Genomic DNA, 57671 nt, shown 5'->3' with positions numbered 1-57671 from the left:
GACGGCAAGACGAAATATTCGCCGACACCTGGCTTGCCTGAACTGCGCGAAGCCGCGGCCGCCAAGATCCGCGCGGTCAACGGTATCGACTGCCAGGCGTCCCAGGTGCTGGTGACGAATGGCGGGGCAAACGCCCTGTTCGGGGTTTTCGGCACCGTGCTGGGCACCGGCGATTCGATCCTGCTGCCTAACCCGGGCTGGTCGAACTTCACCATGATGACCAAGGCTTTCGGCGCACGGCCGCTCTATTACGATCTCAAGGATGGGAACGACTATCTGCCGGATATTGACCAGCTTGACGCGCTGGTCGACGGTTCGACGCGGGCGCTTCTGCTCAACTCGCCGTCCAATCCTCTCGGCACCGTCATGGACCGCAAGCAGGCCGAGGAGCTTTTCGCCTTTGCCGAAAAGCATGATCTTTGGATCATCTCGGACGAATGTTATGACCAGATCGACTTCTCTGGCCGGCATGTCAGCATCGGCTCGCTCGAGCCCAGCCCCGAGCGAGTGATCTCGGTCTTCAGCTTCTCCAAGGTGTATGCGATGACTGGCTGGCGTGTCGGCTATGCCGCACTGCCGGAGCAGGTGGTCAATCCGATGCTGGGGCTTCTACAGCCCAGCGTGATGTGCGTGAATACGCCGGCCCAATATGGCGCGCTTGCTGCCCTCGAAGGTCCTCAGGAATATCTGGCATCGTGGCGCGAAGGCTATCGCCGAAACCGCGATCTCGTGCTCAAGCGCATAGCCGGTTCGCGCTATTCGGCGATGTCGCCCGACGGCGGCTTCTACGTCTGGCTGAACGTGTCGGATTTCGGTGAGACATCCGAGGCTTTTGCCCTGCGCCTGCTGGAACAGTGCAATGTCGCCGTCACACCGGGAACGGCCTTCGGAACCAATGGCGAGGGTTACGTGCGCCTATCGCTGGCGACAACGAACGAGCAGCTCGAATTGGGCTTGGAGCGGTTGTTGCAGGCCTAGGGGCGCCGTTCGAAGGTCGCGATCAGGTGGGGCGGCCGAACATTGTCTGTGCTTATCCGACCTCCTCGGAGAAAGCTGCGGACGGTGCTCGTGCTGCTCGCGCGACCATCGTCTGGCCCATCGCACATCAGGCGCGGCCCTTGGTATCCAAGCGGGATGCTAAACCGCGCCGGGTGCAGGCGTCGCGCTCTAGCCAGGGTCCGCATTTCTTCGCCCTGCAACTGTTGCCGGCTCAGGCTTGAGGGATAGAAGCCATCTATCCGCGAGGCGGCAGGCTTCCTCCCTCGGGCTGCGTCTTCTGGTCTTCGGCGCCCCGGGCGAAGCGGGGGCCATAGCGGTCTGTTGAGGGTCTGGTTCGCACGAGAATCGTGCCTGGCACCAGTGCATGCGGCGAGAAGTCCGGTCCTGCCGATCCGCTTGTTTAGGCAGCTGGTTGATCTACTGGCGGAGGCCAGCCTCAGCGCTGATGCCGCTCGATGATGGCGATGCGCTGTTCATCGACGGCGCGGCGTCGCGACAAGGGCGGGCGGTTCTGACGAATGCGACCGGGCGCAAGGTCTTGCGCCCGGAACGCGCCACAAGCATGCGGGGGCTATTTTCCGAAGGCGATGTCCACGGCTGAAGGCGGCGACGGATAAGCCGAGGCCGGCGAGCCGACTGGCGTCACGGCCGCAGAGTCGGTGGCGCGGAAGCCCAGCCCCCATTTGTCCAGTATGGCCTGATAGGTGCCATCCTTAATGAGCTTATCCAGGGCCGTACCCATCGCCCGAGCGAAGTCGGTATTATCGCCAGCGATGGCGATGCCGTAGGGAATGTCGGGATATTGGGGGCCGACAACCTGAAGTCGACCTTCGGACATCCGCGCCATATAGACGAGCGGCGAGGAGTCGCCATAAGTCGCGTCGGCGCGGCCAGTAATCAGCGCCTGGAAGACAGAATCGGAATTGTCGAACGTGTCAATCTGGATGGTGCCCTTGCCCTGTTTGACGCATCTGTCCGAAACATGCTCGATCACTTGATTGTAGAGCGAGCCCTTCAACTCGGTCATCCTTATGCCGCAGATATCCGTGAGACCGTTGATACTCTTGGGATTTCCTTCGCGAACCAGCAGCTGCGCGCCCGTTTTCTCGTAGACGATGAAATTGACCTTGGCACCACGCTCGGCAGTGGCACTCATCGCGGCGATGGCCATGTCGAAACGCCCAGCTTCCAGGCCTGGAATGATCGAATCGAAAGCGGCGTTGGTGAATTCGACCCGCATACCGAGAACTGCGCCAAGCGCATTGGCCAGATCGACCGACAAGCCCTCTGGCGTCACGCCATCATCACCGAAGAACTGCTGGGGTGCATAGCCGAAGGTCGAGACGACCCTGACTACCCCGCGATCCCTCAGTGCCTGAGGCAATTGGGTGTGCAGGCCCTCATCCATTGCAGGCGCTGGAATGTCCTGTGCTTGGGCCGAGACGGTGACCAGCATTGCAAGGCCCAGCGCGCCGGCGATCCCCCTAGCGCGAACGGGCGATCCGAAACGAACGGTCATGGTATTCCTCCTCCTTGTTGATTGGCACAACTTTTTAGCGAAGACTTTATGAGTTCGTGATTTCTGAGGTCGATGCCGGTTCAATGCAGCGCGGCTGCAGCTTGAGCTTCAGCCTTGACCGTCGCGAAAATCCTCCGGCGCGAAGGTATGGTTCCATTGCTCGGATGCCTCGACGTCCGGCGCCCCACCCAAGCTAGAAAAGCAGCCCTTTGCGAAGCATGCCGTGCACACCCTTCTGTCCATTGACGGTCTGGGTCACGCGGAAATCAACGGCGAAGGAGCAGCTCATATAAGCCTCTCCAGGGGACCAGCCGGTACGCTCGCAAATGAGGTCAATCATCTCGTCCAGGGCATCGCGCATCGCGGCGTCGAGATCTTCGTTCATACCCATGGTCAGATAATGGGTGGGCGTCTCGGCGCGCGGGAATTTCAGCCTTGGGGCATCGATGCCGCCACCCTTGTGCAGGATGAAGGTGAAGGTCCCGTTGAGCGAGGTCTCCAGTGCCGTGCCGCAGACTTCGCCATCGCCTTGGATACCGTGCCCGTCGCCAACCATGAAATTCGCCCCAGGGACCCAAACCGGCAGGAACAGTGTGCTGCCCTCTACCAATTCCCTGTTGTCCATGTTGCCGCCGAAGTCGCGGGGCTCTTTCGTCGACAGCGTCCCGTAGGCGAGCCGCGGCGCGGTCGCCATAATGCCGAAGAAGGGCGCAAGCGGCAGTTCTGGCCCCCACGGCAAGGCACAGGTCCGCTTCTCCATGTCGATCGGAATGAAGCGAAGATCGCCGGACTGGAACTTGCCGGGCAGTGTGCCTCCCAGCGGACTGAACAGGCAAAACCCCCAGTCCATGCTCGGTTCGATTCTGTCGATACGGACCTCCAGCATGTCGCCCGGCTCGGCGCCCGCTATTGCAACGGGGCCACTAATTATATGTGGCCCCATTCCGGGCGCGACCGCGCTTAGCACTGCCCTCACGGCCGGCGGAATGTCGTGGCCTAGCTCGGCTGGTGGATTGATAATTTCGTGGCCTGAGAGGGTCTGAATCGTCACCGTGTCCCCTGAAACAACCGTAAGCACAGGCGGAAAACGGCCGTCCAGCGTGCCGCGGCGCACTGTTTCGGGATTTGCTGCGAGATGGTGAATGGTCAAGGGGTGGCCTCCGATCATTGACCGGATGGTGCGAAAGGCACGGCGCTATGTCAATAAGGAAAATTATTTTCGCTTATTGAATTTATATAGTATACGTCGCGAATGCCTATCAATTAGACCAACATGTTGGTTGAAGAGCGATAAAGAGCAACCTATACTGCATTTTGGCGACCCTGATGACTCAAGTTTCGGTCATGCTCCGGCTGCGTTTTCTAGGGTTTCGCCGGCAGGGGAATGGCGTAGAGAGTTTGTCCTGCGCGTTCTGCAAAACCGTGATGAGGGAAGCCGGCGCCTGCGCGACGCAGGTGAGAAGAAGCTTCCGCCGACAACGAGCCACCAACAGATGAGGAACATTCAATGCGCTTACTGAAATCATGCCTGGCGGCTTGTGTGCTGCTGTTCGCCGGCGCGGCCGCCGCCGGGGCGGAGGAGCCGGTCAACATCCGAATTGCCTGGATCGCTGCACCCACCAATCTGGCGCCCATTCTGTTTGCCAAGGAGGGCGTCGCGCAGCATTTGGACAAGAGTTACACGATCGAACCGATCCGCTTCAATGGCAGCCCGCAGATCCTGACCGCCATGGGCGCGGGAGAGCTGGACATCGCGCTGTTTTCGTATTCGTCCTTCGCCTTGGCTGTGCAGAATGCCGGCATGACCGACCTGCGCGTCGTCGCGGACGATTTCCAGGGCAATACCCCCGGCCACTTCCAGGAAGGCTTTCTCGTCCTCAAGGACAGCCCGATCCAGAAGATCGAGGATCTCAAGGGGAAGGTGCTTGCGACCAACGGCGCGGGCGGCGCCATCGACATCGCGCTGCGCACGGCACTGCGGCGCCATGACATGCAGGACAAGCGCGACGTCACCATCATCGAGGCACCCTTGCCGACGATGAAAGCGCTGCTGCTGGAAAAGAAGGTGGATCTAGTATCGGCGACGCTTCCCTTCGCTCACGATCCCGAACTGAAGGCGGCCTCTCGGATGTTGTTCACGCAAGGTGAATATGTCGGTCCGACGCAGACCCTGCTTTGGGCAGCGAAAAGCGAGTTCATCGATAAGCACAGGGCTGCGCTGGCGGATTTCATGGAGGATGTGATCCGCGCCCGCCGCTGGTACGAGGACCCTGCCAATCGCGAGGAGGCGATCAGGATCGTCTCGGAATTCACCAAGCAGCCGCAGGAATTCTACAAAGGCTGGCTTTTCACTGATCAGGACGCTTTCCGAGACCCGGACGCCCGACCCAATATCCAGGCACTGCAATCAAACATCGACAACCAGTTCGAGGCAGGCTTCTTGAAAAAGCGGCTGGATATTTTGCCCTATGTGGACCTGTCCGTGGTGGATACGGCGGCGGCACGGATCAATAAGTGATCGACTGAATCCTCGCGCCGGCTCTGTCCGAGACACTGCCGGCGCGGCTGGGGGAGGGGCGCGCTGCTTAACCGCGCCGGAAAGGCCTGCCCAGTTGCGCAGGGCCGCGAGCAGCGCCTCCGGGCATTGTCATCGCAAGTAGCGCGATGACGAAGGGCAGGATGATAAAGGCCTGATAGGGAATGTCAGGATAAAGCGCTTGCATTCGCACCTGCGCCGCATCGGCGATGCCGAACGCTAGCGCGGCAAACAGGGCGCCTACCGGTCTCCAGCGCGAGAAGACGACGCAAGCCAGCGCTATGAAGCCGCGCCCGGACACCATATTCTCGACAAAGCCGGCAAGTTGCGCCGTGGACAGAAAGGCGCCACCGATCCCTGCGAGACTGCCGCCGAATGCGGCACAGCACAGGCGTACCCGGTCGATCTCAATGCCCGCGGCGGCTGCGGCCTCGGGTGTTTCGCCCACGGCGCGGATGGTTAGGCCTAGCCCGGTACGGCGCAGCATGAAGCCGAGCGCGAAGGCCAATGCGATACCGACGTAGGCGAGGAAATGCTGGCTGAACAGGACGGGGCCGACGACGGGCAGGTGGGACAGTAGTCCAAGATCCAGTTGCCGGAAGCCGGGCACGCGGACGGCGCCACCGTCAAGGGCCAGCCTATAGCCGAAGCCTGAAAGCCCGGCCCCGAGCACCACTAGCGCGATGCCCGACACGATCTGGTCGACCTTCAGCACCACCACCATCCAGCCGTGTAGCAGGCCAAGGGCGATGCCGCCCGCTATCGCAGCCAGAAGGCCGACCCAGGGTGAGCCAGTCTGCACCGAGATGAGCACAGCAAGGAAGGCGCCGATCAGCATGATCCCCTCGATGCCCACGTTCAGCACGCCGGCCTTTTCGCTGACCGTTTCCCCCAGAGCAGCGAAAAGGATCGGCATGGCGAAACGGATGCCGCTTGCGATAGCCGCGACGACTACAACCTGATCCATTGTCATTCCTTTCTGGAACTGGGCGAAATGCGGGTCATGCTTTGCGGCGCAGGACAGAAATCAATAGGAAGCCGAAGATGACGGCGGCCTCGATGATGCTGACGAGTGGGAAAGGAACCGCGGTATCCCGTGCAACTGCGGCCGAGCCGACATAGAGCCCGCCAAGGCCAAGCGCCGCGACCGGAATTAGCAATGGGTTGAGCCTAGCGAGCAGGGCGACGGTGATCGCTGTAATGCCGAAACCGGGCGCAAAGCCTTCTTGCAGGCGGCCATGCAAGCCCAGCACTTCGACGATGCCGGCCAGCCCAGCCATCGCGCCGCTCAGCGCCAAAACGCCCCCCGTCAGGCGGCCCCTCGAGAGCCCGCTGAACCGCGCGGCCGAGCTATTCAGGCCCATTACTGCCAGCGAGAATCCGTAACGCGTCCGCGTCAGCAGGAACCACAGGATCACCACAGCCAGCAGCGCGACGATCAACCCAGCCGAAATCCGTGTGCCCTCGAACAGGATCGGCAGACGCAGGATCTCGGGCAGGCGCGCGGTGCGGGGGAACATCCGCATCGGTTCCTGTATGGGGCCACGCACCAGCCAGCCGATCACATTGGCGGCAATGTAGTTCAGCATAATTGTGGTGACGATCTCATTGGCGCCGAAACGCACTTTCAGCAGTCCGGCGACCGCCCCCCAGGCGGCGCCCCCCAGCATGGCTGCGATCAGCAGCAGCGCAATGCCTGTGCCGAACGGCAGGCCCGCAACAGATCCAGCGCAGGCGACCGCAACGGCGGTTCCGACGGCAAGCTGCCCGTCCGCGCCGATGTTGTAGATTCCGGCCCGGAATGACGCCGCAAGGCCCAATGCGATCAGGCACAGCGGAATCGCCCTGGTCGCTGCAGCTCCGAGACCGTTAAGGGTCAGGAACCCTTCGCGCAGCATCAAAGTGAGGACCCGGGCCGGGCTCTCTCCTGCCAATAGGATCAGCCCCGCAAGCGCCAGCGCTCCACCGACCAGCGTCAGTATGGCCGCCCGCGCCTCAGGCGACAGCCGTCTTGCGGTGGACGTGTGCCCGGCGCTGGCTTGCGTAGAATCGTTCAGTGCCCGGCCATCCATGCGCCGACCTCCTGCCGTGTCGTTTCGTGGATGGGGACTGGCCCATGCATCCTGGTGTCGGAGAGCACGATGACCCGGTCGGCGATGGCCCAGATCTCGTCGAGATCGGCCGAGACCAGCAGGATTGCCGCCCCACGGTCGCGATGTTCAATCAGCAGACCCTGAACCAAGGCGCTTGTACGAATATCCAGCCCGCGCGAGGGGTGCGCGGCCAAAAGAAGGCAGGGATCGTTCATGAACTCCCGGGCGAGCACCAGTTTCTGCTGATTGCCGCCCGAAAGCCTGCCGATTGGCTGCATCGGCCCGGTGGTGCGGATGCCGTAATCCTGGATCACCTGGGTGGTTTGTCGCACTACGCTATCGCGGCGAATGACACCCTTGCGCACGAACGCCGGGTGGTGCAGATGGCCCAAAAGCAGGTTCTCGGCTAGACTCTGCGTCAGCACGATACCGTCATGGATCCGGTCCTCGGGCACATGTGCGAGGCCGGCCTGCCGCAGGGCTTGGGGGCTGTGGCTCGACAATTCACCCTCCAGAGCGCTGAACCCGATGCTGCCGCATGCCTGGCGCTCCAGCCCGGCAATGCTACGGACGAGCTCAGTCTGACCGTTGCCCTCGACGCCGGCCACGGCAAGGATCTCGCCCGCTGCCAGATCGAAGCTCATGCTCCGCACGGCGACCGAGCCGTTCGCGCGATGCAATTCCAGATCGCGCACCTGCAGGACTGGGGTGTCGCCCCTGGCGGCGGTCGCCGTCGCCGCTCGTGCGCACGGCTGGGAGGGCAGGGCCGCGCCGCGTTCGCCGGTCATCATCAGCGAGATCAGATCCTCTGGCGCGAAGTTGGTGACGTCGCCCTCGACCACCAGCCGCCCCATGCGCATCACAGCCACCCGGTCGCAGATGCGGAATACATCCGCCAGGCGATGCGTGACCAGCACCACGCTGATGCCTTGCCGCCGGATGCGCTCAATGGCCAGGAAGAGCCGGTCGGCGTCCTCGGGTGACAGGACAGCGGCGGGTTCGTCGAGGATCAGAAAACGCGGCTCGCGGGCCAAAGCCTTGAGGATTTCGATCTTCTGCTGGCCGGCGACATCCAGTGATCCGACCAGCGCGTCGGGGTCGATCTCGACACCGACCGACGCCGCCAAAGTTCGGATTCGTCTGTTCAGCGCGGAGCGGTCGAGTCGCCCCAAGGGGGCGGTGCCGAGCGCGAAGTTCTCGGCCACCGTGAAATCCGGTACCAAGGCGTAATGCTGATGCACAACGCTGATACCACGCGCCAGCGCGTCGCGGGGGCTGGAAAAGGCGACCTTCTCCCCCAAGACGCGGATCGTGCCCCGGCTTGGCGCGATCTCGCCCGACATCATCTTGACGATGGTGCTCTTTCCTGCGCCGTTCTCACCGATCAGGGCGAAAACCTCCCCAACTGCGATGTTTAGGGAAACATCGTCGATGGCCAGAACATCGCCATAGGATTTCGAGACGCCATCGAGCGCCAGGATGGGGCCTGATATCATGGCGCGCTCAGTGGGTTTTGCCGGCAAGCACGTCGGCCATTACCCCGTTGATGACGGCCTGATCCTCGGTCGAGATCAATCCGGCGAAACGGCCGCGGAACGGGGCAAGTCCGATCCCGCCATCGGCGAGGCCCAGGACGTAGCTTTGCGGCTTCAATGTGCCGTCGATCACCCGACCAAGCGCAAGGTCGATGTTCACATTCATGTTGACGAGCGCGGTAGTTACAATTGTATCCGGCGCGAGCTCATAGGAATCAAAGGCCGAACCTATAGCCAGAACACCGGCCTTCTCGGCCGCCTGGATCGTGCCGACCACGTTCTCGTTGCCGGTCGAGGTCACGACATCGGCGCCCTGTTCGATCAGCGAGGTTGTGATCTCGGCGCCCTTGGCGACATCCGAGAACGACCCGACATAGGACGAGAGGATCTTCGTATCGGGCTTCACGCGCTTCGCGCCGCGCGCGAAACCCGCATTGTAATCCTCGATCACTGGGACCGGGATGCCGCCGACATGGCCGATGGTCCCGGTCTTCGAGACCAATGCGGCGACGGCGCCGGCAATATAGCCGGCATTGCCCCAATCATTGTCGAACGAGGCGACATTCGGCTCGGCTGCGACCTGGGCCGTGTTCACGATGAACCAGGTTTCGGGATAGTCGGCATGGATGTCCATCACCGGTTCGGCGAACTGGAAGCCGTGACTGATGATGACATCGTAGTGATCGCGGGCGTAGCTGGTCAGCACCTCCGCGATTTGGGCGACATCGACATTTTCGCGGACCGAGACGTCGATGTCATATTTCGCTTTGGCCGCCTTGATGCCCTTGTTGGCAGCGGAATTGAAGGTGCCATCGGTGATCGAACCAGGCAGGATCAGCGCGACCTTGAGCGTCTTGGCCATGGCCGGCTGGGCGCAGATTATCATCGCCGTCGCTAGCGCGGACAGCGCAATTGAGCGTATGCTCATTTTTTAGTTCCTCTCTCTGTTGGACGCTCGCGGTTCTTTTGCCACGAGCTTATTCCTTGAAGGGCAGTGCGGTTCAGGCGACGGTCTTCGATCTTTCAATCAGTGCCAGGACCTCATCGACGCTGTAGACATCGCCGAATTGCTGGATCACGTTCTCGAGGGCCGATTGGTGTTCCCGGTCCGAGAGCGCGGCCGTGCCGTCCGAGATCATCACCGGCCGGAAATCCATCATCATGGCGTCTCGGGTGGTGGATTCGCAGCACACATTGGTTTTCGTGCCCACAATCAGCAGGTTGCGGATGCCGAGGCTGCGAAGTACGCGCTCTAACTGGGAACTGCCTGGCGTCAGCGCCGAATAGCGGTTCTTGATCATCTGTATGTCGGCGGGGTCGACCTCCAGTCCCTGCGTGACGCGCTGGCCGGGCGCGTCGGGCACCATAGATTCCAGTGTGCGGATGCGGATCTCGTCGGCGACAAAGTGGTCGATGAAATTCGACCATTCGTTACCGCTGTGCCACTTACGCACGGCATGGGTGACCCAGATCACTCGGCCGCCAAGCCTGCGCACGCCAGCGTTCAGGCGGTTGATCGAGCTTATGATGCCACGCGACAGCGGCACTTCGGCTGGGGCGCCTGCGTCGCAGAAGGTGCCCTGCATGTCGATCACGACGACCGCAGTTTCAGACGGCACCAGATCTTCGAACACATGCAGCTTGCCGCGTCTCTTCACGACACGATCGATGATCTCCTGACGAATGCCAACGCTGTGCATATATTGTCTCCTTGGTATCTGGATCAGAAACTCAAAGCGCCCGGGAACATCCACTGCGAGTGTGTTTCTCGCTGCGCGAGGTTTCCCCCCAGCGATGTGGATCGACGCATTTGAATTGTTTCGTGTCGCCGGCATCCTGGTGGTGGGGCCCGCCGTCGACATTGAAGCGCATCCTGGCTCACGGTACATGGCAGATCTCTTCGCTGTCGTTCGCATGGGCTCGTTGCCCGAGTGTCCGGCCGGAGCTACGACGCTTGTTTGGAAGCCGACCGTGATGGCCGAAAAGCCGAGTCTCATCGCGGGAAAACCCAGGCAGGATGCCCTATTCCGCCGGACCAGATGGAAGGGCAGGCGCCTCGCCGTGGCCCGGCAGAAATTCGAGGGGGCCTCGTCCGGAATTGTTCCCTGGATTGGATCACGACAGCACCAGCGCGTCCGCCAGAGCGGGTTCGCCGGCTTCACTGGTTTCGGTATCGAGCAACTCGCCGCAGTTCGGGCAGCAGAAATGCCTCAGGAATACGCCCGGGAAACCGGTGTCGTAACCGCCACCGGGAATATCGGCTAGGGCCACCTCGGTCAGGACAGAGCCTGTTTTCCAATGCGCACCAGGCTCGCCGAGCGCTGTGGCGCAAGTTGCGCAATACGCCTGTCCGGCCCCGCGCGAACCCTCGACCGCTACGGTGGGCAGAATGAAATTGGTGTATTTCCCGCTCATTTCCGAACTCCATTGCTCAACCGGGTCTTGCGAAGCTCTTTGCGCCGCGCCTCGGTTGCGGCCAGATTGACGCCCGAGGCGTCACCGATTACGCCATAGATGTCGCGGGCGGCCTCGTCGCTGACCTGGCCGGTCTCGACATCCTGCTGGACCCGGGCCGGGTCGCGCCGCAGCGGATCGCCATAGCCGCCGCCGCCGTTCCAGCGCAGATAGAGCGCCTCGCCGTCGTTAAGCGCGGACATGCCCCAGGAGATCGGCTGCCGCTCGCCGGCCGTGTCGTCCAGGCTGCGCGCCGTCAGATGGGCCGCCGCGCCGGTATCGGCTTTGCCGACGCGAATGTAGCGGTTCGGTACGCCGGGATAGCCGCCAGCCAGGCCGTCCGACATCGGATGCCGCGCGCCTTTGCCCGAGATGACGAAGCCCATGCCACCGTCGAGCGAGCGATGCGGGACGAAGGCCATCTCGCCCCCTGTGCCGCCGCGGTATTCGCCCGGTCCGCCGCTGTCCTTTGCGCGGCGGCGAAAGAGATAGAGGATCGGAAAGGCGCTTTCCGCCGTCTCGACATTCGCCATGCGTGAGATCGGATTCGGCATCTCGCCGCCGATGTCCACGCCGTCGCCAAAGCTGCGCGCGCCGCCCGCGCCGGCGAAGGTTTCGGTCAGGATGTCGATGGCATATTGGCCCTTGCGGTTGCGGCCGAACATGAAGATTGCGAAGTGGTTGGCATGCCAGACGGCGCTGGCTTCGTCGCGGTATTTCTCCGAGGCTGATAGCATCTTGCCGATCGTGGCGCAGGCGGCGTTGTTGACCGACTGGATCGCACCCACCGTGGCGACCGAGACAGGCGCCGGGCGGATGCAGTTCACGATCGTGCCCTCGGGCGCGATCATCTTTACCGGCCGGATTGCGCCCTCGTTCCAAGTTATATCATGGCACAGCAGCGGGAAGAGCGGTGCGAAGAGCCCGCCCAGAGAAGCCCATTTCGTGCAGTTGATCGCATTGCGGCTTTGCGGGTCAGAACCTGAGAAGTCGAAGAGCAGTTCGTCGCCCGTCTTGGTCATGGTCAGCCGGACGCAGGCGGTTTCGCCGTTCACGTCGATATACTGACGCGACTGCCAGCTGCCGTCGGGCAGTTCGGCAAGGCGGGCGCGGAACTGGCGCTCAGACTGCTCGATCAGCGTGGCGCCGGCCTCGTCGACTAGGTCGGCGCCGTATTTGGCGATCAGCGCCCCCATCCTTTCTCGGGCGACATTATTGCATGCTATCATCGAGCGCAGGTCCAGCGACACCATCTCTGGCGAGCGGACCATGTTCAGGATGGTGTCCAGAACGTCCTGCTGGATCTCGCCGCGGCTGACCAGACGGATACCGGGGCTGGAGAAGCCCTCGGTATAGATGTCACGCGAATCCGGGCTGAAGCCGCCGGGGTTCATTGCCCCGATGTCGCTGACATGGACGAAACAGGCCGACCAGGCAACCAGCTTGCCCGCATGGTGGATGGGCGAGACCAGATAGACGTCCGAGGTATGCAGCGCCGCCGTGTATGGGTCGTTCAGCAAGAAGACATCGCCTTCATGGATGTCGGTCTTGAAGCGGCGGATCACGGCCTTGCAGGCCTCGGCGGCGCTGGTCAGGTGGTGCAGGAAGCCCACGCCCCCCATCAACAGCGTGCCGTCAGCGCGGTAGAGCGAGACCATCAGGTCATGGCCCTCGTTGGTGATAGCCGTACCCGACACGTGCTTCAGTGTAATCACCGCCTCGTCGATGATGCGGAACAGTCGGTGCCGGATGATCGAGAAAGTCATCGGATCCATTGAGATCCCTCCCTTGCGTTCAGCGGGAATTGCGATTGCTTCAGGCTTCATAGGTCACCACGATGTTTCGCCAGCGATCCATCCGTGCCTTGTGGCCCTTGTGGAGCGCGATGGTGGTGATCGGTGTGTGGATGACGGCCGGCCCGAAAAGTTCGTTGCCGGGTTTCAGCTCGGTGAACTGATAGATTTGGCCGATGGTCATCGTACCGGAGGTGGCGTCGAAGATCCGCCGCTCACCCATCAGCGCGGCGGAAGGATCGGCAGGGCCTTCCTCTTCTTCCGGCAGGGTTGGGCGCGGCATCAGCCCGCGTGCGGTCAACCGGAACTGGGTCATCTCAATCCCGGCCTCGCGGAACGCCGAACCCTTTCCGAACTTTCGCTCATAGAGCGCCTCGAAATCGTCGATCAGTTGGGCGAGGCCGACCTCGTCCAGAGGCGTCGGCGCCGAAACCGGGGTCGTCACCTGATGGACTTGGCGGCTGTAGCGCAGATCGACCGACCAATCGAGCTGCACACGGTCTTTCTCGACGCCTTCCGAGGCGAGCTGGGCGTGGGCGCGTTCGTCCATTGGGGCGAAGATTGCGTTGATCTCGGCTGCCGTGGCATTGCCGGGCAGGGTCTGCGTCACCGTATATTCATGGGCAATGTCCGCCGATACGAGGCCGAAGGCGCAGTTGACCGAGGCGGTATAGGGGATCACCAGTTTGCGAACGGAAAGCTCTTCGCCGAAGGCGGCGGCCAACATGCCACAGGTGCCGCCAAAGGAATGCAGTACGAAATCGCGCGGATCGAGACCCCGCTCCACGGTGATCTCGCGGATCAGGTCGGTGATCTGGGCACTGGCGATGCGATAGATGCCGATGGCGGCCTCGTCGATGGACATCCCCAGCGGATCGGCAACCTTTTGGCGGAACAGTCGCTCGGTCTTTTCGCGGTCCAGTGTGATCGAGCCGCGTAGGAACTGGCCGGGGTCCATATAGCCAATCAGCAGCATCACGTCGGTAAGCGTTGGCTCCTCGCCACCCAGCCCGTAGCAGATGGGACCGGGGCGGGAGCCAGCGCTTTGTGGGCCGACCATCGGCAGCCGGGTTGCGGGATCGACCGAGATGATCGAGCCGCCGCCGGCCCCGATCGAGACCACCTCGATCTTGGGCGCGACATAGTGGAAGCGATCCACCATGGGCTCGCGGGCGTATTCCAATTGACCGTTCTGGATGACGCCGACCTTGAAGGTGGTGCCTCCCATATCGGCGGCGATCACGTCGCCGTCGCCCATCAGGTCGCCCAGGAAACGCGCGCCGATGACACCGGCGGCCGGGCCGCATTCGATCAGGCCAACGGCTCGGTCTGCAGCCTCGCTGGCGGGCAGGAGGCCGCCATAGCCCTGCATCACCATGATCTGGCCATCATAGCCCTTGCTGCCTAGCAAGTTCTGGAGATCGGTCAGATAAGCATGGGCGATCTTGCCGGAATAGGCGTTGATCACAGCAGTGGAGGAGCGTTCGTATTCGCCCGGAACCGGTGCGATGTCCGAAGACAACGTGACATAGGTGCCCGGCGCTACGCGTTCGGCGATCTTGCGAATGCGGGCCTCGTGCTCGGGGTGAAGGAAGGACCACAGCAAGGCGACGGCAATCGCCTCGACGCCTTTCTCTTCGACGAGGCTGCGGATGCCGGCCTCGACGGCGGCCTCGTCCAGCGGCAGCACGACTTCGCCGCTGCTGTCTACTCGCTCGCGGATGCCGACCACGGCGTCGTGCGACACCAGAGGTTCGGCGCGCTCGGTCTTGACCGGGTGCTTGATCTTTTCCTCGGTCAGGCCCGCCCAGCGGCCATAAGCGCCACGAGTGATGTGCAGAGTGTCCTCGAAGCCCTCTGTGATGAGAAGGCCGGTCTTCGAACCATCCCGCGTCAGCACGGCATTGTCCACGACGGTCGAGCCGTGGATGAACAGGTTCGTGCGCGCGAGAAGCTGTTCCAGCGTCAGGCCCATGGGCTCGGCCGCGGTGGCGATTGAATTCATCACGCCATTGGCGAAATCGGGCGGGGTAGACAGCGCCTTGCCGATGTGAATGACGCCATCGCTGCCGAACACAATCGTGTCGGTGCACGTACCCCCGACATCCGTTGCCACAAGGTAACGGACGGTTTTGGTGTCGTCGAGCATAAGCTGACTATCCTCCCTGCTGGTTATCTCGCGCGGTCCGGAAACCGCTGCCGTTCGATTATGTTGATCATCCGCGTCACGCCGCTGTGGTGCGCCATAGGGTGGCTTGGCTCGGATCGGCCCGGATACATGTTCCCTTCGTCACGCGGTTCTCCGCTGTATGGGGGCCCTGCGCGGTAATTATCATTTAGTATATATCACATATACCATTTGAAATTTTGTCAACCAGCTTGACGTCCATTTGCACGGCGCACTCACTGTTCACTCTGGGGCGTTGTCGCGAGCCAGGGCCCGGACGTCCTCGCTCATTAGGGCGCGGATGATGCCGCAGTATCCGGTGCAGCGGCATACGTTGCCGTTCATCTGCTCTCGCAGCCATGCCTCATCGCTCAGCCGTTCCAACGGCGTCTCGGCCAGCAAAGCGGCGGCCCGCATCAGTTGGCCAGGCGTGCAGAAACCGCATTGAAAGCCGCCATGGTCGGCAAAGGCTTGTCGTAGGGGGATGAAACGGTCGTCCAGCCCCTCGACCGTGCGCACCTCGTCGCGTACCCGGCTGGCCAGCGTGATGCAGGCCTGTATCGGCTGGCCGCCGACCAGGATTGTGCAGGCGCCGCATTCGCCGGCGCGGCAGCCTTGTTTCGTGCCGGTGAGGCCAAGCTGGTCGCGCAACACGTCGATCAGGCGAGTTGCGGCCGAGATCTCCACCTCATGCTGCCGCCCGTTAACCGTCAAGCGGATGATCATGCCGTTTCCTTTCCGGCCAACGCGCGGGACAGCAGGTCCTCAAGCATGTCCGCAACAGCGAAAGCCTTCCAGTGATTGCCTGGCAGCGGATGCGTCTTCCTTAGCCAGCTACCCACGCTTTCTTTGATCAGCGCAGAATCCGGGCGCCGTCCGGTCAGCCTGCGCTCGATGCTGCTGATGCGCTGCGGCACCGAGGACGCTCCGCCTAGCACCACCCTGAGCTCCGACACGAGGGCATCGTCGGAGACTTTCGCTGAAACGCAGGCCGTTGCGATGGCAAAAGCGCCCTGCCACAGCGCCAGTTTGCGATAGGCCGAGCGACGGTGCAGTGCCTCGCAAGGGATTTCGATGGCGCATATCATCTCGCCCGGTGTCAGGCGCGTCTCGCCTGGTCCACCATAGAGGTGCCCGACATCGAGGTGACGCATCGCATGAGCGCTGCGGATTTCGATCCGCGCATCTAGCGCGATCAGCGTGGTTGCCAGATCCGAGGGCGTAACGGCCTGACAGCGATGAGCATCCTGAATGGCATGATAAAACCGATGGTCGCCCATCACCGCATAGCAGGGCCGCGTCGCGCCGCCCCGCTTGTGGCAGTCGAAGCCGTTGCGGAAGAACCAGCAGCGCTTTGTCTGGCACAGATTGCCGCCGACTGTCGCGGTCTGGCGGATCGGCGGCGTGGCGATCAGCGCGGCCGTTCTGCGCAACGCCGCTCCGCAGGGCTCACTTCGCGCCAGTTCGGCCAGCGTCACCGCTGATCCGATGCGCAGCGACCCGTCGGTCCGCGCCTCGATCCCGCGCAGTTCGTCCAGCGCGGCTACGTCGACCAGCTGACGACCCGGCAGCGGTAGTCCCTGGGTCTCGAGCGCCAGCAGGTCGGTGCCGCCGGCGATCGGTGCAGCGTCGCTTTCACGGTCCAGCAACTCCAGCGCCTGGTCGAGCGTCTCAGCGGGGTGAAGCGCCTCGATCGGCGTCGCTATCGGTGGTCCCCCGAGGTTTTCCGCCAACTCCCGCAGCCCCCTGTGCAGGCCCAACGGATAGGCTGCTCGCACGCCCTCGACCCACCAGCGATCCGGTCGGGCGGCGATCGAGCCGGCAGTCAGTGGCTTGCCGTCGCGCCGCCGCGCCGCCATCACGATCTGGTCGGGTGTATGTGGTGCGCAGCGCAGCCGCAGCCCGGTCGCATGCGCGATAGCATTGCTGACGGCGGGCCCGATGGTGATCAGTGGAATCTCTCCCAACCCCTTCGATCCGAACGGCCCTTTTTTGTCGGTGACATCGACGAAAATCGTCTCGACCGGGGGAGAGTCGACGGGGCGGGGCAGTACGTAATCGGCATAGCTCGCATTGACGACCCGGCCTTCCTCGAAGATCAGCGACTCGCCCAGCACGGCACCAAGGCCCATCACTACGCCGCCCTCGACCTGCCCCTTTGCGCTAAGCGGGTTCAGGATGGTGCCGGAATCATGCGCCGCGACCACCTTCAGTACCTTCACCGAGCCAGTCCTTTCGTCGACCTCGACCTCCACCGCATGAGCGGCGAAGGAATAGGTTGGCGAGATATCCTCATAGCCGCTCGGGTCGGCGTCGTGGAACTGACCGACATAGTCGGACTGCATCGAATAGAACTCGGCCGCGCCCCCGGCGAGGAGGGCGAGCTCTCCAAGCGCGATGACGTGATTGCCCTTTCGGATCTCGCCCCCTGCCCATTCGACCTCGCCGTTGCCGTCGCCGAAATGCGCCAAGGCAACGGCCGACAGATCGGAGCGGACCTTGTTGGCAAGCGTCTGCGCTGCATTGACCGCAACGAAACTACCGCGCGAGGCTCCCGCGCCTGCATCATGCGGCGTCGCTAGCGTGTCCGTGGTGACAATGGAAATCTGATCCATCGCCACGTTGAGGATAGTGGCGACTGTCTGGCAAATCAGAGTCTTCTGTCCGGTCCCAGAATCCCCGCAGCCGGAACGGATCGTCACGTGCCCCTTGCGGTCGATGTCGAGCGCGCAAGACGAACGCAGCATGTAGTCGCGCGACAGTGCCGTAACATGGATCGTGCAGGCGACGCCGACCCCGCGCCCCTTGCCGCCCTGCGGGCGTTTCTCATCCCAGCCGATGCCCTCGCGAACGGCCTCAAGGCAGCGACGCAGCCCGGAGGACTTGATCTGCCAGCCGGTTAGGGAAACCTCGTCCTCATCGCTGATGGCATTGACCAGCCGGAAGTCGATCGGGTCGATGCCCGCCTTCTCGGCCAATTCATCGATAGCGCATTCCAGTGCCCAGTTGATCGCATAGCCGCCCGCGCCGCGAAAGGACGAGGCCGGAACCTTGTTGGTATAGACGCAGCGCCCTTCGGCTTGATAGCCGAGCCAGCGATAAGACGACCCAAGTGCGACCGAGCCATAGACCATCTCGCCCGGCCCGGCCTGGTTGTAGGCGCCATTGTCCACGTCGAATCTTGCGGCAAGCGTGGTCACTTTGCCTGCTGCATCGCAGCCAAGTTCGAGATCGATGTCCCAGGAAAGTCGCCATTTGGTGAAGGCGAACTCCTCGGCCCGCGACTGGTGCAGCGCCACTGGGCGGGCGGTCGCAAAGCTGAGTGCGCAGACCAGCGCCTCTGTGCTGGAGATCTGGGTTCGCCCGCCGAAATCGCCGCCGATAGCAAGCTGGTGAAGCCGCACCGATGCCGGCTCCAGACCAAAAAGCTGCGCCAGATCACGCTGGATCAGGCGTGGGTTCTGCGACGGCGCCCAGACGTGCAGGCAGTTTTCTGCGGGATTCCAATGCGCTTTGACAGTATGTGTCTCCATCGTCGCATGGGTCTGCCGGGACGAGGTGAACGACCCCTTGAGCGAATGGGCAGGTGCGGGCGAGTTCTGCGGCGACAGGCCGAAATCGCGCCGCACATGGGCCGCGACATTGCGTGTCTCGGGATGGGGATGGATGGCGGGGGCCGAGGACGACAGGGCCTTGGCCACCGTATCAGCCACCGGCAGACGCTTGTAGCGGATGTCGATCAGCTCCAGCGCCCGCCGTGCCGTCGCCGCATCGTTGGCCGCGACCAAGGCAACCGGCTCGCCGATGTGGCGGACGACATCCTCGGCCAGAATTCTGCGATCACGGTCGATGGCGCGATAGTCCAGATAGAGGCTCTTTGTAAGGTCGGCCGCGGTTAGCACCGCATGGACCCCCGGCAGCACACGGGCGCGCGACGTGTCGATCGAGATGATCCTTGCATGGGGGTGCGGGCTTCTAAGGACCGCCGCCGCCAGTTCGTCTTGAAGGTGCAGATCCGCCGCATATGCAGCAGACCCATCGGTGATGGCCTGCCAGTCGACATGCCGCGTCCTTGTGCCGATAAGGGTCATGGAAACATGCTCGCTAAGCCGGTGGAACGGGGCGCGGGGTACAGTACCTGGACATACGACCCCGCGCCTGACCGAGAGCCATGTTTACTGGCCGAAGGCGATCCCGATGGCCGAGGGTGGCGTCGGATAGGCTGACGCGGGTGAGCCGATGGGCGTCAAAACCGCCGATTCCACGCTGAGATTACCCAGGCCCCATTTGTCGAGCACGGCTTGATAAGTGCCGTCCTTGATCACGACATCCAACGCCGCAGCAATCACCTTGGCGAAGTCGGCGTTGTCGCCGGCGATCGCGATGCCGTAAGGATGATCGGGATATTCCGGGCCGACTACTTCAAGCCGTCCCTCGGACATCTTCGCCACATGGATCAGCGGCGAGGCATCGCGATAGTTCGCATCCGTGCGTCCGGTCAGCAGCGACTGGTAGACCGAATCGGAGTTGTCATATGTGTCCAGCCGGACAGGCTGCTTGCCCTGGTCGACGCATTTGGCGGAAACCTGTTCGATCACCTGATTATGCAGCGACCCTTTCAACGATGCGACCGTTAAGCCGCAGAGATCCTGCAGCCCGCCGATCTTCTTAGGGTTCCCACCGGCGACCAGGAGCTGCGCACCGGCCTTCTCGTAGATGACGAAATTGACCTTGGCGCCGCGTTCCTCGGTGGCGCTCATTGCGGCGATGGCCATGTCGAAACGCCTGGCATCCAGCCCCGGGATCAGTGAATCGAAAGAGGCATTGGTGAATTCGACCTGAACGCCGGCGACCGCGCCGAGTGCCTTGGCCAGATCCACCGAGAAGCCCTCAGGCGTGACGCCGTCCTCGCCATAGAACTGCTGCGGCGCATAGCCGAAGGTCGAGACGACGCGGATCGTCCCGCGATCCCGCATCGCCTCAGGCAGTTGCGCGTGAAGCCCCGCATCCTCTGCCGGCATCGGAATGTCCTGGGCCTGGGCGCTCGTGGCAACGAGCGCCGAAAGACCTATGGCCGCGGCAAGCCTTCGTGCCGTGACTGGTGATCCAAAGCGAATAGGCATGGTCATTTTCCCCTTTCGTTGATTTTTGTTACATAAACAGTACTGCTCACTTTCAATAAGTCAATGAAGAAGTTTCGTTTTGAAATTACGCTTGAGATCAGATTGCCCGAACGCCCAATTTGATAAAGCCGAATCCAAAGCGATATTCGCCTCAAAAGTCAAAAATCATGATAGAAATCAATGTAATGAAAGTGACCGTCATGGACGCAAATTGGCTGCGGGTTGGTTGCGAGAGCGGATGCAGGGAGAGGATGCCCTGCGTGACCAGCGGCGGCGAAGAGCTGCCTGAGGCACGGTCAGTAAGGTGTATACATTATAATTGGTGCTGTTCGTGGCATCATCGACGCGGGCTACGGCAACCGCGTGGGTGAGACCAAAAGCGATATTCATGCCAGCGATGATCGTATGGGCGATGGTCTCTGCCGATCGCGATCGACGCGAGCGGGGACAGTAATTTTAACGGAACGCTCGAGAACGCCGCCGTGGCCCCTTGCCTTGTGGCTCGTCGCGGTTGCGCTTGAGGGCGGATGCGACGAGACCACCGAAAAGGTCATGATGGACGGCTTTCCCGGCGAAGTTTCCCGCTTCGAGGGGCGCGAAGGGTGTTAGCACGTAGAAACCCACGCCCGCAGGAAGCTGCTCGCGATGCCGCCGATGACGGCGGACAACCAACGTTCAAACAGAAAGTTGTACGCCCAGTTTTGCGAGTTCAATCGCCGTGGGCGTGGCCGTTCCCTTCGGATGGCGTTTCTCTGCCCTGACATATCGGCCATGATCGAGGCGACCGCAAAACGAATGGTACTCAGCGACAACCTCTCCACGGGAAAGTGTTACCGCAGGCCAGCCCTTTACGACCATTCCTTGGTACGGCGTATACTCGACGGCATGGTGTAGAAGAGCAACGTCAATGATCGTTTCGTATTGGTCGTCCCAAATGCAGAGGTCGGCATCGGATCCTACCGCAATGGTGCCTTTTCGCGGATAGATGCCGTATATCTTTGCAGCGTTCGTCGAATTCAACGCCACGAACCGGTTGATGTCGATCCGCCCCTTGGAGACGCCTTCCGAAAACAGGATTGGCGACCGCGTTTCGACGCCCGGAACACCGCTGGAGATTCGATTGAACGGCACGTCGCTCCCGTGCGGGAATTTGCCGGAGGAATCAAAGCGATAGGGACTATGGTCCGACGAGAAGACATCGAAGAAGCCGTCTTCGATCCCTTGCCAGATCGCCGTGTCGTTGCCCGGCCAGCGTGGCGGGGGGCTGCAAAGCGCCTTCGCGCCCTCCATTCCCGGTTTGTCGAGATCGGTCGAATCGAGCGCAATGTATTGCGGGCAGGCCTCAGCATATACCGTGACACCGCGGCGCCTTGCGGCCTCGATCAACTGCATCGAGCCTCCGCTGGAGACATGAACGATCATGAGTGGCACGCCGGTCAGTTCCGCGAATGCGGTCATACGGTAGATTGCCTCGTGCTCCATGATGGCCGGCCGCGCCGCTGGATGATATTTGGGCGCATGGAGGCCGCGGTCGATCAATTTTTCCGTCATCCAATCGATGCCGTCGGCATTTTCGCAATGGATCATCACCATTGCGCCTTCAGATCGAGCGGCGGCCATCGCATTCAGCACCTCGCGGTCGCTGAGCATGACGTCGTCATAGACGGTGAAGAACTTTAGCGACGTGCAGCCATCCGCGATGACATCGGGTAGCTCCTTTGCCAGCGCTTCCGCGGTCGGATCACCAACAATGAGATGGAAGTTGTAGTCGATCGCCGTCTTTCCTCGCGAGCGTTCGTGGTACTCTTCCATGGCCCAGCGCAGCGATTGCCCGCGCAATTGTGTTGCGAACGGGATCATCGTGGTCGTCCCGCCGCAGGCAGCAGCGATGCTGCCGGTAGAGAATGTATCGGCCGTCAGACCGCCGGTTGTCTGCCGCTGGTCAACATGGACGTGACTGTCGATTCCGCCTGGAAGCACCCAGCGGCCCCCAGCATCTATTTCCCGTCGTCCCGGCGCGATCGACTGCCCGAGCGTGTGAATTCGGCCGTCCAGAATCCCGATGTCCGCATCGAAGACATCCGATGCGGTGGCGCATCGCGCGTTTCTAATGACCAGATCAAAATGTGACATCCAGAATTCTCTTCCGTCAGTTTGATTGCGAGATGATTTGCGGCGCCGCGCCGCCGCGCGGCACGATATCCGCCGTTAGCTGGTATCGTTCGGGGTGGTAGAAGCCGTTGATGAATGCGACGGGGATTCCGCGCGCGTCGAAATACAGCCGCTCCATCTTGATGACCGGCGTGGCCGGGGCGATGTCGAGATGGGCGGCGAACTCGTCCGGTATCGCGGTCGCAATGATTCTCTGCTCTCCGGACGCAATCCGAATCCCAGCTCGTAGGAGGATGCGCTCCGTCGGCTGCTCGTGACTGGCGAAGTCCTCGGGCTCGATCGAAGGTACCAAGGACGCAGGGAAATAGCCTTCGCCGACCATGAAAGGCTGCTCGTTGAGCGAGACGATGGTGCTCTCATAGCGCGCTTCGGCATCGTGGCTCGCCCGCAGCCTTTCGGCGACGATGGTTGGCATGGGGACGGTAGCCGTCTTCAGGAGGACGAACCTAAGATGCCGGTCGAGCGCGAGTATGTCTTCCAGATATGCTCGCAGGCGAACTGACTGCAGCGCTTCGCGAGATTCGGCGACGAAGGTGCCGACGCCCTGGCGACGAACCACGAATAGATCCGCTACCAGTGCGTCGACGGCACGACGGAGCGTAATGCGGCTCACGCCATATTCGCGGCAGAACTGTTCTTCCGTAGGCAGAAGATCACCGGCCTTGAACTCGCCAGAAGCAATGCGTCGTTGCAAGTCAAACTGAACCTGCATGTAGAGTTTGCCGGATAGCGGTGAACCTATCATCCAAAAGCCTCACTATGTCTGATGCGGGCGCGGGTGGGATGCTGGACGCTGCGTCACGATGGTTGGCCCTTCGTAGCTTTCAATGCGGGTGCATTCTTGCGAATCCAGTCGATTCCCAATCTATCTACTGTGCGCGCAGTCTTGCGGAAGTCGCAAGCGAAGGCGGCACCGGCAAGGTCGATCATCGCGGTGGTAAGCGGAGTGGGGCAGGCGACCAGCCGGGCCAATTCTTCAAACGGCACCAGATCGCACGGCAGGTCTTCGGTGATGTAACGGCGCTGGAGCTTTGGACCGAACCGCAGGACCTCATCCAACCGCGTGCCGGGCGGATAGGCGCGAGCATCGAATTCTTCAACCGTAAGCGGAACCAGGCCCAGCCTCCGGATCACTTCAATACGTTCCTTTTCAAAAGACTTGGCAAGGTTGACGATGAGATCAGTATACGCCTCGCCGAAGTGAAGAAGGCCGTGGGTCAGGTTGCCATGGTCAGCGCTCAGCAGGCCGAGATGGCCGATCATGACCGGCAGATGGCCGAGGCTGTTGGGATTGTTCAATCCGCTTTGCAGGGCGTTGGTGCCAATCTCGAGTTCAGGCCAGAACTGCTCCAATTGGCGGATCGCGATCTCGGCATCTGCCGGCGTGGCGCCTGTGAGTTCAAGCCATTGCTTATGGCTGCGCGTAATCACCGTGCCGGGATTCGGCTTGCCGCACAGATGCAGCGCATTGATCGTCTCGACAATTGTCGGGCGCTCCTTGCAGCCTGCTTCCTCCAGGGCGCGCTCGAAAATGCGTCCTCCCCCGACGTAGCCGCAATGCAGGACAACAAGGTGATTGGCCGTGAGCACGCCTGCGAGGCGCTGGGCTACCCTTTCATGCTGATCTGCGGTCACCGACACCACGATCGTCGGCGCGCTTGCCAGTTCGGCGGGCAACTGGGCCATCGCAGGTAGTGGAAGCAGCCCTTCGCCGAATATGCCCGAGTAGTTGAGCCCGCCCTGAGCGACGACCGCCGCTTCGATGTCCGGGTTCTCATCATACCAGGCCGCGATCCGTATCCCTCTGAGATGACCGTGGGCCGCGAGTGCGCCTCCCGAGGCACCCATGCCGACAAATGACCAATCACCCTTCATACAAATGTCCTCTTGCGGAGTTAATTTATTTATGATGTCATCATAACAACATGATAAATGAAAAGGCAAGCGTGCCTTTCAGGTGGAGGAACTGCGATGGGTCGAAGTCTTCAAAAAGCCATTCGGAAGGAGCCGCACGTGATCGCGTCCGGGCTGCCGCGGCCCGAAAGCGCAGGGATCAAGGTTCAATGAGTCTCGCGACGCATTGTGCCGGCAGCCCCATCGGGATGCCGGGGAGTTGTTCGCGAACCGACAGGATCCCGGCATGACGAAGCAAGGATCAAATGCGATGGAAATCGAACGATCGTCAGTGTTCTCCCAGCCGGCTCTCAAGCAAAACGCTCGCCTGGCCGCCGGTCCCAATGTCCCCGACGATGCGCCGCTTGTCCCCCGCCGCCGCCCGTGGATGCCGGTAGCCGCCGCTGCGTGCGTGGCCGTTCTGGCTTTCGCGTTGTGGAAGCTGCTGGAGAATCCGGTCGTCGACCAGGATGTCATCCTCGAATATCTGTTCAAGGATGTGACGCTCCGGGGAGTGGGCGTCACCCTTTTCCTGACGACTGTTTCGATGGCGGCAGGTCTGGCCGGCGCGGTCGTCCTGGCCATGATGCACCTCTCGGACAACTCCGTGCTTTCGGGAATCGCCCGGCTGTACACATGGCTGTTCAGAGGTACGCCGATTCTCGTGCAGCTCATCTTCTGGGGGTATCTCGGCATATTCATCCCGGAGCTCTCTCTGAGCCTGCCGGGTATCGGCACGATCTTTTCTGTTCCGACCGCGCAAGTAGTCACGCCGATGGTTGCGGCCATGCTGGCTTTGTCGCTCAACGAGGCCGCCTATTCGGCGGAAATCGTCCGCAGCGGTATCCTCTCGGTACCTAGGGGGCAGGTCGAGGCAGCACGCTCGGTAGGGATGACCCGGTTCCGGACATTCCGCAGAGTCGTCATGCCCCAGGCCATCAGGGTCATCATTCCGCCGATGGGCAATGAGGTGATCCTGATGCTCAAAACCACCTCTCTCGTGTCGGTAATCGCCGGCGCCGACCTGATGACCAACCTGCAACACGTCTATTCGCAGACCTTCCAGGTCATACCGCTGCTGATCGTTGCCAGCATCTGGTACCTGTTCATGGTCAGTATCCTGACAATCCCCCAATCGTGGCTCGAGCGCCGTTTCGGACAGTCGCTGGCCCGCTCTCAGCCACGGCGCCGAAAAAGTCGTAGCTCGGACTCGAAGGCCGGGAAACCGGCTCTCAGCGATAAGAGAGGTTGACCAGATGATCGCAAATCCCCTCGTCAGCGTGAGGACCCTGACCAAGTCCTACGGCCACAAGGTCGTCCTCAATCGCATCAGTCTCGATATCGCCGAAGGTGAGGTGGTTGCACTGATCGGGCCAAGTGGCTCGGGGAAGAGCACGCTGCTCAGATGCATGAACCACTTGGAACGCCAGGACAGCGGGTGTGTCCTCGTCGCCGGTGAACCGGTGGGCTATTCGCTGAAGAACGGCGAATTGCACGAGTTGCCCGATAGGGCGCTCTCGTACCAGCGGCGCGGCATCGGCATGGTGTTCCAGGGGTTCAACCTGTTTCAGCACATGACGGCGCTTGAGAACATTATCGAGGGGCCGATTGGCGTCCTCAAGCTTCCTCGCGCCGAGGTGGAGGAAAAGGCCAGGCATCTGCTCGATCTGGTGGGCCTGGCCGATTGGGCCGACCACTATCCATCGCAGCTTTCGGGAGGCCAGCAACAGCGCATCGCTATCGCTCGTGCGCTGGCAATGCGGCCACGCGTCATGCTTTTCGACGAGCCGACCAGCGCGCTCGACCCGGAACTCGTCGGCGACGTGCTCGAAGTCATGCGCACTCTGGCCGGTGAAGGCATGACCATGATCGTGGTGACCCACGAAATCGGCTTCGCACGGGAGGTGTGCGATCGCGTGGTCTTCATGGCGGACGGGGAAATCGTCGAGCAGGGCGAGCCAGGCCAGGTCCTGTCAGCCCCGGTGCACGAACGGACCCGGGATTTTCTCCGCAGAATCCTTTGATAACCCAAAAGAGAGGAACAAAATGGGCATCAAGAGAAAAGTAGTGGCCTCGCTGGCCGTTGCCTTCGCAATGGGAGCGTATAGCGGCAGCGCGCTTGCCGGGTCCGAGACGGATCAGGTCGTGCTCGGCAAGACGATCACCAAGGACAATGAGGTGGCCGCGCTCGTTCCGGCCAAATTCAATGGGACGCTGCGCATCGCCACGTCGGCGCCCTATCCGCCATTCGAATATCTCGATGACAATGGCGAACTGACGGGTATCGATATCGATGTGACACGGGCTATCGCCGCGAAAATGGGCGTCAAGATCAGCTTCGACAACGTCCAGTTCGACGGTATCATCCCCGGCCTCCAGGCAGGCAAATACGACGTCATCGCGTCGTCCATGGGTGATACCGCCCAGCGCGAAAAGGTCCTCAACTTTGTTGACTATACAACGTTGGGCAACGTCGTGCTGGCACGCGACTCCGACCAGTCGATCAACGACCTCGTCGATCTGTGCGGCAAGACAGTGACCCGGCAGAGCGGAGACGTTTTCGCTACCTTCATCGACAAGATTCAGCCTCAATGCCAGAGCGCTGGGAAGAACGAAATCACCATCAAGACGCTTCCCGATTCCAACGCCGCGCTCCTGGCGATCAAGAGCGGGTCGGCGGATGCGCAGATCGTCAACATGTCGGCGGCTGAAAGCCTCAACAACGCCAAGGAAAACAGCGGCCAGTTTCGTGTCGTCAAGCCGGCCGACAGGCCGCATGGATGGAGCCCCCAGAACGGCGGGTTCGGGGTTCTCAAGTCCGAAACCGAGCTGACCGCAGCGATTGAGGCGGCCACCAAGGCGATCAAGGCGGATGGCACCCTCTTGGCTGTCGCCGAGCACTACGGCCAACCCAGCATCGTCATTGACGAGGTGGTCGTGAACAAGCCGACCAACGGCGAGATGTGATCATTTTGTCGAGGGGTACGGGAGTTTCTCGTGCCCCCAACCCCCTACAGACTTTGACGCCGCCATGATCGAGGGCGGCACGAATAGCCGAGCAAAGGTTTGAAACGATGGACATCCTGAAAGTGTCTTGTGCCCATGACGTTGCGTACGTCCCGCAATATGCGGGGCTGGCCACAGGCCGTTTCGCGCAACAGTCGCTCGATCTGTCATTCTACAAGAGCAACGGCACTGTTGATGACACCGTCGGTGCGATCAATCGAGGCGATGTCGATCTCCTGCTCGGCAGTTGCGTGTATGGCCTCAGACTGGCGGAGACGGGAATGGATCCCGTCATCGTAGCGCAGAGCAACCAACAGACGCGGCATGTCGTGGCGCAACGCACGGGCTCCGCCGAGGGTCTGCGATGGTCCGATCTTCGAGGCAAAATCATTGTCGTGTACCCCGGAGAGGCGCCCACCGCTTGGGCCGCCTTCACCTATGCGCTCAGCCAAGCGGGGCTCTCCTTGGGAGATGTCAAGCTGATCTTCGGCTACACGGCTCAGGACGCCATCGAGGAGTTCGTCCGCGGCGTCGGTGACGTGCTGTTCGTCGATGGTGAGGCGGCCCTGCGCGATGATCTCCCCACCTTACTGCCTGTGAGCCGCCAGTCCGGCCGTCTGCCATGGAGCGTCTACATGGCCGACCGTCGGATGGCCGAACGAAAAGGGCCGTTGCTGGCGAGGTTCGCGCAGGCATTGGACGATACGCAGAAGTGGCTGGCAGTTCAAACTGCGGAGACGATCGCCGCTACAGTCGCGCCGTATTTTCCGCACTATGCTCCCGCGCGGCTGGTTTCGGTCATCGAATTCTATCGCACGCTGGAACTGTGGGCATCCACCAGTACCGTTCAACTGGATCAACTCCGGCGCTGGTCGGAGGCCTTGCGGCTCGGCGGGCTCCTCGCGCCCGACAAGCAGTTAAAGGACTACCTAGGTGTTCTTTGACGGCCCGCTGGCAGCGATCGCTGAACACGCCGCAAGGCATCCCGATACGTTGCGTGACCATTATGCGCGGCTGTTCGATGACATAGGGCGCCGGGATGGCAAGCTCCGGTCCCTATGCGATCCGACATGGGAGTGGCTGGAAGGCGAACTCAACCGGATCAGCGCGCTGCTCGCATCAGGTGGGGGCACCGGTCTCGCGGGTGTACCCATCGGCGTGAAGGACACGATCGTCGTTCCGGGGCTGCCCACGCAGGCAGGTACGCAACACGATTTGGGACGCATCCTGTCATTGCCGCCTAGCCCCGCTGTGATCGCGCTCCAGCAAGCGGGGGCCGTCATTGTAGGAAAGCAGGCGACGCATCAGTTCGGATCGAGCGCCGGGCCGGCGCACACGCAATCGGTTCGCGGCGCGGACTATTTCGCCGGGGGTTCTACGGTGGGTGGTGCCGTCGCCGTGGCCGCAGGCTTCACCCACGTGGCCCTGGGCACCGACGGTGGTGGTTCAGTCCGGAAGCCTGCCGCGCTCGCTGGAGTTGCCGGCTTGCGCCCACGCAAGGGTTCGATCTCCGACGAAGGTCAGGTCAACGGGACCGTATTCGGACAGAGCACGGGTCTAATCGCCCCCAGCGCACAGGACATCGCGATGGTTCTGAAACGATGCCCGTCTCTGTTGACGGCGCCGTCCAACGACCTTTCCTCAAGCCGCGGAAATCCGACTATAGGCGTGCCGGATATTTCGTGGATGAACGTCGATGCGGCAGTCGCGGCCACCCTGCGTGCGTCGGCAGGCTGGCTCGCACGGATGGGTTACAAGATCGTGCCCACTTCCTTGTGGTACACGGAAGAAGCCAAGCGCGATTTCTTCCTTGTCGTGAGCTTCGACAATTGGATGTTCCATAAGCCCTTGATGGTGGAGCACAGCGAGATCTACAGGCCTGACGTCGCCCGCGTGATGCGCATGGGGGAGATGATCGAGCCGCACGAAGCTGACGCGGCCAGGTACCGGCTTACCGAACACCGAGCCCGGTTCCTTGACGCTGCCGCATCCGAAGGCCTGGATATGCTGCTCGTTCCGAGCGTGCCGTGGCCGGATTCGCATAAGAACTCCGCAAGTTTCCAGGACCTGTCAGCCGAGGCCGGGCGTTTCGGCATCATCGCGAATATCTACGACTTCGACAGTTTTTCCGTTCCCGTGGAGCGGGACCAGACGGGCAGGGTGCTCTCAGTAATGCTCCTCGCGCTCTCCTCGCCGCTATCCCAACTGCTGGAGTGCGCGCTGCACGTCGAGTCGCGCCCGCCGTCCGCACCTTCTTGGTTCGTTCGGTCTAGGCGCTGATTGGCCCGGACAGAATTGCTGCCAGTCTCCTGGCGGAGGGCTCATGGACGAACTCTATCTTCCACAAGTGACGCCAAGGGGGGCGAGAAATGTTGGACCTTTTGAGGCATTGGCTCGAGCGAACCGGTGCACCCGGCGTATCGATTGCTATTGACGACGGCCACGAGATCAATTGCATATGCACGGGCGTGGCCGACCGGCGCACAGATGCTCCAGTGCGTAGCGAGACTGCTTTCCAGTTTGGGTCCGTCTCCAAGACGATCACCGCGTTTGTGCTTGTAGAGTCTCTCATCGAGAAGGGTATCTCCTTGGATACCCCGGCGGTCGAGGTCGCGCCGGATCTCAGGGCCAGCAATGAGCGTGCGTTTCATGACATCACGTTCAGGCACCTCCTCTCCCATGCAAGTGGCGTGGATTCCCAATGGTGGGTGGACGTCGGACAGGGGAACGACGCCCGTGCTTGCGCTGCCCGCGCCATCGCGGCCACGCCGCTTATCGCTCGACCCGGCGAGCTCTTCTCCTATTCGAATTCGGGATACGTCTTGGCGGGCTATCTGACGGAAGTGTTGAGTGGGCGGCGCTGGGAGGAATATGTCGAAACCAAAATTGCTGCCCATATCGGGGAGCATTCCATCTCCGCTCTGCCGGAACGCATTCTGCTGCGGCCATCGGCTGCGGGATATGTTGGGCGGCCGGATCAGGGAGGCGCTCCGGTGCCTGTTGCGAGATGGTACGCCCCGTTGGCTTTGAGCCCAGGCGGCGGCCTCGCAGGAACGCCCGGCGATCTAGCCAAGCTCATGCGGGGCTTGCGCGAACAGCTCGGTTTGGGCCTGTCACCGGACGCCGATCCGGCGGCTGGGGTCGTCGTGCCGACCATAGGTTGGCGATACGATGGATGGGGGCTCGGGATGGCCAGATATCGGGTGCGCGGTGGAGGCGTGTGTTGGGGACATGACGGCACGACCGCCGGTCAAGCCTGCGCCGTGCGTCTGCTTGAAGGGCGCGGCGAAACGGTAGTCGTGGCGACAAATGCGGCATGGGCGGCGGCTGAGGTGGGGCGGCTCGCGGAAGATATCATTCTCAAGCTCGTCGGGGCCACCGATCCTGTTTCGGCCGAACCTCCGCGCAATTCGCTGGCAGGGTACGGGTCGTGGCGCCTGTCGGCAGACGAAGACGTGTCGGGATGCTACACGCGCCTGAACTCCACGACATTGGTGCGGGCGGATGCGGGGCTCCTCGTAGAGGAGGTATATTCGCCGCAAGACGAAGCCAACTGGTTCGGGAAGAAGGACCCACGTGGGACGGACCGGATCACGACTCGACTTGAGCGGGTTGAGGGGCATTCGTACAGCTCGTCGAGCAAGGAGTTTCACTTCCTCCGGCACACGGACGACCCAGGCCGCATCTATGTCCACGACGGGATGCGTGCAAGCGTGCGGACCCATCGACCTTGGATCTAGAGTGTGCCCGACCTCATCGCTTCGAAAGCCATGCGGGCAGCGTTCTTGCCTAGCTCACCGAAAATGGACGCCGTGCACTTGCGTGGCTATGTGGGCAGGGCGGTTTTGTGAATAACGGGATGTTCGGTGCCGCGCCCAAAAGAAAGCAGTTCGCGTGTGTATTCCTGAGCGGGCGCGCGAACGATCTCTTCGGTCCTGCCGTATTCGATGACATCCCCACGGCGCATGACCAGAAGGCTGTCGGAGATATGTGCGACGACCTTCAGGTTATGAGTGACGAAGAGCATCGAGAGGCCCCGACTTTCCTTTAGGTCCGCCAACAGGTTTAGGATCTGCGCCTGTACGGAGACATCAAGCGCCGAGGTCGGCTCGTCGAAAATCATCAGCCCCGGCTCAAGAGCCAACGCCCGGGCGATCGCTACTCTCTGCGCCTGGCCGCCGGAAAGCTCGCGCGCGCGGCGCTGCAGGAAATCGGCAGGCAGGCCGCAGTCCGACAACAGGCCCGCAATCTTCTTCTGCATATCTGGGCCGGACCGCTGTCCTTGAGCGAGCAGGGGCTCGGCAAGGATTTCTGCAATCGTCAGCCGTGGGCTGAGCGAAAGGAAGGGGTTTTGCGACACCACCCCGAGTTTTTGACGCGCGCGACGTAGCGCATCGCGTTTCAGGGTGAGCCAGTCTTGTCCGTCGAGTTGCACGGAACCGCTTTCGACCGGCAGCAGCCGCAAGATCGCACGCAGAAGGCTCGTTTTCCCCGAGCCGCTTTCACCGACGATGCCGAGGGTTTCGCCCTTGGCTAGCCGGAAGCTCGCGCCATTGACCGCGGGCTTGGGGCGCGCCGCGAAAAGTCCGCGGCCCCGGTAGCGGATGACGAGATCCTGCACCTCGAGCATCGGAGCCTCGCTCATGCCGAGCCCTCCGGCAAATGGCAAAGCCAGCGATGCGCTGCCAGCGTCCGCTCGGGCGGCGCTTGCAAAGCGCAGACCGGCATTGCCTGCGGGCAGCGCGGGGCGAAGGCGCAACCATCTATCTGTGAGCGCGGCGGCGGGATGGAACCTTCGATGGCCTCCAACTTCGCCCCATGCGGCGCGGCATCGGGCAAGGCCGCCAGCAGTGCTCGCGCATAGGGATGGCCGGGCCGCTGCAGCACGTCGTGAACAGGGCCGGTCTCGACCGACAGCCCGGCGTAAAGCACGGTCGCCCGGTCGCAGGCTTCGGCAATCACATCCATGTCGTGTGTGATCATCAGCACGGTCAGCCCGCGCTCGGCAACCAGCTTGCGAAGCAAGGCCAGAACTTGCGCGCCAACCGAGACATCGAGCGCCGTGGTCGGCTCGTCGGCAATCAGGAAATCCGCCCCGGTCGCCAGAGCCTGTGCGATCACGACACGTTGCTGCATCCCGCCCGAGAGTTGGTGCGCATAGCTTTTCAGCACCCTTTCGGGATCGGGCAGGCCGGTGGCCGCCAGAAGCTCGACTGCCTCGGAATGACGCGCCTGACGCGGCATGTCGCGGTGCGCGCGCAGCACGTCGTCCATCTGCCGCGCAATGCTGAGCACCGGGTTCAGCGCCGCCGCCGGGTCCTGCGAGATCATGCCGATCCGTCGGCCGCGTAGGCGCGCCGCATTCTCGCGCAGGTCCTCGCCATCGAAATGGAAGCGATCGGCGGCGATGCGCGCGCCCTTCGGCACCAGCCCAAGTGCCGCCATGCCGGTCATGGTCTTACCGCAACCGGATTCGCCGATGACGCCGTGGATTTCGCCGCGCTCGATTTCAAGGCTGACCGAGCGAACGGCATGCACATCGCCATCCGGAGTGGGAATGGCGACCGAAAGGTTGCGGATATTAAGCAGAGGCACGGGCGGTACCTCCCTTTCGCTCGCGGAGCGCATCGCCGAGAACGCTGAAGGCCAGTGCTACGATGAAGATCGTCAGGCCGGGCGTGGCCGAATACCACCAGCGCGCCGGGAAGAATTTTCGCCCGGCGTCAACCATCTGGCCCCAGTCGGCTGTCGGCGGCAGCACGCCGAGACCGAGGAAGGAGAGGGCGGCGGCGGTGAGCAGCGCAGGCCCCACATCCAGCGCCGCCTGAACGGTCAGCGGCCGCCCGGTCGCGGGCAGGATGTGGCGAATGATGATGCGTCCATGCGAGACGCCGGCAAGCCGCGCCGCCTCGACATAGGGCTGGTTGCGCAGCACCAACACCTCCGAGCGAGCGAGCCGGGCATACCAGGGCCACCAGGTCACCGAGACGGCGATGATGCTGTTGAGGAAGCCCGGCCCAAGGGCTGCGGCCATCAGAACCGCCAGCAGCAGTGCTGGAAAGGCGAGGAAGACATCGGTGCCCCGCATCAGTGCCTCGTCGATCCAGCCGCCGAAATAACCCGCCGCCAGACCGACCGGCAGGCCAATCAGCAGGGAGAAGGCAACGATCAGCACGCCGTTCGTCAGCGAAATTCGTGTGCCGTAGATGATGCGGCTCAGCATGTCGCGCCCCAGATGGTCGGTGCCGAGCCAATATTGCGCCGAAGGGGAAGAGAGCTTGGCCGCCACGTTCGGCACGCCCACGCCCTGCTGGGGATATGGGGCGACCCAGGGGGCAAGGACGGCAACAAGTACAAGCAGGAGAATGACCACGAGAGCGATCGTGCCCGGCCAGCCGAGGCGTTGAACAAGCCTGGTCATGACAGCGCCACCCTCGGATCGACCAAGGCTTGGGCAATGTCGATCAATAGGTTCATCACGACATAGCAGATCGTTACCACCATGGTGACCGCCGCGATGACCGGGAAGTCCTTGGCAAGGATCGCCTCCGAGACGTAGCGGCCGAGACCTGGCCAGGCGAAGATGATCTCGACCAGGACCGCGCCGGTCAGCGCATAGGCAAAGGACAGGCCGATCACGGTCAGCGCCGGTCCCATGGCGTTCGGTAGAGCATGTCCAAACAGGATGCGCGGCTCGGAAAGGCCAAGCGCCCGCGCGGCGGTGACATGACGGCGCTCGAGAATTTCGATCATGGCCGAGCGCGTCAGCCGCATGGCGACACCCGCAGGATAGGACGCCAGCGTCAGCGCCGGCAGGATCAGGTGCTTTAACGCATCGCCAAAGGCGTCGAGCCGTCCGGCTAGCAGTGCATCGATCAGGTTGAAGCCAGTCATCATCGACAGCGGCGCCGTGACGGAGATCTCTCGCGAGAGGCGCCCGGAGAGCGGCAGGATGCCGAGCCATTGCGCGAAGACAAGCTGCAGGATCATGGCGAGGAAAAAGGTCGGCATGGCCACTGCCGCTATGGAGCCGAAGCTGCCGAGCCTGTCGGGCCATTTCCCCTGCCGCGCCGCTGCGAGCACGCCAAGCGGAATGCCGATCAGCAGTGCCAGGCCAGTGGAAAAGACCGCCAGCTCAAGCGTCGCGGGAAGATAGGCCCGGAGGTCCTCGGCGATCAGTCGGCGTGACTTGTAAGATACGCCGAAATCGCCGGTCCCCATGGCTTTGGCGAATCCGGCGAAACGCTGGATCAGGGGTGCGTCAAGGTTCAGCTCCTGGCGCGCCTTTTCGATCTGCTCGGCCGTTGGGCGCGGGCCGGCATAAAGTGCGGCGGGGTCTGACGGAACCACCTGTGCCACGATGAAGACCAGAAAGGTCACCCCCAACACCACAAAGGCTGAGAGGACCATCCGGCGCAGGATGTAGCGTGTGAGTTCCATCAGACCGCCAGGAGCTTTACCGGCTCAGTTCGTTGACAAAGGTGACATGCCCATAGGCCGGATTGTCGTCATAGCCTTTGATATCCGAGCGGATGATATGAACATTGGGGCGGTCAACCATGAACACGGCGGCCGCGTCCTCGATTACCTTGCGCTGTGCCTCGATAAACAGCTTCTCGGCGCGCGGACGATCGGTGCCCGAGAGCTTTGCGGCCTCGTCGATCTTGGCGTCCACCTCGGCGTTTGAATAGTAGCCGAGGTTGAAGTTCGGCTTCTCTTCGCTGTGGAACAGGCTGACAAGATAATCGTAGGGCGTGACGAAGGTCGGCCACCAGAACATGACGAAGATGTCCTGCGCTGCTTCGGGGTTCGACTTGCCGAGCTGCCACTGGGCTTCCCATGCCATCGGCTGCAGCGTCAGCTTGATGCCGAGGGTTTCCAGATTGGCCTTCCACAGTTCGCCGGCGACGGCCGAGAGTGCCTGGGTGGTGGAATAGGTCATCACCAGCTCCAGACCCGGCTCGACGCCTTCCTCGGCGAGAAGTGCGGCGGCCGCCTTCAGGTCGGTCTGCGGGATCGGCGCCTCGGCGTCGTGGCCCCAGATGCCTGCCGGCACGACGCCCTTGGCGCGGGTGCCGAGCCCCATGGTGCCTGCCGAAATCACATCGTCATAGGGGAAGGCAAGCGACAGGGCCTGGCGCACCTTGACTTTGTCGAGCGGCGCGCGCTTGACGTTGTAGAGGCCGAACAGCGTCTCGAAGGACGGGTTCACCACCACGCGCAGATCGGGATTGGCCTTCATCGCCTCGAGGTTTTCGAAGGGAATGCTGTAGGTCCAGTCGGCCTGGCCGCTTTCGATCATGTTCTGGGCAAGCGTGGTATCCTCAATGATCTCGAAGGAAACCGTCTGGAAGCCGCCTTCCGGCACCTTGCCCCAATAGTCTTCGGCCCGATCCAGAACCGCGCGCTGACCTGGCTCGTAGCGCGAAATGTGGAACGGCCCGGTGCCCGCATCGTTGCCGCCATTGAACCAGGCATTGTCCTTATCGTGCGACGAGGGGGCATAGATCCAGGCCGCGAAGCCGGCCGAGGCGATCAGGTCGATCGGCTGCGGGTCGGAAAGCGCGAAAACCACTGTCAGCGGATCGGGAGTTTCGATGGAGGTCACCGACCCCCAGATGAAGGCAGCGCCGCCGCCGATCTTCTTGGTGCGCTCGATCGAGCCCTTCACTGCTTCCGAGGTGAGCGGGCTGCCGTCATGGAACTTCACGCCGTCGCGTAGATGGAAAGTCCAGGTCTTGCCGTCTTCGCTGACGTCCCAGGAGGTGGCGAGCAGCGGCTCGATCTTGGCCTCGGCGGTCTCGGTCGCCGGGATGTAGCGCGTCAGCCCCTCATAGACGTTGGCCAGAACTGCGCCGTCATTTGAGAAAGAAGTGGCCGGGTCCAGGTCCGGGAAGCTGGTCGGATAGGCAAGCGTGAAGATGCTGCCACTGCCTTCGGCCATGGCGAGATTCCAGCGTGAACTGGTCGCGCTGGCGAGCGCGGCAAGGGCTGCGGTTTGCAGAAAGTGACGGCGGTTCATTTCAGTCTCCCAATGGATTGTCGGCTGGAGGGCGGACGCTCAGGCGTCTTCTTGGTAGTGCGGTACCGGGGGCGCGTCGGCAGAGACGCCCATCGGCACAAAGTCGAAATCATAGCCAAAGGCGCGCGGTCCGACGGAGGCCAGCGCGATCTCGCTGCGCAGCAGCACAGGCGCGGGCATCGACAGCACGTCGATGCGCAGCCCATAGCGCAGCTCTTCCGTGCCGATCGCGCGGCCGGTTTCGGAATCCACGATGCAGATCAAGTCCGGCACCATGGTGATGATCTTTTCGCCTTCACGCGCGATCAGATATTCGTTCTGGATGTCGACAGTGAGGCTGCGCCCGGCATCCGCGTCGAGCCCTGCCACGGTGAGCTTGCCCCGGGTGAAGCCCGCCATGACACGGCGGCCGATATCGGTGACCTTGCCGCGCATCAGTCGCACGCCGCCCGATTGCTTCAGGATGGCCTCGACCGGATCGGCCTTTGCCGCCCTAGCAGTCATCACCGCATCGCCAAGGCTCCATGCCTGGCTTGTGGTGTGGGGCACGCCAAAGCGGCGCACGAAATCGCCGGACATCGGCGCGGTTGTCATCAATGCCGTGCAGCCCATGGCGATGGTGCCCGCGCGCAGGAGCTTTTCCAGCATCTTCGGCGTGGTGGCCTCGGTGACGATCAACACATTGCCGTCGGCATCGGCAAGGGCCGCCGGCTGCACCGCTTGGCCATGGATGAAGAAGGTCGTCATCTGGACTTCGGGGAAGGCGCGTCCCATGCCGTCGGCGTCGACCACCGGCAGATCGGCCATCGCCGCCGTCAGCATCGGCGCAATGCCATTGCCGCCGCCAACTTCGTCACCGAGCAGCGCATCCACCTTGCGTCCAAGATGCCGCTCGACTGCGTTCAGCAGCCGCACGCCTTCGCTGCCTTCGGCGATTTTCTCGATACCCACGGTCGGCGCGCCAATGCCGCCGATGCCGAGGATCTGCGCATCCGGCGCCATGTCTGCGGGGCGCACCATGCGAATTCGCTTGCCGGCGCGCAGCAATGCCTTGGCGCGCAGCGAACCGTGATAGGTGCTGCCGCCGCCGCCGGTTCCCAGGATGCCGCAGCCGATGGCGATACGGTCGATGTCGGCCTCGGTCAGGGTCCAGTATTTCATGCCCGCAGTTCTCCAATCACTTTCGCCGCGACGCGAATGGCATTGCCGGGCAGGTAGGCCAGCGGCGTTTCCTCGATTTCGGCCAGGATCACCGTGTCGGCGTCAGCGCCTGCCTCGACAGCGCGTGCTCGGGCTTCACCCACCACGATCTCCAGGGCTTTCTCGCGGGTTGAACCTTCCAGCGAAACCACGCTGTCCACCTCGCCCGAGACCTGCGCGATCGCCGCGCCGATGGCATTGGCCGAACCGAAATGATCCGGTTTGAGCGAGACCGAGGTGCCCTCGAGAAGACCCTCGACCAGCACCGAACCGCCGCCGACCAGAATGGCGGGGATCGGATCGGCGCTTGGTTTCATGCGGTCCAGAACCGTTTCGATGCTTGCCTTCATCTGCGCCAGCGCCTGACGCGCGAAGTCCCGAGAAATGTGTTTCAGCAGGCTGCGATCCCCCAGGTCGACAAAACCTGCCGCCACAGCGATATCGGTCGCGGTCAATGTATCGCCACCGAAGCACAGCGCCTTTTGCGGCAGCCGGAACCCGACCGAATCCGGACCGACGGTCAGGCTCGGTTCGGGCCGCACGATGCTGCCGCCGCCAAGGCCGAAGGAATAGACATCCGGCACCCGGAAGTTGGTCGGCACGCCGCCGATCATCGCGCCTTCACTGCGGGTGCGAGGGAAGCCCGCGACCAGCATGCCGACATCGGTCGTTGTGCCGCCGATATCGATCACTGCGGCATCGGAAAGTCCGGTGAGGAACGCTGCCCCGCGCATCGAGTTGGTGGGGCCGGAGGCGATGGTGAAGACCGGATATCGCTCGGCGAAATCCGCCGACATCAAGGTGCCGTCGTTCTGCGTCAGATAAAGCGGACAATCTAGACCGAGTGCGGCGAAGGCCAAACGGAAGGCGCCGACCGTCTCTCGGCCAAGCGTGTTCAGGCTCGCGTTCAGGATCGTCGCGTTCTCGCGCGGCAACAGGCCGGTGCGGCCGATCCTGTGTGAAAGGCTGACCGAAGCCTCGGGCATTTCGTTCGCGATGATCTCGGCCGCTTCATTCTCCATGCGCGGATCGACCAGCGCGAAGACCGAGCAGACCGCTATGGCCGAGATTCCCTTGGCCCGCCAGTTGCGGCAGGCGGCACGGATCGCCACGATGTCGAGCGGGGCGATTTCGGAACCGTCATAATTCAGGCCGCCGCCAACCATGGCAGCCCCGCCTTCGACGATGGGGCGCAGATTTTCCGGCCAGTCGATCATCGGCGGGAGCGAGCGCGTTGCGGCTCCGCAGAGCCGCAGGACGCCGACCTTTTCGAGGTGACGGCCTTCGACTACGGCGTTGAGGAAATGTGTGGTGCCGACCATGACCGCATTGACGGAGGCCGCGGCCACGCCCGCTTCGGCAAGGACTGTGCGGATCGCGGCGCCGACGCCTGAGGTCACATCCGCCGTGGTCGAGGTTTTCACCGTCGCAAGAACCTCGGTGCCACGCAGCAGCGCTGCATCCGTATTAGTTCCGCCTACATCAACCCCAATGCGCAGCATCGGTTATCCTTTCTTTCTATCGCCAAGGTCCGTTCCGCGGCTGAGCGCACTCGTCCTTGTGCCGAAAACCTTGTAGAGCCGCAGGACGACCGAGCTCGTCACGCGCTTGACGCCGGGCAGCTTGCCCAGTTCCTGATCGATGAATTCCAGAAGCGCCGCATGGTCGGCGACAAAGAGCGAGGCGCTCAGGTTCGACGAGCCGCTCGTCGCGGCGAGGTAGCCGATCTCGTCATATTCAGCGAGCAGGATGGCAACTTCATCCACCTGCCCCGGCTCGACCTCGATGATCAGCTCGACCTGAACGTCGCGTCCCAACGCCACCGGGTCGGGAATGGCCCCGATCACGATCATCTTGGCCTGCAGCAGCGCGGCGATGCGATTGCGGACGGTGCGCTCGGATACGCCGCCGATCCGGCTCGTAATCTCGGCGGCCGAAAGGCGCCCATCTTCAGAGAGATAGCGAATGATCTCGCGATCCAGATCGTCAATTACGTAGCGCTGCGACATGCAGGAGTTCCGTACCGGCTTGATATCTGAACTTTCATTGCCGAAACGGAAACAAGTCAAGATTTTTCTTCCGAACTTGTCACAAAAACAAGCCAAGGCCATACATCTCGGTCACCGGCCGCATGACAGAAAAGTCGCTCAATCGATATTGCAATAGGTGCTCGGCGACTGGTCCGGCGTCTTCAAGCCGCAAGTACGGTGAGCAGGGTGCTGATCCTACGCAGCGGCCAGCGCGAGTTGGCCGGCAACGCCGGGCGACACAGCGTTAATGTTTACGAGCGTTGGATTGCAGCAGACATGCCCACGTGGCCGGTGGGCAGCCGTATCAGGCGCTAGCGGTTGGCATCTTAGCGCGGCGCCAACGCGAATTGCGGAGCGACGCAGATGAGCAGCCCGTTATCGGCGCGCTTGTGTCGGCGGAAGCGCTAGGCCCTGCCTACCAAGTCCTTCAAACCGCGTCGGCAATAGCCTGTGCTGCGGCGTCGAGTGCGCCGGTCCCATGCGGAATGCCAAGGGACCGCATGCCCGCCTCCATGACGGAAAGCACCCCGAGCGTCATATGGGCATTGACGTGGCCCATATGGGCGACGCGCAGATAGTCGCGATAGGCCGGTTCGGTCGGGGCGGCCATGCCGAGCCCGATACCCAGCGTGACGCCGGCATTCTTCTCAACCCATTCGCGCAGGCGCATCGCACCGCCGTTTCCGATGCGCGTGCCTGTCACTGAATACGATCGCTTGTTCTTGTCCGCGACGTTGAGCGCAATGTCACCGCCCTTGGACCATGCGTCGAAGGCGGCCCATACGCTGGAAGCCAGCGCCGCATGGCGCTTCCACGCCGCCTCCAGTCCTTCCTCGTCGAGAAGCATCGTCAACGCCTCGCGCAGCCCATAGAGGTGATGGGTCGGGGCGGTCCCGCCGAAATAGCGGTAGAACTCCGTGCTCAGGCTACGCAGCCTCCAGTCCCAATAGGGTGTCACCAGGCCGGCACCTTCGGAGACGGCGAGCGCCTTGTCCGAGAACCAGATGAAGCTCAGGCCCGGGGGCGTCATCAAACCTTTCTGGCTTGCGCCAATCAGCACGTCGATGCACCAATCGTCGAAATGGAGTGGGTCGCAGCCGAGAGAAGCGATGGCATCCACCGCGAGCAGAGCAGGGTGCTCGGCGGCGTCGATCGCCTTGCGTACCGCCAAGACATCGTTCCGGATCGTCGTTGCCGTATCGGTGTGAGTAACGAACACGGCCTTGATGCGATGCGCGCGGTCGGCCCTCAGGGCCGCTTCGATGCGGGCCGGATCGATCGGTTTTTTGTCAAAGTCGATGGTTTCGACGTCGACGCCCATATTCCTGGCGCTCAGCGCCCAGGTGTTCCCGAAATGCCCGGTAACGGCCGAGAGGATCTTGTCGCCGCGCGAGAACAGATTGGCGTTGGCTGCCTCCCAGGCGCCATGGCCGTTGGCAATGTAAATAGCAACATTTGCTTTTTCGGTTCGGGCCACGCGCCGCAGGTCGCGCAGCAGGCCAGGCATCATCTCCACCAACTCGCCCTGATAGATGTTGGGCGCGGCGCGATGCATCGCACCCAGCACCCGGTCAGGAATGACCGAAGGACCCGGAATGGCCAGGTAGTGACGACCGAATGCGAGACTCATGGGAACTTCCGAAGCTGGAATTGTAGAACCGGGCGGCGAGACCGCCGCCCGATGCAGCTAATTGCCTAACGTGGCGAAATTATCCTTGGAATACGCCAGCGGGGCATCCGTCTCATGCCAGGATCAGCTCAGGATCCACTCCTCGAACCGCTCGGAGAGCTCCGCCGGATCGATGCCGAAATTCTCGATATCCTGCGAAACCACGAGGTCCGCGTAAACCGTGTTGGTGGGCATGCGCTCGGCCTTCGTCGGATCGATGAATTCGAGCGCGGCCGGATTGAGGGGCCCGTCCTGTTGAGCCAGGGTGAAGCCGGCGAGCGGCTTGGGCGAAGTAGCAAATTTGACGAAGGCCTTGGCCGCCTCGGCGTTCGGCGTGCCCTTGGCAACCACCCAATAGGCTTTATCGAGAACGCATTGGTTCCAGGTCATGGCGACCGGCGCGCCGGCATCCTGGGCTGAGAAGTAGCGCGAGTTCCAGATGCCGATCATGTCTACCTCGCCGTCGCGCAGGATCTGCGCGGATTGCTCGCCCGCAGTCCACCACACAACAACATGCTTCTTAATGCGGTCGAGCGAGGCGAAAGCGCGATTCACGTCGAGCGGATAGAGATCCTTTTTGGCCACGCCGTCAGCAAGCAGGGCGATGGGCAGTACACGCGCAGGGTAGCGCTGCAGGGAGCGTGTGCCGGGGAAACGCTCGACATCCCAGAAGTCGGCCCAGCTCTTCGGCTCGGTGCCGTATTTGTCCGAGCGCCATCCCATCAGCGTGCCAAAGGCATGCGAGCCAACGCCGTTCTGCAGGAGCCCACCCGGATAAGGCTCTTCCAGATCTTCCAACAGTCCGCTCTGGTTGGCGCGCAGGAGTTCGGCGGCACCCAGCGTGGTGACGTCGAACTCATAGACGCCGGTCTTGACCTGCGCGGCGAGCTTGGCGAAGGAAACGGGCGAAACCGTTTCGATCTTGATGCCGGTTTCCGCGGTGAACGGGTCGAAGAGATTGGCGCGTGCCGAATCGAGCCAAGAGCCGCCCCACGAGTTGACCGAGATGCTTTTGGTCTCGGCGCGCGCAATGGCCGGCATGGCAAGCCCGCCGGCCATGGCGGCCGCAGACCCAATCAGGAATTGCCGGCGATTGGCTTTGAGGTTCAAAGATTGGTCCAACATGGTGTTACCTCCCTGGTTGCGAAATCCACTGCCGTTGCTGGCGCGGTCAGTTGGCGAAGCTTTGGTATTCGGCCGGTCGCCTCTGCTGGGCCGAGAGGCGGTCGGTCTGGTTGGGGCGAGGCGTGCCTAAGGCACGGCGCAGATCATGATCATCTCGACCTTCAGCGCGGGGTTGGCGAGCGCGCCGCTGAAGCAGGCGCGGGCAGGCGGCCTGACGCCGCTTACCCAGCCATCCCACACCTCGTTCATCTCGGCATAGCCGGCCATGTCCGCGAGGATGATCGCGACGAACAGCAGCTTGTCCTTTCCACTGCCGATCTCGGCGAGACGCGCTTCGGCCTTGGCGAGAAGTTGGGCTGTCTGATCAGCTACGCTCAGCGACGCGTCGTAGGGCGCCTGCGGTGTGACGGCGAAATAACCGGTTCCGCTGTGCACCGTGGCAAGGCTCGCGCGCTGCCCTACACCGAAACGGGTGATGAGGTCGGCAAGTGCGGCTCTAGCGTTCGGCAAGGTCATGTTGATCTCCGCGCGTCACTTGGCGATCAGATAGACGGAGTCATGCAGCCAGCTTATGCAGCACTCCTCGCCTTCCTTGATGATCACGACGTCCGCGCCGAGGACCCGCACGCGCATCATCTGTTCGCCGACTTTGCCGACCACCAGAGCGTTGTCGCCGTAGTTGATAATCGTCTCGACCTTCATGCGCACATTGTGGCGGCCTTCGACCGGATTGCGTGAAAGCTTGATATTCTCGGGACGGATCATCAGCGTGGCTTCCGATCCCGTCGGAGGGCGGTTGCTCGGCGCATATTGGATCGCGCCGATGGCATCGTTGCGCGCCTCGCGCTTCGCGGCATCGGTGATCTTCACATCGATCAGGTTGCTCTCGCCGATGAAGCTGGCCACAAAGCGCGTCTGCGGCCTGTGATAGAGTTCGAGCGGAGTTGCGACCTGCTGGATGCGGCCCTTCTCGAACACCACGATGCGGTCCGACATCGACATCGCTTCGGACTGGTCGTGGGTGACGAATATGGTGGTGACGCCGAGCGCGCGCTGGATGCGCTTGATCTCGATCTGCATCTGTTCGCGCAGGTTCTTGTCGAGTGCACCGAGCGGCTCGTCGAGCAGCAGCAGCGAGGGCTCGAAGACGAGCGCGCGCGCCAGCGCAACACGCTGCTGCTGGCCGCCAGAAAGCTCCTTGGGATGGCGATGGCCGAAGCCTTTCAGGCCGACGAGTTCCAGCATCTCCTCGGCCTTGCGTAGTCCCTCGGCCTTTTTCACCCCACGCATCTGCAGCGGGAAATAGACATTCTGCGCCGCCGTCTTGTGTGGGAACAGACCGTAGTTCTGGAACACGATACCGATGTTGCGCTGGTAAGGTGCAAGGCCGAACAGCGATTTATTCTCGATCTCCACCTGTCCGGAAGTTGCGCTTTCGAAGCCGGCGATGATCATCAGCGTCGTCGTCTTGCCCGAGCCGCTGGGGCCAAGGAAGGTGACGAACTCGCCCTTGGCGATGTCGAGGTCGACCGCTTCGAGGGCGTTGAATTGCCCGTAGGATTTCGAAATGCCGGATAGTTTCAAATGGCTCATGGAAACTCCTGTGGCAGCGCCGTGAGGCGCGCCGGCTTGGTCAAGCAGCGGCGAGGCGCGCTTGTTTGTTGCGGATGTGCGCGACCACCAGCGGCACGGTCACTCCGAGGATCACGGCCGCGAATAGCAGCGTCGAGATCACCGCGATGACCGGGTCGGCCTCCTGCCGGATGCTGTCGAACATCTTGCGCGGCAGCGTTTCGGCGTCGCGACCCGAGATGAAGATTGCGACGACCGTCTCGTCGAAGGACTGGATGAAGGCGAACAGTGCGCTGATGATCAGCCCCGGCCGGAGGATCGGTAGCGTGATGTGGATGAAGGTGCGCGTTGGGCTCGCTCCAAGGCTCAGCGCGGCGCGCTCCAGCGTGCGGTCGAAGCCCTTGAGGTTGGCCGACAACACCAGGAAAGCGATCGGCACGGAAAGGCAGGTATGTGCGAGGATGACGCCAAGATGTGTATGCACGATGCCGAAGCTGCCGAAATAGGAATAATAGCCCACGGCCATGACGATATGTGGCACCGCCAGCGGCATCAGCATCATCAGATCGGCGATGCCCTTGCCACGGAAACGATGGCGCACCAGCGCAAAGGTCGCCGGCACCACCAGAACCATCGTTAGCATGGTGGTGGCGCTGGCGATCAGGATGCTGTTCCAGGTCGGCCGCAGCCAGCTCCAGTCGGTGAAATAGGCCTGGTAGTAGCCCAGCCAGTAGCCGGGCGGCGGGAACTGCAGCGAACGCGCATTCGAAAACGACATCGGAACGACGATCACCAGCGGGGCGGCGATGAAGATCGCAACCGCGATGCCGAGCCAGCGCAGGAAGCGGTTCATGATCAACCCCAAAGTTTGTCGAGGCCGAAGCGGCGGTGGTAGATTGTGAGGATCGCCAGCGTCACAACCAGCAGCACCATGGCCATGGCCGAGCCCATGCCGAAGGCGAGAAACTCGTCGATCTGGTTGCCTATAAGGCCAGCCACCATCTGTTCACGTGGTGAGCCGAGCAGCACGGGCGTGACGTAGAAGCCGAGACAGATGACGAACACCAGCACTGAACCATTGGCGATACCGGGTGCCGTCAGCGGCAGGTAGACGTGGCGGAACAGCGCCAGCCCCTTCGCGCCTAGGCTTTCGGCCGAGCGGATCAGCACCGGGTCGATCTTGCGCATCACCGAATAGATGTTCATCACCATGTAGGGCGCGAGGATGTGCACCATCGCCAGCGTCGAGGAGAAGCGGGTGAATAGAAGCTGCGGCGGTTGTTGCACGCCCAGCGTCTGCAACAGCCAGACGATCGGGCCGTTGTTGCCGAGCAGAACCATCCAGGCATAAGTGCGCACCAGGAAGCTGGTCCAGAAGCTCATCGTCACCAGAAGCAGGATCAGGGTTGCCGTACGCGGCTTGCTGTTGGCCATCAGATAGGCCAGCGGATAGCCGACCAGCAGGCAGGCGAAGGTGACTGTCGCCGCCGTGATGAAGGTGTTGAGGAAAACGCGAAGGTAGAGCGAGCCTGTCAGCACGCGCTGGTAGTTGGCAAGCGTCGGCCGCGGCTCGGTCACGCTCATGATCGCAACGTCGATCAGCGGAACGAGGAAGAACACGGCCATGTAGATTGCCAGCGGCGCAAGCAGCAGCCAGGGCCACAGGTTCTTCCGTTCCGTCAGTCTGGCGATGCAATTACCCATCGCATACCCCTTGTACATCGGCCCATGTCAGGTGAGACACCGGCCATACTCACGCCGCTCACTCCTCGAAGCGTTCGGCGACCCTTATGAATCTCTCACTGCTTGCGGAAGGTTGCCTCGTAGAGACGCAGCCAATTGCCGTGGGTGATCTTGGCGACCTCGTCGTCGGAGAAGCCGACGGCACGCAGGCCACCGGGGACGACGCTGAGGTCATCGACCTTCTGGAACCAGTCCGGCGGAGGCGCCTTGAGCGGCCGGCCCGCGGCGCTGGCGCCGTAGTCCACCCCGCGCGTCCAGCGGCCCTGGCGCATCCAGGCGTAGTCGGGCGCGGTGAAGTTGTGGCTGCGGTCGGTGCCGATGGCAACCGAATCGACGCCGGCGATCTCGACCGTGCGGGCAACCATAGTGCACCAGGCCTCGATGGACTTGCAGTATTCGTCGCCGGTGATGTTGCGATAGGCCGCGCAGCCGATCACGCCCCCGGTCTGGCCGAGCGCCTTCAGCACGTCGTCGGACTTGTTGCGCTTATGGTCGAACAGCGAGCGCGCATTGGCATGGGTGACGGCAATGGGTTTGGACGAAGCCTCGATCGCATCGAGCGTGGAGCGATCGCCGACATGGCTGCAATCCACTAAGATTCCGGCCGCGTTCATCTCGCGCACCACTTCCTTACCGAAGCGCGCAAGGCCGGAATCCTCGGCCTCGTAGCAGCTTCCCGCGAGCTCGTTTTGGTTGTTGTAGGTGAGCTGGACGACGCGGACGCCGAGCTCCGCGAAAAGCTCCACAAAGCGGATGCGGCCTTCGAACAGATTGGCGTTCTGGTAGCCTAGGATCACGGCCACCTTGCCTGAACGGCCGATGCGGTCGACAGCCTCCGAAGTGGTGGCAATCTCCGCCACGTCCGCGTTTTCGCGCACCAGGTCGCGCCAGCGGCCAAGCGAGTCCAGGGATTCCACCGCGCCTTCCCAGAAGCCGCAGGTTACGACCACGCCGCCAACGCCGGCCTTCTGAAGGGACTGAAAGGCCTCGCGGTCGAAGTGACCGCACTGCAAACCGTCGATGATCATGAATTCGTGCTTTCCGTTTGGGTCTCGAGCGCGCGCGGCTTCATCAGGAAGCTGATATCGGTGTCGTCGTCATTGTCCTTGCGACCGATCACCGTGCCGTCCGGGTTGACGATCATAGGGCCGGCGTGGCGGCGCGAAACGACGCTGTCGGGCGCTAGTGCCTTCTTGGCCAGATAGTAGATGCGCCACCACAGTTCGGCTTCGATCTGCAGGCCGTTCTCCAGTACGTCCCATAGGAGCGGGTCGTCGTGTTTGACAGCGCCAATGATCGGCCGTGGCTTTACGCGGAACGTGGCGCGATCTTCGAAGGTCACGGCCAGGCCGGTGCGCCCGCCAAGCCCGGTTGCGATCTTGAGTTCGTCAGGATCGACAACGTTAACGACAGTGATCTCAGCTTCACCGAAGCGAGCGGCGAGTTCACCGAGCAGGTCGATCAACGCCGGCAGCACGAACCAGGCGTGCTGGCCGCCACCGTCGAAGCGCATTGCGCTGCCCTGTTCGGAGAGCACGGTTGTCTTTTCCGGGCGCGCGTTGCGCAGGCTCTCGAAACGCTTTTCCAGCAGCGCGAAGCCGCCGAGGCCTAACTTTTGCGAATACATCACCATGTCCTGCACGGCGAGGAAAAAGCCCTTGGGCTGGCCGGTCATGGAAAAGATGCGCTCGGACATGAGGCGCATTTCCCGCGGCATCACGCGCAGGAAATGCTCAGGCGAGGATGCAGTCATTGAACAGGCTCCGCGGGGTAAAACCATGTGCCGGAATAGCCCGAGCGGATGTCGTCCCGGGTCGGCGCCCCGTGGTAGAGCACGCCGCGCAGATTGCGGTTGAGGAAATCGCGCGTCTTGTCGATGCCGTGGATGCCGCAATTCATCAGCCGAACGAGGTCGATAGGGATGAAGGTTTCCGCGTTGATGTTCGCGCGCGGAGTGTGATAGGCGCGTCCGCGCAGGCACTGGATGCGCGCAACCAGATAGCGATGCTGCGGGTGTTTTAGCAGGAAGCGCGCCACGGTCATGGCGGGCGCTTCGGCCGTGATGTCGGCCATCAGCGCCTGCACGCCGCCGCAGATATCGAGGCCGAGGTCTAGCGCTTCCGGCACTTCCTCGCGTGCGCCTCGACGCGGCTCCTCGGCCGTCTCGGACTTATACCAGACATATTTGTAGGCATCCGGTGAAGCCATGTCGGCGGCGAGCGCCCAGTCGTATTCCTCGTGCAGGATGGCGGCGAGGCTTTCGATGGTCTCTGCAGGCGAGACGGTGAATTCGTCCGGGGCATCGATGCCAGCGAACATTTCGTCCGCCTCTTCGGGCAGCAGCTCGATCAGCAGCGACAGCAGCGTCTCAACGGATTCCGGCTTGGCTGCTTGCTCGAAGCGCTTCATCAGTACATCGAGCGGATAGGTATGTTTCTGTCCGTCCAGCGTGCCCTTATCATGCAATTCGGAGAGGGCGGAAGCAGCCTGCTCTAGATCGGCCGCGACCTCGTCGCTCGAGGTGAAGGCCTCATAGAGCATGCGATCCTGCTTGCGGAAGGTGATCGCCGTGCGCACCAGTTCCTGCAGATGCCGGATGTGCGCATCGCCTGCTTCGACCTGCAAGCCGCAGGCCTTGGCGATGATAGCCTCACGCGCGCCGATCCACTTGTCGATCAGTCGCGGGTGGCGATGAATGAAGAAGATCAGCCCGAGAGCCGAGCCGTTACCGACGCCGAGATAGCGGCGGATGGCCGGGTCGAGCGACACCGCCTTGTCCGACTTCAGTCTGGCGAGATGCTCTACCAGATCGCAGGAATATTCGCGCATCATATAGGCGGTGAGAAGCTGTGCCTGCAGCACACCGCCCAGGGGATGTTCGCGGCCCAACGAAGGGAAGGATCGGGTGCCGAAGGTGCCGTTGCCGTCCAGGCCGGTGTTGCGCATCAGGTAGCAGACCTTTGAAAGGTCCTCGACCGATGGCTGCCGGCCTTCCGCCAGCGCATCCAGCGTTTGATCGAACACGCGCATGGAGCGGTTCGACCGGCACCAGATCAGCGTATTGGGCATTGCGCGGCCGTTGTAGAGCTTCGGCAGCTCTTCCCGCGCCGACTCGACGTCGACTTCGGTGGCGGCGCCCTCGATCAGCGTGCCCATCATATCCCAGGCCCGGCCGATGATGCGGCCCGTGCGCGCTGTGCGGCTCGGCGGGCGAGAAAAGCCGATAAAGCTAAACTCCATCGTTGGTGCCTTGATGGAGTAGACGACCGTGCCCTCTGAATTGGCATCGATGTCGAAGCGCTCGATGGAAATGTCCCAGCGCTCGCGCAGCATCTTGTTCATAAAGGCGCGGGAGCCGCTGAGGCGCGAGGGCTGGATAGCAGCGAGGCGTTCCGGCCGCATCACCTGCGTGCCGGGACGAAGGCTTGGTAAGGGCTGATCGCCGATAGGTAATGGATCGTGCGGCGCGATGGTCATCTCACCGAAGGTCCCCCTTGCTGAATGCTGGTAATCTCAGCCGCGGCGTCGAGCAGCGGTTGCTTGAATTTCTCGAGCTCGAAACGCGTCTCGGGCATGACGAGCGACAGCGTGGCAAAGCACTTGCCTCGGATGTCGAAGATTGGCGCGGCGATAGCGATGACACCACTGTGCGTGTAGCCGCTGGAGACGGCGTAGCCGCTGGCGCGGGCCTCGGCGAGGGTATTTTCGGACGCGAGCTTGGCGCCCCCCTCGCGCAGCCGGGCCAGCGTGTTGTCATCGGCGAAGGCGGTGAGGATGCGGCCCGAGGCCGAGCCCTCCAACTCGAAGGTAGTGCCGATCTTTTGCTCGGCGCGCAGCAGGCTTTCCGAATCGACGCGGGCGACGACAAAGGGCAGCCCCCGGTCAAGCACCGCGACGGAGGCGGTTTCCTTTACCCTTGCCACCAGAGCTTCCAGCACCGGTTGCACGCGCGCGCCGAGATCGGCCTGTTCAAGTGCCGCGGCGGCGAAGCGGCAGGCATGCATGGACAGGCGATAGCGCATCTCCTCGTCCTGTTCGACCCAGCCGGCCTCGATGAGGGTGAGCAGCCGCTGATATGCGGTTGGGCGCGACAGGTTCATGGCGATAGCCACTTCGGGCAGCCGCATGCCGCGCGAGCTGGATGCAAGAACGTCGAGCACGGCCAGCGTCTTGATGACGGTGGAGAGGGGACGGACGCCGCTTTGCTCTTGTATTCTATTTGAATATTCTGTATCCATGCCGAATATAATTCCGCTGACGTCCAAAGCTGTCAACTAGCTTGGACGGACCCATGCCTGTTTGCCGGCCGGAAATTGGCGGCATCCGATTGGAATCGCAGGCGATAATTTTTTCGGGACTTGCCGTTTTCGATCGCTCTATTGGCGATTTTGCGGCTAAAATAATAGCCATGGCTGAGGGAGCGCTGTCTGCGAAGTTGAAGTTGAACGCGCGGCCGCTTCGGAAGCATATGGTTCGGGCGAGGCTGGCAAAGTGGGCGATCAATTCGACATCGGGGCACGTTTGAATGCGATGCGGAGCGCCGCGGGCCTATCGCAGCGCCAGCTGGCGGACCGTGCGGGCGTCCCGCATGCGCAGATTTCGAACGTCGAGAAGAACAAGGTCAGTCCTTCGATCTCGACGCTGCGCAAGATTCTGAGCGGGCTTGGCGTCAGCATGGCCGACTTCTTCGAGCCCGAACGGAGGCCGCTTGCGGGGCCGTTCTTCAATTCGGATCAACTTGTTGATCTGACTTCAAAAGTTGCTGCCAACTCGATCGGTGACGGCTTGGGGCGTATGGTGTTTCGGCAGATCGGTGACGCACGCGGCCACAATCTCCAGATGCTGCACGAGGTCTACGAACCGCAAGCCGATACTGGCGAGACGCTGCTGCAGCACGCGTCTTCCGAAGGTGGCTTCGTCGTCGAGGGCGAGTTGGAAGTGACGGTCGGTAATGAGGTGCGCGTGTTGAAGGCCGGCGAAGCCTATCTGTTTGACAGCCGCATTCCGCATCGCTTCCGGAATATCTCCGACAAGCGCACCGTCGTGATCTCAGGCTGCACGCCGCCCTACCTCTAAAGCTGCGGTCGCGTATTGCTCAAGATAATGAGCAATGATATGGGCGATCCATCATTCCCTAGGGTGATCATCGCCATGCGGGAAGGCCAATATTGTAGAAGCTCAAACAAGGCGCATTTGCGTATGAGGAGGAATGACCGATGAGCGATAAAGCCAGCTTCGTCTGGGATGATCCCTTCCTGCTCGACGGTCAGCTGACCGAGGACGAGCGCCTGATCCGCGACGCGGCCGCCGCGTTTGCCGCCGACAAGCTGGCGCCGCGCATCGAGGAGGCCTATCTCGACGAGAAGACCGATCCGGCGATTTTCCGCGAGATGGGCGAGGCGGGCCTGCTCGGCGTCACCGTGCCGGAGGAGTATGGCGGGCTCGGCGCCAACTACGTCACCTACGGCCTGATCGCGCGCGAGGTCGAGCGCGTCGATTCCGGCTACCGCTCGATGATGAGCGTGCAGTCGTCGCTGGTCATGTATCCGATCTACGCCTATGGCTCGGAGGAACAGCGGAAGAAGTACCTGCCCAAGCTGGCCTCGGGCGAGTGGATCGGCTGCTTTGGCCTGACCGAGCCGGATGCCGGCTCCGACCCGGCCGGCATGAAGACGCGCGCCGAAAAGACCGCCAGCGGCTACAGGATCTCCGGCTCCAAGATGTGGATCTCCAACGCGCCGATCGCCGACGTGTTCGTGGTCTGGGCCAAGCTCAAGGGCGAGGACGGCAAGGACGTCATCCGCGGCTTTGTCCTCGACAAGGGCATGAAGGGGCTGTCGGCGCCGAAGATCGCCGGCAAGCTGTCGCTCCGTGCCTCGATCACCGGCGAGATCGTCATGGACGGCGTTGAGGTCGGCGAGGACGCGCTGCTGCCCAACGTCTCGGGCCTCAAGGGGCCGTTCGGCTGTCTCAACCGCGCCCGCTACGGCATTTCCTGGGGCGTGCTGGGCGCGGCTGAAGACTGCTGGCACCGGGCGCGGCAGTACGGCCTCGACCGCAAGCAGTTCGGCAAGCCGCTGGCGGCGACGCAACTGTACCAGAAGAAGCTCGCCGACATGCAGACCGAGATCGCGCTCGGCCTGCAGGGCTCGTTGCGCGTCGGCCGGCTGATGGACGAGCACAAATTCGCGCCCGAGATGATCTCTCTCGTCAAGCGCAACAACTGCGGCAAGGCGCTCGACATCGCCCGCCAGGCCCGCGACATGCATGGCGGCAACGGCATCCAGATTGGCTACCACGTCATGCGCCACGCGCAGAACCTGGAGACGGTCAACACCTATGAGGGCACGCACGACGTGCACGCGCTGATCCTCGGCCGCGCCCAGACCGGCATCCAGGCATTCTTCTAAGCGAACCTTACCGGCGGCGTTTTCGCGTCGTCGGTCTTATTGCCATCAATCATGACAGGAAAGAGCGCGACATGAACGGCGCCGACATGCTTTGCGACGTATTGCTGGTCAATGGCGTCGACGTCTGCTTCGCCAATCCCGGCACCTCGGAAATGCACTTCGTGGCCGCACTGGACCGCAAGCCCGAGATGCGTTGTGTGCTGGGCCTTTCCGAAGGTGTGGTGACCGGTGCCGCCGACGGCTATGCCCGCATGGCCGACAAGCCGGCCGCAACGCTGCTGCACACCGGTCCAGGACTCGCCAACGGCCTTGCCAATCTGCACAACGCCCGGCGCGCACGTACGCCGATGGTCAATGTTGTGGGCGACCACGCCAGTTATCACCTGCAATATGACGCGCCGCTGACCAGCGATATCGAAAGCCTCGCACGTCCTATGTCGCATTGGGTCGGTCGCATTGACGGTTCGGCCGATGTCCGGACCAAGACGGAAGAGGCCTATATTGAATCTCTGATGCGACGCGGCGTTTCCACCATGATCCTGCCGGCCGACGCTGCATGGGGCGAGGTTGCGCCCGAGGCGCTATCGTCGGTGGTGCTTCCCGCACGCCCTGCGATTTCGGGCGCTGCCCTGTCCGCTGCCGCTGCGGCCCTGCGTAGTGGCAAGCGCACCGTCATCATCCTTGCTGGCCGGGCGTTGCGTGCCAACGCGCTGGAGACAGCCGGCCGCATCTCTGCCGCGACCGGCGCTGCACTGTTCTCACAGACTTCCGACCGCACCGAGCGTGGGGCAGGGCGGGTCGCGGCGCGGCCGGTGCCCTATAATGTCGACCAGGCGGTGGAGGCGCTGCGAGAATTCGAGGTGGCGATTTGCGTCGGTGGCAAGCAGCCGGTCGGCTTCTTCGCCTATCCCGGTAAGCCGAGCACCATGCTGCAACCCGGTTGCGAGATTATCGAACTGGCCGGGCATGAGAACGATCTGGCTGAGGCGCTTGGCGCTCTCGCCGAAGAGATCGGACTGCGCAAGGATTCGCCCTTCGTGCCCAGCCGTTTTGCGCAGCGCGATATCGCGGTGCCCACTGGCGCGCTCAACGCCGACAGCATCTCAATAGCTGTCGCCCGCGCTTTGCCTGACAACGCCATCATCTGCGAGGAATCGATCACCTCCGGCGGCCGGCTGGCAGCCCTTGCGCCGGGCCTCACCCCGCACGACCACATCCCGCTCACCGGCGGCGCCATCGGCGAGGGCATCCCGCTGGCGGTTGGTGCCGGCGTCGCCTGCCCGGACCGCAAGATTATCGCCATGCAGGCCGACGGCAGCGGCATGTATACGGTGCAAGGCCTGTGGACGCAGGCGCGCGAAAACCTGGACGTCGTGACCGTCATCCTGTCCAACCGCGCCTATGCGATCCTTCAGGGCGAGATGCGGAATGTCGGCGTCAACAATTTCGGCCGCAACGCGCGCCGCATGCTCGATCTCGATTCTCCGGAACTCGACTGGTGCTCGCTGGCGCGCGGCATGGGCGTGGAAGCGGCGCGTGCCGATACGATCGAGCAGTTCACCGATCTGTTCGACGCGGCCCTGTCGCGCAAGGGGCCGTTCCTGATCGAAGCTCGGATTTGAGGGGTTTCATCCAGAGCTTTTGAGCTACGCATTTATTTTAATGCCGAGCGTGTGCCCGTTGGCGCGGGCACTTTGCTTCGCAGGCTCATTGCAGGAGGCTTCGGGCGGCTTCGCGCTTGAGAGCCTGCTTTTCCTCTGCGCTGGGCTGATGGCCGCGCAGATAGAGCGCGCAGATCGTGCGCAGCATGGATGCGAAGTTCGGGATCACGCCGTTGATCTCGATTGCCTCGTCATAAAGCTTGGAGATGAACTTCGGCGTCGTCAGCCCCTGGCTGTCAGCGATCTCGTCTAGCAGTTCCCAGAACGTCGCCTCAAGCTGGATGCTCGTTGAATGTCCGGCGATGCGGATCGACCGGTTGATCTGACGGTAGCCTTCCGGATTTTGTCCGGCGAATACCCTGCACATATTGCGACCTCCCGTTGTTGTTGGGCAGGAAGGCCGGAGGGGTCTGGTGACGCCCGCCGTCTGCCCCCGTAGGCATCTTCGGATCAAAACCTCGCCGCGGCAATCGAACTTTGGTCCTTAGCTCCTTCGGCAAATGCCCGGCTCTCTGCCCCCTCTAGCATGTGCATGGATTTGCACGTGGTAACCGGCTGCCACCACCTTTTTTCTGCAGCGCTCATAATAAAATGCGTGTTTGACGGAGTCCGATTTGGCGAAGGCGATTCACTCAATGATCCGGGTTCTCAACGAGGCCCGCTCGATTGATTTCTATAACAAGGCCTTTGGCCTCGAGATCGCCGACCGGCTCGATTTCGAGACCTTTACGCTTGTCTATCTCAGCAATCCCGAAAGCGAGTTCGAGGTCGAACTGACCATCAACAAGGGGCGCGAGGAGCCCTATGTGCTCGGTGACGGATATGGGCACCTGGCGGTGTCGGTCGCCGATCTCGAAAGTGAGCGCGACCGCCTCAGCGCGCTGGGCCTCAATCCGAAAAAGATCGTCGGGATGGAGCACGACGGCGCGCCACTCGCCCGCTTCTTCTTCATTGAGGACCCGGACGGCTACAAGATCGAGGTTCTCCAGCGTCGAGGCCGGTACAAATAGGAGGTCATGCGGCCGCGCGGAATGCACGGCGCCAGCAACTGCGCCCGGCAGGGGCGCATAGCCAGCAGGGAGGAAAAGATGGTCACGATTTACGATGGAAAGCCGGGGCTTTCGCGGCGGGAATTGCTGAAGCGCGGCGGCGTCGGCATGCTGCTGGTGATATCGGGCAGCGCAGTCATCAGCCCCGAATACGCCTGGGGCCTGGAAACCTCGGCGCTGAAGCCCGAGACCATGGCGACGCTCATTCAGATGGCGCGCGACATCTACCCGCACGATCAGCTGGCCGACAAATATTATGCGATCGCCGTCAAAACCCATGACGTCCAGGCTGGCAAGGAACCCTCTCATAAGCAGATGATCGAGGCCGGCGTCGCCGATCTCGACCAGCGCGCCGGCGCCGGCGGCTATCGCGGTTTAGGCTGGGAAGATCAGCGCGTCGCTCTGCTGAAGCAGGTCGAAACAACTCCGTTCTTCCAGGCAATCCGCAGTGGGCTCGTGGTCGATCTCTATAACCAGAAGGAGATCTGGCCGATCTTCGGCTACGAAGGCGAGTCCTACTCCAAGGGCGGCTACATCCACCGCGGCTTCGACGACATCGAGTGGCTCTAAGCGGCTAGGCCGCCAGCCCCCGAACGGAATTCATGGGAGGAAACCATGGCAGCACCATTTGACCTGAACAACAGCGAGGTCGTCGTGATCGTCGGCTCGGGTGCGGGCGGCGGCACTCTGGGCAACGAGCTTGCCCAGAAGGGTATAGATGTCGTCATCCTCGAGGCGGGCGGCCGCTACGAATATGAGGATTTCGTCAATGACGAGTGGGCGTCCTTCGCCCAGCTCGCCTGGAAGGACAAGCGCATCGCTTCCGGCGACTGGCGCGTGGCCAAGGACTTCCCCAATCTGCCGGCCTGGATCGTCAAGGCGGTCGGCGGCTCGACGGCTCATTGGGCTGGCGCGTCGCTGCGCTTCCAGGAACACGAGTTCAAGACGCTTTCGACCTATGGAAAGATCGAGGGTGCCAGCCTGCTCGACTGGCCGATCACGCTTGCCGAGATGGAGCCCTACTATGCCAAAGCCGAGGACAGGATGGGGGTGACCCGCACCAATGGCATTCCCGGCCTACCCGGCAATAACAACTTCAAGGTGTTAAAGGCCGGAGCCGACAAGCTCGGCTACAAGGAGTGCTCGACCGGCCGCATGGCGATCAACTCCCAGCCGCGCGACGACCGCAACTTCTGCCAGCAGACCGGCTTCTGCTTCCAGGGCTGCAAATGGGGCGCCAAATGGTCGACGCTCTACACCGAAATTCCCAAGGGCGAGGCCACCGGGCACCTGGAGGTGCGGCCGAACTCCATGGCGATCAAGATCAACCACAATGCGAAGGGCAAGGTCACCGGCGTCGTCTATGTAGATAAGGACGGCAAGATGCAGGAGCAGAAGGCTCGCATCGTCGCTATTGCCGGCAACTCGATCGAGAGCCCGCGCCTGCTGCTGAATTCCGAATCGAGCAAGTTCCCTCACGGACTGGCAAACTCCTCGGGGCAGGTCGGCAGGAACTACATGCGCCACACCACGGGCTCGGTCTACGCCATTTTCGACAAGCCGGTGCACATGTACCGCGGCACGACGATGGCCGGCGTCATCCAAGATGAGGCCCGCAACGATCCCTCGCGCGGCTTCTTTGGCGGCTACGAGTTCGAGACCCTGTCGCTCGGCCTGCCCTTTATGGCCGCCTTCCTCGACCCCGGCGCCTGGGGCCGGTCGTTTACCACCGCGCTCGACCATTACGATCATATGGCCGGGATCTGGATCGTCGGTGAGGACATGCCGCGCGAAGAGAACCGCGTCACGCTGCACAAAGAGCAAAAGGACGAGCACGGCATGCCGATCGCCGACGTCCATTTCGATGACCACGAGAACGACACGGCCATGCGCAACCATGCCTACAAGCAAGGGCAGGCCCTTTATGATGCTGTCGGGGCGACCCGCACCTTCCCGACGCCGCCCTATCCGTCAACGCACAACCTCGGTACCAACCGGATGAGCGAGAAGCCGCAGGACGGCGTGGTCAACAAGCACGGCCAGGCGCACGACATCAAAAACCTGTTCGTGTCTGATGGCAGCCAGTTCACGACCGGCGGCGCCGAGAACCCGACGCTGACGATTGTCTCGCTGGCAATCCGGCAGGCGGACTTCATCGAAAAGGAGATGTCGGCCAGAAACATTTGAGTCGATTGGTCGACGGTGTTTCCGGGGGACCGCGATGCGGTCCCCTTTTTGTTTGGGTGTCCGGATCGTTGGTTTCTCGGATAGCCGGCGATTCCCGACTCGCACTGGAAGCGAATCGAGCGGGGCGGGGCTGCCGTGCAGCCTGCGTTGCAGAATCGGTCGGGGCTCCAGAACCGAAAGATGGGCTTTCTTCGGCGATTCTGCGGGAATCGGCGTCGCTATAAAGAAGTTGGCCGAAGGCGTGCTCCGCGTTCCTGGCGTGTTTCCGCCGTTTCGGCGCCGGCATTTCGGATGGATTGCAAAGAAACCCGCGCGGGGAGGGTGGCGAGTCGGGCTTTGGGGCCTGATTCCGGTCCTGTTTGGGCTTCTTTGGGTGTCCGCTGGGTGCGGGATCAGGGGCGGGTCTGGAATCCGGGAGGCGCGGCGCTCGACCTTCCGCAGGGATCTGCGGGGTTTGGTGGTTTGTGTCGTAAAAAGTTCAAACGGGGTGCAAATTGGCGTTGACAGTTTGGGAGGGTGGGGCCTATATACGCCTCGACAACGAGGGCGGTGCGCCGCTGGCGGCGAGGAAGTTCGCTTCTGAGAAGCCCTGGTTGACGAAATCAAGCGAGCCGCGTGAGCGACCTCGGATGGCCCCTGGAGCTAGAGTGAAGGCGGGCCGCGACATCGTGTCTGACGATGTCTGTTCTTTGAAAACTGAAGATAGAAGAAAG

At 62.3% G+C, this 57671-nt stretch carries 50 protein-coding genes (1 of these 50 running past the window's edge); 14 read left to right on the top strand and 36 right to left on the bottom strand.

Annotated elements, in window-relative coordinates; genetic code table 11:
- Positions 1-978: the 3' portion of a pyridoxal phosphate-dependent aminotransferase gene (locus tag C7I85_RS23590; protein ID WP_106726467.1), read on the top strand. It extends 159 nt beyond the left edge of the window; only the last 978 of its 1137 coding nucleotides appear in the window; its start codon lies beyond the left edge, outside the window; its stop codon occupies positions 976-978.
- A gap of 592 nt (positions 979-1570) precedes the next feature.
- Here the strand turns inward: C7I85_RS23590 and C7I85_RS23585 are convergent.
- Both C7I85_RS23585 and C7I85_RS23580 read right to left on the bottom strand, forming a co-directional pair.
- Positions 1571-2455: an ABC transporter substrate-binding protein gene (locus tag C7I85_RS23585; RefSeq protein WP_181257312.1), complete on the bottom strand. Its 885-nt coding sequence runs from the start codon at positions 2453-2455 to the stop codon at positions 1571-1573.
- A gap of 256 nt (positions 2456-2711) precedes the next feature.
- Positions 2712-3668, bottom strand: coding sequence for an acetamidase/formamidase family protein (locus tag C7I85_RS23580; RefSeq protein ID WP_245445069.1), 957 nt, complete (start codon positions 3666-3668; stop codon positions 2712-2714).
- 357 nt (positions 3669-4025) lie between these two features.
- On the opposite strand from C7I85_RS23580, the gene C7I85_RS23575 reads away from it, so the two are divergent.
- Positions 4026-5036 (top strand): ABC transporter substrate-binding protein, encoded by a 1011-nt coding sequence (locus C7I85_RS23575; RefSeq protein WP_106726464.1) that lies wholly within the window; start codon positions 4026-4028, stop codon positions 5034-5036.
- A gap of 67 nt (positions 5037-5103) precedes the next feature.
- Here C7I85_RS23575 and C7I85_RS23570 read toward each other — a convergent pair whose 3' ends face one another.
- The 14 genes from C7I85_RS23570 to C7I85_RS23505 form a co-directional block, all read right to left on the bottom strand.
- The gene (locus C7I85_RS23570; protein ID WP_181257310.1) at positions 5104-6021 is read right to left on the bottom strand and encodes an ABC transporter permease; all 918 of its coding nucleotides are present in this window, start codon (positions 6019-6021) and stop codon (positions 5104-5106) included.
- A 34-nt stretch (positions 6022-6055) separates the two neighbouring features.
- Complete coding sequence (locus C7I85_RS23565) at positions 6056-7126, bottom strand: ABC transporter permease (RefSeq protein WP_106726462.1); 1071 nt, start codon at positions 7124-7126, stop codon at positions 6056-6058.
- Positions 7108-8643, bottom strand: a complete 1536-nt coding sequence (locus C7I85_RS23560; protein ID WP_106726461.1) for an ABC transporter ATP-binding protein — start codon at positions 8641-8643, stop codon at positions 7108-7110. Before C7I85_RS23560 ends, C7I85_RS23565 begins: the two co-directional genes overlap by 19 nt.
- Before the next feature lie 7 nt (positions 8644-8650).
- Positions 8651-9610 (bottom strand): BMP family protein, encoded by a 960-nt coding sequence (locus C7I85_RS23555; protein ID WP_106726460.1) that lies wholly within the window; start codon positions 9608-9610, stop codon positions 8651-8653.
- 73 nt (positions 9611-9683) lie between these two features.
- A complete protein-coding gene (locus C7I85_RS23550; protein WP_106726459.1) occupies positions 9684-10382 on the bottom strand; it encodes an isochorismatase family protein in 699 nt (232 codons plus the stop codon).
- A 415-nt stretch (positions 10383-10797) separates the two neighbouring features.
- On the bottom strand, positions 10798-11097 hold the full coding sequence (locus C7I85_RS30625; RefSeq protein ID WP_146148931.1) for an acetone carboxylase subunit gamma: 300 nt from the start codon (positions 11095-11097) through the stop codon (positions 10798-10800).
- Positions 11094-12911 carry a hydantoinase B/oxoprolinase family protein gene (locus C7I85_RS23540; protein ID WP_106726457.1) on the bottom strand — a complete coding sequence of 606 codons (1818 nt, stop codon included), beginning with the start codon at positions 12909-12911 and terminating at the stop codon, positions 11094-11096. Before C7I85_RS23540 ends, C7I85_RS30625 begins: the two co-directional genes overlap by 4 nt.
- A gap of 40 nt (positions 12912-12951) precedes the next feature.
- Positions 12952-15078 (bottom strand): hydantoinase/oxoprolinase family protein, encoded by a 2127-nt coding sequence (locus C7I85_RS23535; RefSeq protein ID WP_106726456.1) that lies wholly within the window; start codon positions 15076-15078, stop codon positions 12952-12954.
- A 261-nt stretch (positions 15079-15339) separates the two neighbouring features.
- Positions 15340-15822 carry a (2Fe-2S)-binding protein gene (locus C7I85_RS23530; RefSeq protein WP_106726455.1) on the bottom strand — a complete coding sequence of 161 codons (483 nt, stop codon included), beginning with the start codon at positions 15820-15822 and terminating at the stop codon, positions 15340-15342.
- Positions 15819-19187 (bottom strand): molybdopterin cofactor-binding domain-containing protein, encoded by a 3369-nt coding sequence (locus C7I85_RS23525; RefSeq protein ID WP_106726454.1) that lies wholly within the window; start codon positions 19185-19187, stop codon positions 15819-15821. Before C7I85_RS23525 ends, C7I85_RS23530 begins: the two co-directional genes overlap by 4 nt.
- 84 nt (positions 19188-19271) lie before the next feature.
- Positions 19272-20219, bottom strand: coding sequence for an ABC transporter substrate-binding protein (locus C7I85_RS23520; protein ID WP_181257308.1), 948 nt, complete (start codon positions 20217-20219; stop codon positions 19272-19274).
- Positions 20220-20894: 675 nt separating this feature from the next.
- Complete coding sequence (gene hydA, locus C7I85_RS23515) at positions 20895-22352, bottom strand: dihydropyrimidinase (protein ID WP_106726452.1); 1458 nt, start codon at positions 22350-22352, stop codon at positions 20895-20897.
- A gap of 16 nt (positions 22353-22368) precedes the next feature.
- A complete protein-coding gene (locus tag C7I85_RS23510) occupies positions 22369-23103 on the bottom strand; it encodes a GntR family transcriptional regulator (protein ID WP_181257306.1) in 735 nt (244 codons plus the stop codon).
- 86 nt (positions 23104-23189) lie between these two features.
- Entirely contained in the window at positions 23190-24266 is a 1077-nt protein-coding gene (locus tag C7I85_RS23505) for an NAD/NADP octopine/nopaline dehydrogenase family protein (protein WP_106726450.1), read from the bottom strand.
- Between the two features lie 265 nt (positions 24267-24531).
- Here C7I85_RS23505 and C7I85_RS23500 point away from each other — a divergent pair, with 265 nt between their 5' ends.
- The 6 genes from C7I85_RS23500 (at position 24532) to C7I85_RS23475 (ending at position 31030) form a co-directional block, all read left to right on the top strand.
- Positions 24532-25536, top strand: a complete 1005-nt coding sequence (locus C7I85_RS23500) for an amino acid ABC transporter permease (RefSeq protein ID WP_210203071.1) — start codon at positions 24532-24534, stop codon at positions 25534-25536.
- 4 nt (positions 25537-25540) lie between these two features.
- A complete protein-coding gene (locus C7I85_RS23495; protein ID WP_106726448.1) occupies positions 25541-26308 on the top strand; it encodes an amino acid ABC transporter ATP-binding protein in 768 nt (255 codons plus the stop codon).
- Positions 26309-26330: 22 nt separating this feature from the next.
- Positions 26331-27251, top strand: coding sequence for an ABC transporter substrate-binding protein (locus C7I85_RS23490; RefSeq protein WP_106726447.1), 921 nt, complete (start codon positions 26331-26333; stop codon positions 27249-27251).
- 107 nt (positions 27252-27358) lie between these two features.
- The gene (locus tag C7I85_RS23485; protein WP_106726446.1) at positions 27359-28234 is read left to right on the top strand and encodes an ABC transporter substrate-binding protein; all 876 of its coding nucleotides are present in this window, start codon (positions 27359-27361) and stop codon (positions 28232-28234) included.
- Entirely contained in the window at positions 28224-29570 is a 1347-nt protein-coding gene (locus tag C7I85_RS23480; protein WP_106726445.1) for an amidase family protein, read from the top strand. The genes C7I85_RS23485 and C7I85_RS23480 overlap by 11 nt, the downstream gene beginning before the upstream one ends.
- An 89-nt stretch (positions 29571-29659) precedes the next feature.
- Positions 29660-31030 (top strand): serine hydrolase domain-containing protein, encoded by a 1371-nt coding sequence (locus tag C7I85_RS23475; protein WP_106726444.1) that lies wholly within the window; start codon positions 29660-29662, stop codon positions 31028-31030.
- 86 nt (positions 31031-31116) lie between these two features.
- Here C7I85_RS23475 and C7I85_RS23470 read toward each other — a convergent pair whose 3' ends face one another.
- The 18 genes from C7I85_RS23470 to C7I85_RS23385 all read right to left on the bottom strand — a co-directional run bounded on the left by C7I85_RS23470 (position 31117) and on the right by C7I85_RS23385 (position 49916).
- Positions 31117-31935 (bottom strand): ABC transporter ATP-binding protein, encoded by an 819-nt coding sequence (locus C7I85_RS23470; RefSeq protein ID WP_106726443.1) that lies wholly within the window; start codon positions 31933-31935, stop codon positions 31117-31119.
- Entirely contained in the window at positions 31932-32885 is a 954-nt protein-coding gene (locus tag C7I85_RS23465) for an ABC transporter ATP-binding protein (RefSeq protein ID WP_181257304.1), read from the bottom strand. The genes C7I85_RS23470 and C7I85_RS23465 overlap by 4 nt, the downstream gene beginning before the upstream one ends.
- Positions 32872-33711 (bottom strand): ABC transporter permease, encoded by an 840-nt coding sequence (locus tag C7I85_RS23460; protein WP_106726441.1) that lies wholly within the window; start codon positions 33709-33711, stop codon positions 32872-32874. Before C7I85_RS23460 ends, C7I85_RS23465 begins: the two co-directional genes overlap by 14 nt.
- The gene (locus tag C7I85_RS23455) at positions 33708-34730 is read right to left on the bottom strand and encodes an ABC transporter permease (protein WP_106726440.1); all 1023 of its coding nucleotides are present in this window, start codon (positions 34728-34730) and stop codon (positions 33708-33710) included. Before C7I85_RS23455 ends, C7I85_RS23460 begins: the two co-directional genes overlap by 4 nt.
- Positions 34731-34746: 16 nt before the next feature.
- Positions 34747-36312, bottom strand: a complete 1566-nt coding sequence (locus C7I85_RS23450) for an ABC transporter substrate-binding protein (RefSeq protein WP_106726439.1) — start codon at positions 36310-36312, stop codon at positions 34747-34749.
- Between the two features lie 39 nt (positions 36313-36351).
- Positions 36352-37473 (bottom strand): DUF917 domain-containing protein, encoded by a 1122-nt coding sequence (locus tag C7I85_RS23445; RefSeq protein WP_106726438.1) that lies wholly within the window; start codon positions 37471-37473, stop codon positions 36352-36354.
- Complete coding sequence (locus C7I85_RS23440; protein WP_106726437.1) at positions 37470-39014, bottom strand: hydantoinase/oxoprolinase N-terminal domain-containing protein; 1545 nt, start codon at positions 39012-39014, stop codon at positions 37470-37472. Before C7I85_RS23440 ends, C7I85_RS23445 begins: the two co-directional genes overlap by 4 nt.
- A gap of 3 nt (positions 39015-39017) precedes the next feature.
- A complete protein-coding gene (locus tag C7I85_RS23435) occupies positions 39018-39521 on the bottom strand; it encodes an Lrp/AsnC family transcriptional regulator (protein WP_181257302.1) in 504 nt (167 codons plus the stop codon).
- Positions 39522-39969: 448 nt separating this feature from the next.
- Positions 39970-41172, bottom strand: coding sequence for a pyridoxal-phosphate-dependent aminotransferase family protein (locus C7I85_RS23430; protein WP_106726435.1), 1203 nt, complete (start codon positions 41170-41172; stop codon positions 39970-39972).
- A gap of 123 nt (positions 41173-41295) precedes the next feature.
- Positions 41296-42336, bottom strand: a complete 1041-nt coding sequence (locus tag C7I85_RS23425) for an ABC transporter substrate-binding protein (protein WP_245445068.1) — start codon at positions 42334-42336, stop codon at positions 41296-41298.
- Positions 42337-42462: 126 nt separating this feature from the next.
- Entirely contained in the window at positions 42463-42852 is a 390-nt protein-coding gene (locus C7I85_RS23420) for a RidA family protein (protein ID WP_106726434.1), read from the bottom strand.
- A 15-nt stretch (positions 42853-42867) separates the two neighbouring features.
- Positions 42868-43929, bottom strand: a complete 1062-nt coding sequence (locus tag C7I85_RS23415) for an ABC transporter ATP-binding protein (protein ID WP_106726433.1) — start codon at positions 43927-43929, stop codon at positions 42868-42870.
- Between the two features lie 40 nt (positions 43930-43969).
- The gene (locus C7I85_RS23410) at positions 43970-44761 is read right to left on the bottom strand and encodes an ABC transporter permease (RefSeq protein ID WP_106726432.1); all 792 of its coding nucleotides are present in this window, start codon (positions 44759-44761) and stop codon (positions 43970-43972) included.
- A 2-nt stretch (positions 44762-44763) separates the two neighbouring features.
- Positions 44764-45612 (bottom strand): ABC transporter permease, encoded by an 849-nt coding sequence (locus C7I85_RS23405; protein ID WP_106726504.1) that lies wholly within the window; start codon positions 45610-45612, stop codon positions 44764-44766.
- Positions 45613-45707: 95 nt separating this feature from the next.
- Complete coding sequence (locus tag C7I85_RS23400; protein WP_106726431.1) at positions 45708-46679, bottom strand: dipeptidase; 972 nt, start codon at positions 46677-46679, stop codon at positions 45708-45710.
- On the bottom strand, positions 46676-47404 hold the full coding sequence (locus C7I85_RS23395) for a hypothetical protein (RefSeq protein ID WP_106726430.1): 729 nt from the start codon (positions 47402-47404) through the stop codon (positions 46676-46678). Before C7I85_RS23395 ends, C7I85_RS23400 begins: the two co-directional genes overlap by 4 nt.
- On the bottom strand, positions 47401-49128 hold the full coding sequence (locus C7I85_RS23390) for a hypothetical protein (RefSeq protein WP_106726429.1): 1728 nt from the start codon (positions 49126-49128) through the stop codon (positions 47401-47403). Before C7I85_RS23390 ends, C7I85_RS23395 begins: the two co-directional genes overlap by 4 nt.
- Positions 49125-49916 (bottom strand): IclR family transcriptional regulator, encoded by a 792-nt coding sequence (locus tag C7I85_RS23385; protein WP_106726428.1) that lies wholly within the window; start codon positions 49914-49916, stop codon positions 49125-49127. Before C7I85_RS23385 ends, C7I85_RS23390 begins: the two co-directional genes overlap by 4 nt.
- Before the next feature lie 226 nt (positions 49917-50142).
- Between C7I85_RS23385 and C7I85_RS23380 the strand changes: the two genes are divergently transcribed.
- The 3 genes from C7I85_RS23380 (at position 50143) to C7I85_RS23370 (ending at position 53683) form a co-directional block, all read left to right on the top strand.
- Positions 50143-50727 (top strand): cupin domain-containing protein, encoded by a 585-nt coding sequence (locus C7I85_RS23380; protein WP_106726427.1) that lies wholly within the window; start codon positions 50143-50145, stop codon positions 50725-50727.
- Positions 50728-50867: 140 nt separating this feature from the next.
- Positions 50868-52061, top strand: coding sequence for an acyl-CoA dehydrogenase (locus C7I85_RS23375; RefSeq protein WP_106726426.1), 1194 nt, complete (start codon positions 50868-50870; stop codon positions 52059-52061).
- A 71-nt stretch (positions 52062-52132) separates the two neighbouring features.
- Positions 52133-53683 (top strand): acetolactate synthase large subunit, encoded by a 1551-nt coding sequence (locus tag C7I85_RS23370; protein WP_106726425.1) that lies wholly within the window; start codon positions 52133-52135, stop codon positions 53681-53683.
- 85 nt (positions 53684-53768) lie between these two features.
- Here the strand turns inward: C7I85_RS23370 and C7I85_RS23365 are convergent, their stop codons facing one another.
- Positions 53769-54089, bottom strand: coding sequence for a ribbon-helix-helix domain-containing protein (locus C7I85_RS23365; protein WP_106726424.1), 321 nt, complete (start codon positions 54087-54089; stop codon positions 53769-53771).
- 247 nt (positions 54090-54336) lie between these two features.
- Here C7I85_RS23365 and C7I85_RS23360 point away from each other — a divergent pair, with 247 nt between their 5' ends.
- The 3 genes from C7I85_RS23360 (at position 54337) to C7I85_RS23350 (ending at position 56958) form a co-directional block, all read left to right on the top strand.
- Positions 54337-54732: a VOC family protein gene (locus C7I85_RS23360; protein ID WP_106726423.1), complete on the top strand. Its 396-nt coding sequence runs from the start codon at positions 54337-54339 to the stop codon at positions 54730-54732.
- A 78-nt stretch (positions 54733-54810) separates the two neighbouring features.
- Positions 54811-55341, top strand: coding sequence for a Twin-arginine translocation pathway signal (locus tag C7I85_RS23355; protein ID WP_106726422.1), 531 nt, complete (start codon positions 54811-54813; stop codon positions 55339-55341).
- Between the two features lie 45 nt (positions 55342-55386).
- On the top strand, positions 55387-56958 hold the full coding sequence (locus C7I85_RS23350) for a GMC family oxidoreductase (protein ID WP_106726421.1): 1572 nt from the start codon (positions 55387-55389) through the stop codon (positions 56956-56958).
- Between the two features lie 523 nt (positions 56959-57481).
- Here the strand turns inward: C7I85_RS23350 and C7I85_RS31385 are convergent.
- The coding region (locus C7I85_RS31385) for a hypothetical protein (protein WP_210203070.1) at positions 57482-57671 on the bottom strand (190 nt) is incomplete at its 5' end.

Origin of the sequence: Pseudaminobacter soli (ex Li et al. 2025), assembly GCF_003012705.1 — a bacterium.
Classification (GTDB): Bacteria; Pseudomonadota; Alphaproteobacteria; order Rhizobiales; family Rhizobiaceae; genus Pseudaminobacter; species Pseudaminobacter soli.
Note: the sequence above shows the minus strand (reverse complement) of the source record. Positions and strands in the feature narration are given on the sequence as shown.

What these genes read in the sequence shown, in the direction of transcription:
- C7I85_RS23585 (WP_181257312.1), bottom strand. Translation starts at nt 2,455, where the DNA reads ATGCTGGTCACCGTCTCGGCCCAAGCACAGGACATTCCAGCGCCTGCA.
- C7I85_RS23575 (WP_106726464.1), top strand. Translation starts at nt 4,026, where the DNA reads ATGCGCTTACTGAAATCATGCCTGGCGGCTTGTGTGCTGCTGTTCGCC.
- C7I85_RS23570 (WP_181257310.1), bottom strand. Translation starts at nt 6,021, where the DNA reads ATGGATCAGGTTGTAGTCGTCGCGGCTATCGCAAGCGGCATCCGTTTC.
- C7I85_RS23565 (WP_106726462.1), bottom strand. Translation starts at nt 7,126, where the DNA reads ATGGATGGCCGGGCACTGAACGATTCTACGCAAGCCAGCGCCGGGCAC.
- C7I85_RS23560 (WP_106726461.1), bottom strand. Translation starts at nt 8,643, where the DNA reads ATGATATCAGGCCCCATCCTGGCGCTCGATGGCGTCTCGAAATCCTAT.
- C7I85_RS23555 (WP_106726460.1), bottom strand. Translation starts at nt 9,610, where the DNA reads ATGAGCATACGCTCAATTGCGCTGTCCGCGCTAGCGACGGCGATGATA.
- C7I85_RS23550 (WP_106726459.1), bottom strand. Translation starts at nt 10,382, where the DNA reads ATGCACAGCGTTGGCATTCGTCAGGAGATCATCGATCGTGTCGTGAAG.
- C7I85_RS30625 (WP_146148931.1), bottom strand. Translation starts at nt 11,097, where the DNA reads ATGAGCGGGAAATACACCAATTTCATTCTGCCCACCGTAGCGGTCGAG.
- C7I85_RS23540 (WP_106726457.1), bottom strand. Translation starts at nt 12,911, where the DNA reads ATGGATCCGATGACTTTCTCGATCATCCGGCACCGACTGTTCCGCATC.
- C7I85_RS23535 (WP_106726456.1), bottom strand. Translation starts at nt 15,078, where the DNA reads ATGCTCGACGACACCAAAACCGTCCGTTACCTTGTGGCAACGGATGTC.
- C7I85_RS23530 (WP_106726455.1), bottom strand. Translation starts at nt 15,822, where the DNA reads ATGATCATCCGCTTGACGGTTAACGGGCGGCAGCATGAGGTGGAGATC.
- C7I85_RS23525 (WP_106726454.1), bottom strand. Translation starts at nt 19,187, where the DNA reads ATGACCCTTATCGGCACAAGGACGCGGCATGTCGACTGGCAGGCCATC.
- C7I85_RS23520 (WP_181257308.1), bottom strand. Translation starts at nt 20,219, where the DNA reads ATGCCTATTCGCTTTGGATCACCAGTCACGGCACGAAGGCTTGCCGCG.
- hydA (WP_106726452.1), bottom strand. Translation starts at nt 22,352, where the DNA reads ATGTCACATTTTGATCTGGTCATTAGAAACGCGCGATGCGCCACCGCA.
- C7I85_RS23510 (WP_181257306.1), bottom strand. Translation starts at nt 23,103, where the DNA reads ATGCAGGTTCAGTTTGACTTGCAACGACGCATTGCTTCTGGCGAGTTC.
- C7I85_RS23505 (WP_106726450.1), bottom strand. Translation starts at nt 24,266, where the DNA reads ATGAAGGGTGATTGGTCATTTGTCGGCATGGGTGCCTCGGGAGGCGCA.
- C7I85_RS23500 (WP_210203071.1), top strand. Translation starts at nt 24,532, where the DNA reads ATGACGAAGCAAGGATCAAATGCGATGGAAATCGAACGATCGTCAGTG.
- C7I85_RS23495 (WP_106726448.1), top strand. Translation starts at nt 25,541, where the DNA reads ATGATCGCAAATCCCCTCGTCAGCGTGAGGACCCTGACCAAGTCCTAC.
- C7I85_RS23490 (WP_106726447.1), top strand. Translation starts at nt 26,331, where the DNA reads ATGGGCATCAAGAGAAAAGTAGTGGCCTCGCTGGCCGTTGCCTTCGCA.
- C7I85_RS23485 (WP_106726446.1), top strand. Translation starts at nt 27,359, where the DNA reads ATGGACATCCTGAAAGTGTCTTGTGCCCATGACGTTGCGTACGTCCCG.
- C7I85_RS23475 (WP_106726444.1), top strand. Translation starts at nt 29,660, where the DNA reads ATGTTGGACCTTTTGAGGCATTGGCTCGAGCGAACCGGTGCACCCGGC.
- C7I85_RS23470 (WP_106726443.1), bottom strand. Translation starts at nt 31,935, where the DNA reads ATGAGCGAGGCTCCGATGCTCGAGGTGCAGGATCTCGTCATCCGCTAC.
- C7I85_RS23460 (WP_106726441.1), bottom strand. Translation starts at nt 33,711, where the DNA reads ATGACCAGGCTTGTTCAACGCCTCGGCTGGCCGGGCACGATCGCTCTC.
- C7I85_RS23455 (WP_106726440.1), bottom strand. Translation starts at nt 34,730, where the DNA reads ATGGAACTCACACGCTACATCCTGCGCCGGATGGTCCTCTCAGCCTTT.
- C7I85_RS23450 (WP_106726439.1), bottom strand. Translation starts at nt 36,312, where the DNA reads ATGAACCGCCGTCACTTTCTGCAAACCGCAGCCCTTGCCGCGCTCGCC.
- C7I85_RS23445 (WP_106726438.1), bottom strand. Translation starts at nt 37,473, where the DNA reads ATGAAATACTGGACCCTGACCGAGGCCGACATCGACCGTATCGCCATC.
- C7I85_RS23440 (WP_106726437.1), bottom strand. Translation starts at nt 39,014, where the DNA reads ATGCTGCGCATTGGGGTTGATGTAGGCGGAACTAATACGGATGCAGCG.
- C7I85_RS23435 (WP_181257302.1), bottom strand. Translation starts at nt 39,521, where the DNA reads ATGTCGCAGCGCTACGTAATTGACGATCTGGATCGCGAGATCATTCGC.
- C7I85_RS23430 (WP_106726435.1), bottom strand. Translation starts at nt 41,172, where the DNA reads ATGAGTCTCGCATTCGGTCGTCACTACCTGGCCATTCCGGGTCCTTCG.
- C7I85_RS23425 (WP_245445068.1), bottom strand. Translation starts at nt 42,336, where the DNA reads ATGTTGGACCAATCTTTGAACCTCAAAGCCAATCGCCGGCAATTCCTG.
- C7I85_RS23420 (WP_106726434.1), bottom strand. Translation starts at nt 42,852, where the DNA reads ATGACCTTGCCGAACGCTAGAGCCGCACTTGCCGACCTCATCACCCGT.
- C7I85_RS23415 (WP_106726433.1), bottom strand. Translation starts at nt 43,929, where the DNA reads ATGAGCCATTTGAAACTATCCGGCATTTCGAAATCCTACGGGCAATTC.
- C7I85_RS23410 (WP_106726432.1), bottom strand. Translation starts at nt 44,761, where the DNA reads ATGAACCGCTTCCTGCGCTGGCTCGGCATCGCGGTTGCGATCTTCATC.
- C7I85_RS23405 (WP_106726504.1), bottom strand. Translation starts at nt 45,612, where the DNA reads ATGGGTAATTGCATCGCCAGACTGACGGAACGGAAGAACCTGTGGCCC.
- C7I85_RS23400 (WP_106726431.1), bottom strand. Translation starts at nt 46,679, where the DNA reads ATGATCATCGACGGTTTGCAGTGCGGTCACTTCGACCGCGAGGCCTTT.
- C7I85_RS23395 (WP_106726430.1), bottom strand. Translation starts at nt 47,404, where the DNA reads ATGACTGCATCCTCGCCTGAGCATTTCCTGCGCGTGATGCCGCGGGAA.
- C7I85_RS23390 (WP_106726429.1), bottom strand. Translation starts at nt 49,128, where the DNA reads ATGACCATCGCGCCGCACGATCCATTACCTATCGGCGATCAGCCCTTA.
- C7I85_RS23375 (WP_106726426.1), top strand. Translation starts at nt 50,868, where the DNA reads ATGAGCGATAAAGCCAGCTTCGTCTGGGATGATCCCTTCCTGCTCGAC.
- C7I85_RS23370 (WP_106726425.1), top strand. Translation starts at nt 52,133, where the DNA reads ATGAACGGCGCCGACATGCTTTGCGACGTATTGCTGGTCAATGGCGTC.
- C7I85_RS23365 (WP_106726424.1), bottom strand. Translation starts at nt 54,089, where the DNA reads ATGTGCAGGGTATTCGCCGGACAAAATCCGGAAGGCTACCGTCAGATC.
- C7I85_RS23355 (WP_106726422.1), top strand. Translation starts at nt 54,811, where the DNA reads ATGGTCACGATTTACGATGGAAAGCCGGGGCTTTCGCGGCGGGAATTG.
- C7I85_RS23350 (WP_106726421.1), top strand. Translation starts at nt 55,387, where the DNA reads ATGGCAGCACCATTTGACCTGAACAACAGCGAGGTCGTCGTGATCGTC.